Below are 57,671 nucleotides of genomic sequence, written 5' to 3'. Positions count from 1 at the left end.
CGTCTCTGTGGCGTTAAGGTTTTACGTTTTTCTTTTGGTTTTGGAAAAGTTTTAGCACGTTGGCAGGGTAAGCAGGGGACAGAGTATGTATGGTCCCTACTTCCCTTAGGCGGCTACGTGAAAATGTTAGACGAGGGTGAAGGAGAAGTTCCGGCTGCAGAACGCCATCTGGCATTTAATAATAAATCGGTTTGGGCGCGAATTGCCATTATTGTGGCCGGCCCCTTATTTAATTTTATTTTTGCCTTTGTCGCTTTATGGCTTGTACTCGTCATTGGTATTAAATCCCTAGCACCCATGATCGATGGAGTAAATGCGAATAGTATTGCTGCCAAAGCGGGTTTAGAGCCCAAGCAAGAAATTGTGGCGCTGGATGACAGGAAAATAAATAGTTGGCGTGATTTTCAGTTTGCCTTGATGCCTCTGCTTGGTAGTGATATAACGGTTTCGCTGACGGTAAAATCCTTAGGCAATGGTCAAAAGAAAACCCTATCCTTACCTCTTGCTAATTGGGAGTTGGATCCTAAAAAACCTGATCCTTTAAAAAGCTTAGGTATAAAACCCTTTATTCCGAACATTCCACCTATCATTGGCGAAATAGTAAAAGAATCACCTGCTAATGCTGCTGGGTTACAAGCAGGCGATGTGATTAAAGAAATAAATAATAAACCTATAGATGACTGGTTGGATTTGGTAGAGTATGTCAGGCAGCATCCTGATGAGCAATTAGCACTCGTGATTAGCAGAAAGGGTGAAAATCAAGTTGTTAATTTACAGATCGGCGCGAAGCTTAATGGTAGCAAAAAAGAGGGTTTTTTAGGTCTTCGTTCAGAAAAAGTGGATTGGCCTGCTCAATGGTTACGTACGGAGCGTCAGGGACCACTGCAAGCTGTTAGAACGGCTTTTACCCAAACTGTTGAACTTACGGGCGCTACTTTTTCGTTAATTGGACGTTTTGTAACCGGTAAATTAGCTTTACAGAGTATCAGTGGCCCGGTGGGTATTGCTCAAGGTGCTGGTGAATCAGCTCGCAGCGGATTAACCTACTATCTGTCATTTTTAGCGTTGGTTAGCATTAGTTTAGGTGTCTTAAATATATTGCCTATTCCTATGCTGGATGGTGGGCATTTGTTGTACTGTATTATTGAAGTGATTCGAGGTAGGCCGCTTTCGGATAATATAAAATCGGTAGGTATTTATTTAGGATTGATGGTGTTAATGGGATTAATGCTATTGGCGTTAAGCAATGATATATCACGCTTAACTAATTGATAATTTTTGATAAACTGAACTAAGTTGAAGTATACAAGCCAGGTAAGGTCTTATTCAATTTCTTGACAGGGTCGGTCAGTTCCTATAAAAGGTTGCAAAAATTATTTCTCGCTGGATTCCTGGGATGATTTCCTTTGACTCCAGAAATAAGATTATCTGTGCTGGACGTAATATAAGAATGAAAAAAGTCAGTAGAAAAATTTTATTGGGTATTTGTTGTTCAACGATGTTAACTTGGTCAATACAAGTTAGTGCAGCAAATGAATTTATAGTACGTGATATCAAAATAACCGGGTTACAGCGAGTTAGCACAGGTACCGTATTAAACTATTTGCCTGTCCAAGTGGGTGAAGAAGTAGGACCTGCTTCTACAGCGCAAATTATTCGAGCTTTGTACGATACCGGTTTTTTCCAATCCGTTGAACTCGAAAGACAGGGAAATACACTAATTGTTAATGTGGTTGAGCGGGCAACCATCGGTTCAGTGACCGTCGCAGGGAATAAAGAAATTCCCAGCGAAAAAATGAAAGAGTTACTAAAGCAACTTGGTTTAGTGAAGGGGCGTGTCTTTCAGCGCTCATCGCTCGAGCGCTTAGAAAAAGAGTTAAAACAAGCCTATAATGCGCGTGGAAAATATAATGCCCGTATTGAAACCAGTGTAAAAAATCTCACTGAAAACCGTGTTGCAATCAATGCGGCAATCTCTGAAGGCCGTGTTTCGCGCATCAAAGAAATTAAGTTCATTGGCAACCACGACTTTTCAAGTAATGAATTGATGCCGCAGATGTCTTTATCGACTTCAAGCATCTTTACCTACCTTACTAAAAGAGATCAGTATACTAAAGCCGCGATGGATGCATCCTTAGAATCCTTACGCTCGTTTTATCTCGATCGCGGTTATTTGAAATTTAAAATAGTTTCCTCCCAGGTTTTATTATCTCCTGATAAGAAAGATGTTTTTATTAATATTCATATAGAAGAAGGTCCGCAATATCGTTTTTCGGGTTATTCAGTCATTGGCAAAACTATTTTACCAAAAGAGAAAATTGATTCGCTGGTTCAAGTCAAACAAGGTGAAGTATTTTCAAGAAAGAAAGTGACTGAATCAATTTCTGCAATGGGTTTAGCGCTAGGGGACATTGGATATGGCTTTCCTGCAATTAATGCTGAGCCGCGCATTGACGAAAAAAATAAAACCGTCTTTATTACTTTCATTGTAGAACCTGGACGTCATGTCTATGTAAGACGCATTAATTTCCATGGTAATACCAAAACAGCGGATTATGTATTACGAAATGTTATTCGTCAGAATGAAGGTTCCTTGTTATCACTTCACAACATTAAAGAGTCTGAAAGACAAATGCGTCTTTTGGGTTATTTAAAGAATGTTAATGTGAAAACAACCCCAGTTCCTGGTGCTAATAACCAGGTTGATTTGGATGTGGAAATCGAAGAAGCGCCTTCTGCAGAAGCGACGGCCTCTTTGGGTTATGGAACAAATGGTCCGCAATTTAATGCTGCCTTTAATCAGCACAATTTTATGGGTACGGGTCGTTCTGTAGGCGTAGGTTTCAACGCAAGCTATTGGGGTAAAGATTATTCCTTCAATTATTACAATCCTTTCTACACCAAAACAGGTGTTGGACGTGGTATTAACCTTTATTATCAAACCATTGATCCTAAGCGACTAAAAGACATCAGCGTGTACTCCGCGGACCGTTTCGGAGCCGATGTCAGCTATAACATTCTTCTTAGCGAATACAGTAGCTTGCAATTGGGCTATGGTTATCAGGATTTACGGATTAAATCGGTTGGTTTCGTAGAACAGATTCGCAATTTCGCGCTTATACATGGTCGTAATTTCCATGAGATCCGTTTAAGTTCAGGTTGGAGCCGTAATACTTATGATCAAATGCCTTATCCAACGCGAGGTTGGAACCAACAAGCGAACGTTTTAGTTGCCTTACCGACATCAGCTAGGTCTTTGTCCTATTACAAAGCATCCTATATGACTCGCTTCTATCAGCCTCTGTTAAAAGGATTTATTTTCACTGCCTTAGGTAATGTGGGTTATGGTAATACCTTTAACCGAGATGGTTTGCCTTTCTTCGAAAACTATTATGCAGGGGGTATTGCTTATCCAGGGCAGGTGCGTGGTTATGACAGCTACTCTTTGGGGCCTAAAGATAACAACTTTAATGCCTTAGGAGGAAACTTCTTACTGAATGCGAGTGCAGGACTTATTTTGCCTTATCCATTGAGCCGAGATACTATCAGAACGACAATCTTTGCAGATGCGGGTAACGTTTATGCGAGTCGCATGCCAACTTTCTTAACAGGTATTGATTCTGGACCTTTGCGCTATTCGGCTGGTCTGTCTGTTGAATGGCGTTCGCCTTTTGGACCTTTGGCATTCAGCGTAGCTAAGCCCTTAAATAAACAACCTTTTGATGATGAGCAGATATTCCAATTTACTTTGTCATCAGGGTTTTAAAATGAAATAAGAGAAAGCTTGGGTTATTCGATAAAGAAAATTTACGATAGAACTTTTCACAATTATCGCAACCGTGGATGATCTGTGATAGCATCAGGATCTTTTAATTAGGAGAGCAATAAAAATGAAGCGTGTGAGTGGGATTTTAATCTCGTTGATGTTGAGCTTAGTTGGTTTTAATGCGTTTGCAGAAGCAAAAATTGGCGTGGTCGATTTGCAGAAGATTATGCAAACTTCTAGCCAGATGAAAACAATTCAGCAAAAACTAGAAAAAGATTTTAAACCCCGTCGTGACAAACTAGTCGCCATGGAAGAGGGTTTAAAACAAGACATGGAAAAATTTAAGCGTGATGGCTCAATAATGAGCGATTCACAGAAAAAGGATCTGGAGAAAAAGATTCTTGCTACACAGCAAACTTTTGAAAGAGAAGGTCAACAATATCAACAAGAATTAAGCACAGCTCACAACGAAGCAATGGAAGAGCTATATAGCAAAATTCGTAAAGCGATTGCTAAAGTTGCTGACACTGATAAATATGACATCGTTCTACAAAAGGATGCAGCTCCCTTTAGTTCTGAGAAGCTAGATATTACTGAAAACGTGATCAAGCAAATTAGCTAATCAGTGTGAAATCTGTGTACACCCTTGCCGAATTGGCGTACCACCTTGATGGTTGCTTGCATGGTAATGCTAAGCAATCTATCAGGGGGATAGCCTCTCTGAGCCGTGCTACAAGTTCCGATCTAACTTACTTTGAAAATATTGTGATGTTACAGTTGTTGGATAAAACTCAGGCTGGTGTGGTGTTGTTAACAGCTAGGCATGTTCATTATTGCCCAGTAAACTCCATCGTTGTTGCTAATCCCTTAGAAAGTATGACCCGTGCTGCAGAACTATTTGTGCCGACAATTAAACATCAGGAAGGTATTCATCCTAAAGCGCTCATTTCTCCTACAGCTCTTTTAGGGGAACAGGTTACTGTAGGAGCCGGTACCGTTATTGCTGATTCAGTAAAGTTGGGTGATGGTGTAAAAATAGCAGCAAATTCTGTCATTGAGGAAGGAGTGGAGATAGGGCCGCATACTAGAATTGGATCTGGTGTTTATATTCATAGTGGTTCGAAGTTAGGTGCCCATGTGGTGATTGAAAATGGAGCTGTTCTTGGCGCATCTCCCTTCAATAGTGTAAAGAAACAAGGTCGCTGGCATAGCGGCGCAGCATTTGGCGGTGTAGTGATCGAAGATTATGTTCAGCTCGGTGCAAATACTGTTGTTGCTAGAGGCTCATTGGGCGACACCTATATTTGTGAGGGCGTACATATTGATAATTTGGTCCAAATTGCTCATGATGTAACCATTGGTAAACATAGCGCAATTGCTGGTTGCGCGGCGATAGGTGCTTATACGCAAATTGGCGAAGATTGTATTGTTGGTGGAGCTAGTTGTATTGCTGCGCATGTACATTTGGCGGATGATGTCGTTATCACTGGCATGTCAACGGTAAGTAAATCACTGTCTAAAGCCGGCGTTTATTCTTCGGGAATTATCGTGAGCGAGCACCAGCAGTGGCGTCGTAATGCCGCGCGTTTTCGCCGTCTTGATGATTACATTATTCGGCTCGCAAGACTGGAAAAAGAATATAGCAAAAATAAGGAACATAGCTCTCAGAATTAACGGGAAGAGAGCCCACGAGGTCAGCTTGTTTAGTCTGAGTTTGCGGGTTAATCTTTTTTAAGCTGGAGACCTATGAGGAAGCGATAGAATTATGAATGTAGTGAGAGCTAAAGTATGAGTGAGTCCGTTGACATAATCAAAATTCTTGGAATGTTGCCACATCGTTATCCATTCCTCCTAGTTGATCGGGTTCTAGAGTACACCCCGTTTGATTATTTGATTGCTACAAAAAATGTAACTATTAACGAACCCTTTTTTAACGGGCATTTCCCAGGAAATCCCATCATGCCTGGAGTGCTAATGCTTGAAGCTTTGGCACAAGCAAGCGCGCTATTATCTAATTTGTCGCGCTCTCCAAAAGAAGGGCATGAGTTTTTGTATTTTTTTGCGGGCATTGATAATGCCAAATTTAAACAAGTTGTGACTCCTGGCGATCAATTACGTTTAGAGGTTAAATTTGTTGGTCAAAAACGCGATTTTTGGCGAATGCATGGTGAAGCGTTTGTCGGTGACAAACTAGCCTGCTCCGCAGACTTAATGAGTGCAGCGAAGGAAATAAAAAGTGATAGATGAACGCGCGATGATCCATCCCACCGCCAAATTGGCAGCAGGGGTATCAATAGGTCCAGGCTCTGTAATTGGTGCCGGAGTTGAAATTGGTGAAGGTACTTGGATTGGCCCACATGTGGTAATTCAAGGTCCAACTGTGATAGGTAAAAACAATAAGATTTTCCAATTTGCTTCAGTTGGTGACGAGCCGCAAGATATCACTTATAAAGGTGAACCAACTCGTTTAGAAATTGGTGACAATAATATTATTCGCGAGTACTGCATGATAAGTCGCGGTACTGTGAAGGGCGGAGGCATTACTCGAATAGGCAATCAAAATTACTTAATGGCCTATGCTCATATTGGTCATGATTGTGTGGTTGGTGATAACGTCACTATGATTAATTATTCGGCACTTTCTGGGCATGTCATTGTTCATGATTTTGCTATTATTGGTGCTTATGCTGCTATACATCAGTTTTGCCATGTGGGCGCTTATGCTTTTATTGCGCGAGCAACTTATATCAACAAAGATGTATTGCCTTACGTTATGATTGCCGGCCATACCACCTCGGCTTGTGGCCTAAACACAGTGGGTTTACGCCGCCGAGGATTTTCCGTGTCAGCTGTTGAGCAATTGCGACGGGCTTATAAAATTATTTTTCGTAAAGGATTAACTGTGCAACAAGCAGTAGCGGAATTGGAGTTCATGCAAAATGATTGCCCTGAAGTAATTCTCATGATTGATGCATTGAACCAATCAACTCGGGGTATTGTGAGGTAATCATGTTAGATGCTCAATTATTGCGTGATAATCCCCAATATGTCGCTGAACAACTAAAGCGACGTGGTTTTGTTTTTGATATCGATGCATTTGTCTCGCTCGAAGATAAAAGAAAAGTGCTGCAAATGGCTACTCAAGCACTGCAAAATGAGCGCAATCAACGTTCTAAGGCGATTGGTCAAGCGAAAGCACGTGGTGAAAATATTGAATCTATGCGAGAAGACGTCAATCGTCTTGGGCAAGAATTAGATGCTAAAAAAACAGAACTCGAACAGGTTTTACAGCAATTAGAGACAATAACCTTAAGCTTACCCAATTTGCCTCACGAATCAGTGCCTGTAGGCAAGGATGAGAATGATAATGTAGAGCTTAGACGTTGGGGTACTATCCCTAGTTTTGATTTTCCTGTGAAGCCACATGATGAATTAGGCGAAGCTTTAGGTGAAATGGATTTTGGTTTAGCCGCTAAAATCACCGGTTCCCGTTTTGTCGTTATGAAAGGCCAGCTTGCTCGGCTTCATCGTGCTTTGATTCAATTTATGTTGGATATTCATACTCAGGAACATAATTACCAAGAAATTTACGTTCCTTACATTGTTAACGCCGATAGCTTATTAGGGACGGGGCAGTTACCAAAATTTGAAGATGATTTGTTTAAACTCAGAGGCGAACAAGATTATTATCTGATTTCAACCTCTGAAATTTCAGTGACGAATACCGTACGCGACACTATTTTACCTGTAGAATCTTTACCAATTCGTCATGTCTGCCACTCCCCCTGTTTTCGCTCTGAGGCAGGTTCCTACGGTAAAGATACTAAAGGAATGATTAGACAACATCAATTTGAAAAAGTTGAACTTATTTGGATAACGACTCCTGAAGCTTCTTACGAAGCGCTTGAGCGTTTAGTGCAGCATGCAGAAGTTATTTTGCAACGCTTAAATTTGGCTTACCGAGTAGTTACTTTATGCTCTGGGGATATGAGCGCTGGTGCTACAAAAACTTACGATCTAGAAGTATGGTTACCTAGTCAAAATAGATATAGAGAAATTTCTTCTTGTTCAAATACAGAAGCTTATCAAGCTCGACGAATGAAAGCGCGCTATAGACACCCTGAAACAAAAGAAACAGAATTAGTTCATACTCTCAATGGTTCTGGACTGGCCGTTGGCCGAACTTTAGTTGCAATTTTGGAGAATTATCAAGATAAGGAAGGCAATATCCATATACCTCAGGCTTTACAACCTTATTTACCGGGTTTAAAACTAATTCAAGCCATTTAATTTTTTTGCGTGGTGGCAATTAAAGAAAAAAGGGCTTAATGATTTAAGCCCTTGAGAAAAACAAATTTGTTAATTCATTCCTAGATTAGTCGTAGAAACTGCTTCTTCATTATCGGAATTTGTATCGGCATCGTTGTCAATATCCGAAGTTATATCCATGTCCGAATCACTGCCTATACTTGTAATTGAATTCGTATCTGAATTATTGCCTACACTTGGAATATTGTAGTCATCTGCCTTTGAGAGATCGTAGGTATAAGCGCTTTCATCAGACCCGCTGGGGTTTTCAAGACGATAATCTAAACTTGCTCTTAGATTTCTTTCGATATCTTTTACAGAAGTCCAACGAGTATTTAGGTAAGTTTTATTTGGCTTTTTTTGTCCACTATACGCTTCGTGAACTGCTACATCAGCTATATCATCAAAAGTTCCACCTTTTTCAAAAATATAAATCAACTCCTTCACCGGGCATTTATATATCACTCCATCCTTAACATGGCTGTAATCAACAAAAGTTACCTGGTTTGGAACAGCCTGGCAAATAGCTGACAACAAATCCATCATTTGCTCTACTGTTGGTTTATAGTGACCGCTATCGTTATCGATAACTTTTAGAACCCCATCTTCAAAAGTCATGAAGCCGGCTCCCTTTGTTTTTCTACCATTAGCTAAATGACTGTGATGAAAGTAATTATTGATAAAGGGGACAGCTATTAATTCTGAATTTTTATTAACTATGTAAATATATCTACCATTTGCTGGCTTTCCTTTATCAAGGAATTTCCCATTTTTATTCATTGTTATTGCGCTTGAAAATTGTTCGGTTTCGTTGAAATATTTACGCTCAAAATACCCTGAGTTGAAAGAGTTAAAAAAAGAATCTGATTTTAAATTTGCTTTAGCTAAATCATCCCAAAATTTTGAAATTAAACGCTCGGTTTTTCTTTCTTTTCTATATGCTTTATCGAGCCTTGTTAGAGTTGGGTTTCTGCGGTTGCTTAATAAAGCTTGTATGTTTTGGGTTTTCATTGCTGCTCTCATGGACAATACAGTTACTGAATGTATTGTACAATTAGAACATTAAATGAACATTAAGGCTGTCATGTAATTTTATGTTCGATATCTCTATTTCGGTAAATATTTGGTGGCATGCTCAATTTGGGCAAAAGTTAGCTCCGCTTGTCCACGGTATTTGCTGTGAGGTGTATTGAGAAAATTAAGTCAGTTTTCAAAGTGCCTCGACTAAGAATTAAAAATGACATTCTTTTTTACAATGAAAGCATAAAGATTTAATATCGCACAAAAACATTTTAGAGATTTAGATGCCAACTAGTCAGTTTGTGTTTTTTATTTTCCTATACCGAGAAATTAAAGAATTACAAATCACCAGGCTAAATATGATTGGCTTGGACAACATTCATGAAAATAGAGATATACAAAATTAGGAGAAATTATGTTTTTTAGTAAAAGGATACGCAGCTTATTTTTACAGGGACCAGGAGATTTATTATCTCCACCAATTGAAACCGAAGAAGAAACTTTATCTTTTCTCGTCCCCACAAAAGAAAGACAAACCGCGCGCCAATTTCTTGTGGAAAAAGGGTTCTCTGTCGTCGAGTCATCAAGCTTAGAAGTTAAACCAATGGGTGAGGCCGGTCAAGGCTTATTTGCGAAAGCTTATATTTTGCGGGGGCAAATTATCGGTGTTTATGGTGGCATGCTGAGGACTGGTGACGAGACAAAATACACTAAAAGTGATTATAAACAATCAACAAATAAAGGGGCTTTCTTTACTGATGGTAATGGTTATGTTTGTTCTGCTAATTTCGTACAACAAGCTTTGCCTCATGCATTTTGTACTGATATGGGTACAACCTATTCTTTCATTCCCTCACCCTGTGATCTGACAGTAGCAAATACTTTAGTTCAACTTATTGAAACTGTTTATGGTTTTCAATTGCCAGTTCTTGTTGCAACCACCGACATATATCCGGGTCAAGTAATAGCCCGAGATCATGGCCCCTATTTTATGGAGCTTATTGCCCAATTTAATCCACTGAAAAAAGAGAGTAAAAAATCATTTGTAAAAGTTTGGGATAAAACAGGGAATGAAACTCCCTTATTAATTTACGTTTATAATCACCATGACATTACCACTTTAAACCGGCTATTTGATGAACTCCATTTGCCTTCAAAAGCGCATAAGGATTTAAAAACTTTGCAGTGTGTTCAAAATATTTTATTCCTCTTCTTTACCTGTCATGAAAATATTTTGTACCATTTTCCAAAAGATAAGCTCAAGCTTTTAAATGATTTTTGTAAGCTTTATGGAATAACCAAAAGTAATTTTCTCGAACGATATTCTAAGGAATTGCAAGAGCAAGTTAAAAGCAGTTGTGCGAAGATGGATATGCTTGGAAAAGAATATTTTAAAGGATTTGAATTAGTTTCAGGACGCCCTCGTAATCGATTAGAATGTGAAAGTTTTAACCTTTCCCAACTGAGCGAAACTGGCTATCAACAGTTATTAGAATGTCCTGTAACTGCATTCAATTGTCTATTTTCAGATAAAACTCTCACGCTTCCTCAAAATATGGACAGATATTATATTCATCCGCAGGGAGAGAAATTCAAAAATGAACAGCAAAAAAAACAACATCTCAGGGGAATTGGACAGCTGAGTCTCGACTACGATAGAAAAGGAAGAATAGCTTATCAAGAGGGGCGATATGAGGCTGCTATCTTAGAATGGCAAATCGCTTTAAGATTGAGCAAGAATATATGTTTTCATTCAGATATGCTTGTCATAAATCCCGATCCAAAAGTAATTGATCTATTGTCTGCTTCAACTGAAGTGGCATCTTTATGCTGGAATTTAGCAAATGCTTATTTGAAAAATGAACAGCATGTCGAAGCGCTGTACTTTTTTACGCAACTGATGGATATAGTTAAGGCTATAGACAATTATAAGCCTGAGTATCTTGCCAAAATTGATGAACGTGTGGCCATATGCCATAAAGTACTTAGTATCAATTCACCGGATGCGCAGCCGCTATCTGATCCCTTTAATACAGACAAGAGTGACAATGTTCAAGACTGTTCAGGTCCAAGTAGAAGCACTCCCATATAAATATCCTGGTTAAATTTTCTGCATCTGTGGCGAATTTGCTTCGTCGTCTGAATCTATATCCGATTCGCTCCGCAGGTGCGGAGCTAAATCGGTATCCGAATTACTGCCTAAGTCATCTGCATAGCATCGGTGGATAGGAAAAGCCAGTGGAGTGGGCTGACTATATTTTTACAGGCATTAAAGGGTATTTAATATAGTGTCCTTAATGCTGTCGTTGACTGCAGTTGCTATTTCCATACTCTCTGTTTTTGCTTTAAAGAAGCGCCAATTTCCCGAACCGATTTGAGTCAGTTTATAGACGGTGAGAATAGCTAAAACGACGTTGATAATATCAAGAAAAGCTTGTTTATTGCCGCGGTGCTCTCCTAAAACGTTACTGGCCTTGTCAATAGCTTCTTCACAGGTAGTTTGAAAACCATGTCCATTCTTTGTTTTACAATAAGAAGCATACTCATTGCGCAATACCTGATGAAGATCCAGGGCAGTGTTTGCCGCGGCAACATAATCCTGATCATCAATTGCCCTTAAAGCATGGGTGTAGGCCTTTAACTTTAACCTTTCTAAAGCGGCTTCTAGTTTTTCTAACTTTGAACGAGCATCCCTTTGCAGTGCTAAATAATGCCCTTCCAGATCTTCAAACCATTGATTACGAGTTTCTTCTGATAGTTTCTTATGGGTCAGGATCAGTTTCATCGATTCATAGGAAGGTACTTTATCGAATATTGTTTTTAGGTTATTAACGGTCAAATCATTTCGTTCTAACAAGCTATTAATGAGTTCTGGAGTAGTGCAGGCATCAACCAGGAGGTCTAGGAACTCCTTAGGGAATCTATCAGCATTTTGAGCCTCTAATAGCATCATAAGATCTTCTGGTTGAGCGTTAGGAATCATCTCTTCGAGAGGTAGATGATCGAGCAGGGCCTTACCAAAAAGACGAAGAATATGGAGGCCAAGTTGTGGCGTCACAGGTTGCTCTCTGATGATTCTTTCCATGTCAGTTAAAGTCAGTTTAATGTTTGCTTCACTGTATTTTTTTAATAGCTCAACAAGGCAAGTTTCCTGTTCTTTAGGCGATGGGATTGTCCTGGTTTGGGTAAATAACTGGCGCGCCAGTTGTTGTAATAGTTCATGATCATCTTCAACCGTTGTTCTATTAATAATTTTTTGAGCAACTTCTGATGAAAATTGTTCATTCTTGATGACAAGACCCATTACCTCATTAGTTGCCTCGTTATGAGACACAATTTCTAGCTGGATGTGAGGATCAAAGGCTATTCCTGCAATATTTTTTAGCGCATCAACGGTGATTGCAGTAGGATGTTGGAAAATTTGCGTCACTTCCTCTTTGGCTATTTCCGTTGTAAAAGCGGCAATAATCAGCTCTAGAGATAATGCTGGATGCCTAAATAGTGCTTTTCGCACCTCAATAGTTGTATGTGGATGTTCAAAAACAAGTTCCAGAGTGGGGGCCTCTTGAGCTTTTGCAAGAATTATTAATAGTTGATTGGCAGTTAGGTCAGCATGTCCAAGAACAGTTTGTAGCACAGGCTCTGTTAGGTCCCCTCGCTCAATAAAAGTTTGGAAGGTATTAGTTCTAACTTGGCATTTTTGGGCTAGGGATACCAATAACTCCTCGGGAAGAGGGCCTGTATGATTACTATCGACAAGTATTTTAAGCTCTTCGTTATCTGCAGCATTGATCATTTGTGTAAAGGGTAAATGGGGAACGATGCAGGAACCGAATTGGCGTAAAATATTAATTCCTAACTTAGGACTTACGATTTCTCTATGCTGCTTTATAAGGTCAATGATCTCGGCTTCCTGCCTAGTCTCTCTAAAGGGAGAATATTTTTCAAAAATAAAGACCAGTTCATTTTCCCAAACGTGTTTATGTAAATGATCGCTTTGACATCTCTCGAATGCTTTTCCAATCAGTTTTGTTAATAACTCATGATTAACGAACACGGTGCTTTCAGAGCGAATGAGTTGCGACATGTCCGGTAAAAAATGGGGATTATCAATGATAGCGCTCTTTACTGCGTCAGTTGTATTAGAATGAGAAAGTACTTTGTTTAAAACTAGCTTACCAAAGTTGCCTTGAGCGATTAGGGCTAGTGTTTTTTCCTGAATGGCCGTAGGGTGATCAAGAATCAAGAGCACAGCGTCATCATCTAGTTCATTTTGCGCAAGCAGGGTCTCTACAAATTCTGAACTCAGTGCTTTATGGGTAAATATCTTCTTATGTACAGCATTCTTTGCTTCTGGGTGGCGATATATTTGTTGTAAGACCTTGTCAGTAAGATCGGGTCTTAAAAGAAAAGCTTCTATGAGTTCTTGACTGTGATTTTGGCATTTTTCTGCTAAGAGTAGCAAGACACTCTCCTCTAATACCCCTGTCTTATCCATATCAACTAAAATGCGAAGCGTTCCTTCATCTGCAACGTAAATGAGCTGTTTTAAGGGTATAATCTGCAGCATTGATGGACCAAAGATTCGAAGAATATGAATACTAAGTCTGGGTCTGAGAGACTTTGCATTTTGGGTAATGATTGCCTGTATTAGGGAAGTTGAGGAAGTGTCAGTCTTTTCATATTTTTCAAACAGGCTAATCAAGCAATTTTCCCATTCTTTACCCTCTGAAGATTGTAGATTATATTGCGCAAAGACTTTCTCAGTGAAATTTTGCAGCAAAATGGGTTTCAGTTTCAGTTTTTCAGAATGGGCTAGGATCCCTAAAGCCACAGCGGGAGAAAAATGGCTATTATCGAGTATTTTCTTTATTACTTCATAATTAGTTGATGGATGTGAGAGAACGGCTAATAATACGGCATCGTTAGTTGATGCGGTGGCAATTGTTTCTAAAATCGTTTCATCGATGGCTGTTGGATGTTGCAAAATTAACAGCAATTCTTCATCGTACAGGTTAGTTTGCTTTAAGAAAAACTGTACCAATTCACCAGTCAAAGCAGGATGTTGATAGATTGCTCTTCGAGTAGCAGTCCCCGCATTGACATGATTATAGACAAACGAAAGTACAGTTTGTTCTTTAGCATGATTAAGGACTAACAATAGCTGGGTCTCATCCAAAAATCGATGCTTGATTAAGATCAGCAAGATGTCAGTGTTTATTTTTTTTCGTTCAAGAAGTTTTTGCGCTAAATCCTTGTTTTGGCATTTTGATGCAACGGTCGCTAATTTGCTTTGGTCAAGGGGGAAGGGTAACTCAAGTATAGTTTTTATAACTGAATGATCACAAGCCGGATTGTGTAAGACATCAGCGAGGAGAACAGGAGACGGGGACGTTGCCTTTAAAAGTGCACATAAAATCTGTGGTGAGATAGTTTTTACAATCGCTTTAAAACAGCTCATAATGGCTTCATTGCCCTGCAGTGCAGGATAACTACTCATGAGGCGTAGTGCTTCAATACCAGCAACCTGCAAATTACTTGCGTTGTTAGTTTCAGAAAGGTTAATGTTTTGCTTTTCACAAAAGGAGGGGAGTGGCATTCCCAGGCATTTCTCAAGACAGCTTATCTCTTCTGATGATAGGTCAGTTAAAAAGGGTTTAGTGGGATTTTTCTTTATTCGTTGAAGTAATTGGTTAATAGTAGCTAAGTGGTTCAAATGATCTTCAATAAAGCCAAGACTATTTAGAGGGAGATTAAATTGTTGCTGTATTGTGCCAATCGCGATTTTTTCTTTTAACGCATTCTGGTTTAAATACATAAAAGCTTGAGCAACTTTTTGATAAACTGCGGCTTGAGCTGCAATTGTTTTTGGGAACAGCTTCTTCCAATTAACCTCAGTAAGATCTTCAAAAGGATGCTGAGAAATGTAGATAAATCCTTCGATATTTCCTTGAGTCAATGCCGTTTTTAATTGCCGAAGTTCTAGATCGCATCCTGGGCGATACACTTGAAGATGATTCTCAAAGAAATTAATTTTTTCAGAAGCATTCTCCTGTAACCAAGATAAGGGTTGTTCTTGATTTAAAAGGCTTGCAAATTCACCATTAAAAAAGCGCACTTGTTCGCGCAACGATAGATACTGCTCATTATCAAGCATTGTTTCAGGTCGCTTGCCATTCACGACGGTATCCTGCGTGGTGGCTATCCAACTATTCTTATAAAGGGGGATAATCCGAGCTAATTCCTCTTCCTCTTGAGGTGTTATAAGGGTGGCATGCAGTTCTTGACCTTCAAGATGGTACCAAACAAGAAAAACTGGTTTCATAAAGACATTCGCATGCTCTGTTTGGCCTATATAAGTCTTTGCATAATTCAAGCTAGCGTGAAGGTTGCCAGAAAAAACAGGATCCGTATTACAAAAACGATTTAATCCCATTGTTCGGTGTCTAAGATTTCCTTGGAAAATTGTATGCATCCATGGGAGGGTTTTTTCTTCTTGTAATTTGGCATTAAAGCATTCATTCAGTGCTATGCGTTCTACGTGAGCCTGCTTTTGTACTTCTTTTTGAACTTGTACTTCCTTACCATGAGTTTCTTCTGCACAAGTATAGGTAGGTAGACAATATGGAATCGCTGTTTTGATTACTTCTTCTAATATAAGATTGAGCTTTTTACTGTCTACAGGACAATTTGCTTTTTTACAGCATTCGTCCCAAAGCCCTAGTAATTGGTTTTTATGATTGCCAAGAATATCCTTTAGAGCTTGTTCTTTGTTAATCGCTCCATACAAAGCAAAGAGATCGAGAGAGGGTGTATCAACAAAAAATGATTCAAACTTTGACTCTAATTCAGCTTTGCTTTCGGCATCTTCTGAAGGTATATCTTGAATGAATGAAAGAGCAGTGCGTCGAAGAAGATTAGCCATCTGTCCTTTAGTAGCAAATAAATTATCTAACCATAAAGTCTTTTTATCATTTTCTTTTAAGCAGGGGACCAATTCATCAAGCGTCAGATTAAGGCGAGTTGGTGTAATAAATTCTAAAGTCTGTGCGAGACAGATACCACGCATACGCATATCACCTTGGATAAACGCTTGAAAAGGAACTTTTTCATCGACTAGCACAATAGCGTGGGCTTGTTCGAATTGCGTAATATCTGCTCCAAGGGTATGAACCTGATCATAATAGGTAAATCGTTCTTCCGGAGTCGAACGAAGCCGGCGATTAATTTCTTTTTCGTCACTGGTCCCTAATATAATGGGATTTTCTGGGTCATTAATATTAAGTGCGCATAAAACTTGTTCATCATTAAAATACAAAACCTGTTTTATGGGTTTGCTAAAATAATTTTGGTTCTTTTTAATAAAACTAGCGATTGCTTTTGCAGCATCAAGGTTGTCGACTCCAGTGAAGGTGGCATTGATGTCAATAATGGCGCGAGTACGACTACGGTCAGGCGAATTAGTTATCACTTTATCTACAAAATGAGCAACTGTTTGGTAATCGAGGCTTGATACCCGTGTTTTCTTGCTGCGCAGCTGCTCGACAATGTAGTCATCGCTTCCCAACGATGTTTTTGGATCATAGCTTAAGCGCTGGTGGAAAGTGGTGTAGTTGCTTGGTGTACCTGATACGCCCTGTACGCTGCGATAAATATCAACATGGTTGAAGGCATCACTAGGAATAATAGTACCATCGTGATGAATTTGCTTTAAACTGCGTTCTTGCAAAATAGGGAATATGAGCGAAGGGTTATGTCGGTGACGTTCAAATAACTGATGCATTTGCCGTGGATCATCAACGTTTACTTGACTTAGCGTTAAACCGTGGCCTTGCTCTTTTTCTAAAAGAGCAAATCCTCGAGCCGTCGGTGTTTGATCGAGATGCGTGAAAATTGGATTTTGAAATAACTCTTGGCGGGCTAAAGCTTGCCATTCGAGAATTCGTTCTTTAAATAATTCTTCGCTAATGCCCTTAATTAACATCATTTGCATTGTTAAATTGATGGCTTCTAGTTCATTTCCAAAGCGGCTTTGTTCATTAGGTACCGTATTACTAATATAGGGGATAGCTAAGGTGTATTCGGTTGGACTTAAGTTTTCTCGTTTGGAAGGACCATAATTGACATTCAATTTACGGTGCAGGGTTTCGCTCAGAAGTTCACTTACTTGTCGTTTAAAAAAAGCAAGCGTTTCTTTTTCTTCTGGGCTGGCGTTAATGACAGCCTCAGGCATTTTTGTGGCTGTGCCCGTAAGGTAAGCAATAAGTTCTTGCGGTGTTTGGCTACCATAACGCAGCACTGCACTGTCAGTAAACTGATGTAAGGGACCATTTGTCTCGATCAGTTTTTTTGCAAGCTTAATTTTAAAAGGACCCCAATTATAGTCATCAGGTAATTGGGGGGCATTCTTAATCTCTTCGATATCAATTAAGTTAAAAATTGCGATAGCGTTTTTAATGAGCGTAGGGTTTAGAGGTTTCGGCTCACCAGAGGTATAGTTTAATTTTTTCTTTAGCCACAGGCCTTGATGAACTTCATCAATAATGCAATCACCATAATTGCGTACTAATCGAGTGAGTTTGTCAGCCCAGTAAACCTGTTGCTTCCATTCTTCACCTCTTTCTTTTGAGCGTAGAAGCTCGATATATTTAAGCTCCAATGACTGCATCGCTTCGCCTGTGGTGACGAGATAACTGCGTGTTGTCATAATTTCAGTGAATTGATGATACAGTTGCTCAAGGCGTGCTGCAGAGCTATCACTATCGCGGTTAAATTCAAAACGATAAGCCCGTTTGCCAAATAAACGCTGTGAAGTACGATTAAAATCAACGTGATTGGTTGCTAAGAGTGCTGGCGGAACCTCTATGATCACCAAATTATCGCCTTGAGCTTTCTCTTCGGCGAGGATTGGGAGAATAACCTTGGATTTACCACCCCCTGGGATGATTTTTTCGATTCTTTCTTTAAAACCAAGGCCATCGTTGGGACGCTCTAGTAAGGCTTTAAGAGCACTGACTTGGCGTGTACGAAGTAGAATATCTTCTTCATGCTGTATGATGACAATAGAAGGTTTATCTAAGCCTGGAATACTTTCTCTTGCTAAGGCATCGAGAACTTTGACTGCATAGTTTGAATCGCCTGTTGCAACTGCCTTTGTCCAATTTTCTTTGATATTTTTAACAAGCTTGGCCTGAATACCTTCAACCAATGCTACATGAATTAAATTTTGTAATTTCTCAGCATCGCCAGCATTTAGACCTGTTTTTTCTATAGTGAATGCTCTATCAGCACGGCAATAAATTGCCATTAAATCAGCCCTAGTTAAGCTAGGACGTGATTTTGCTAGTTTTTCAAGCTGCCATTTTTGAGCGAGTGCAAGATCTTCAGGTCCTTGATTGGCAAGCTCTAAGGCTGCACACCAAGAGTTTTCGGCTTTTTTTATGAGAAGGGGTTCAGTACCAATAATTTCTTGAATGAATGCAGCGAGTGAGCTTTCTCCAATAATTCGTGATGCAAGCTCTTTTTGTTTTAGTTCAAGTTCAAAAAGGATCTTGCCAGCTTCCTCTTCACTCGTTAGCTCAGAAATAGCGATACTACCACTTTCATACAATTGCCTAAAATTAATAACTAAGTTATTTAGGGTTTGGTTATCCTCGTATTTGAGCTCACTCAGACATTTTTTGATATTGGCTTGTTCGAGCAAAGAGCTATCCTGCAATTCTGCTACAGCTAAGGGTATGCGTTCGGGGCGTTGACTAGCTAAAATTGCTTCGGGTGTTGCTAGGATTTCTTGGTAAACATCTTTGGCTTGATAAACTTGAAGTGCTGGAACGGGATAGTGGCTTACCTGAGAAACTACTTCAGTCAATTTGATTTCAGGCTTGGAAAATTGCTTTTGCGCTTTAGAATTATTATGAGCAATGCGATAGAGTACATTGCATAATAAAGGGATATTCGATTCTTGCTCAGTCAAAGGTATATGACGATGGGCAAGCAAGGTTTGGCTGCAAAAATCAACCAGACGCTTACTGTACCTCGGATTTTCATGTAAAACTGCTATTTGAAAATAGACAGGGAAATTAGCTAAGAAAGCTTCTTCGCTCATATTTGAGGAGAGAAGTTCTAGTGCGCTCCCAAGTGCTGAAGGTGTAAATTGTTTATGGCCAGAAGCTGACAGTTTACTTTCCCAGCTTTCTAAAGCTTTAACCGCTGAATCTGCTAAGTGAGCACGCTGGATTGTACTTTTTGCTGGTAAAGATAAATCAATGCTAACTAGTTCTAGTATGCTTGATTTAGCATGAATGGCTTTGAATTTTTTTAAATGCTTCTCGATCAATGCGAGTCGGTTCTTGTCAGTCTCAGAGAGAGGATATGATTTAGAACGGGCGAGAAGCGCTTCTTTTTCTTGAAGGATTAGATCAAGACTTAAGTTTAGCCACTCATAGCCTAAGGTTCCGCGAGGTTGATGTTCTTGGGTGTGATGGTAATAGTCCAATAGACGTTTGCGTTCAATGATTGAAAGCACATAGTTGTGCGGCATGTGACGACGCATAGCTTGCAAACGAGTGAACTTTTTATAAATAATACTCGGAAGTTGTTTTTGGAAATTTTCTAAATCTCTGTGTTCTAATCTTGCATAGGTGGAATTAGCTGTGTTAGCGGCCTGTGGTTCAACCAAATTAAACTTTCTATCCTGTAACAGAAAATCACAGGCAAGACTCATTGCTTTAAGTTGACAAGCGACATAAGGCGGGGTCTTCTTGGTTGCTTTTTTACTCATAGCAGGTAGGCAATGCGGTAAGTCTTTACAAATCCACCGAATGTATTGCAATTCTGCAGGATCACCAGTTAATCCGCCTAGACGAGTATTGCAATCTTCCAGGATTTTCCAGGATTTTTCAGGTTGGTGCGTTGCAAGATAAATATAAGCTAAATAAAGCGCATCAGCCACAGTGTCGGCAATGGGTTCCCCGCCCTGTATTCGCAAGCTTATATATTTTTCACTATTTTCATAATCCCACTGTGGTTTTTGTAGAGGCGGCTTGCGCTTCCATTCTTCTTCAAGTCTGGCTTTAGCAATGATACCCTGGGTGTCATGGATGGCTGGATAAAAATCACTTTGCTCCACTCCTTGCTCCGTGGCATAAAAACGGGCGACGGGAACTAAATAACGACTATGAACAGTACCACTATTATCCTTACTCGCTAAAACCATTCCTGCTACGGAAGCGTGAATAGGAGAGGATTCAATAAGCTGTTCTCCAGTTGCTTGATGGACAAAATAGGATTCATTGGGTTTCATCTCAAGAATAAGATCATAGCGGAGTAACTTGACGATAGTATGACCCATTGGGTTTTTTTGAATAACGATGAATCGATTACTTTCAAAGGCATTAATAAGTGCTCGTGCTTGCTTATTAAGTTGTCCCAATGAAAAGGAGGTTTCCTGCTGGTCTTTATCTAAAGCAAAAAACTGAGTTCCCCTACTGGAATAGACAGGTACATTGTTCTTAACTAGTAAACCCGAGGTTGAATCCAAGTGCTTAATAGGACGCCAAAAGTCCATAGATCCGTCGATTAACACTTCAGGTAGGTTAGCATTGATAGGTTGAAGAGTGCTATTAGCATGTTTGGCAAGATGATCATCCGTCATGGGTTCTAGTTCATAAATCTCCTCTCTGCCGCGAATTTTCCAAACTTTTTGCACAGTAAGCTGGTCATTAGCATAGTAGAGGTATACTTTGTTAGTTTCGTGTTCTAAAACCAGGTATTTGCCATCTTCGGACATTAGGCATTCTTGTATATTGTCTAGCCCTAAGTGTTTTATCAGTGGATGCTTTTGCAGTGTGAAAGGTACGCCTGAACGTGCTAAACCTCCTTCGAATAGTTTACCTAGAAGGGTATTGGCTTTGATTTTTTTACCCTCTCTATCGAGCAAGGTATAGATAGGAAATGCGTCCTCTACTAGTTTCAAATCTTGTGTACTGGGGTTTTTTGCTAAGGTCTCTCTCAGCGTATTTCTAATCAACGCAGGAGACTGTTGCATGATTAAGGTTTGGAATTGTGCAATAGCTTTCTCAACTTCCATGCGGTGAGTAAGGTCTTCAAGAATAAAGGGATTTGCATGACTTTGGATGTAGAAAAAGGCTTCGAAAGCACTAGCAAAAAGTTCCTCTGATTGCTCCCCTAATTCAATACGTGTTAAGAGAGTTAAAAATAAACGTTGCTGTAGAACGTAGGTAACCTCTTGCGTATTAGGTAAGGCCAATTGTTTAACAAGTAGCTCATGAAGGGCTTGAAGGTGCACCGCTCCATCATTTGCGCCAGTCATCGCTAAATAACGGCTTACTTTGTAGTTTAAATGGACAAAGAAAAGCGATTCTCGTGTGAATTGGCCTTCTTTGTTGTAAAAGCGAAAGCCTGTTTTCAGAAATTCATCAAATTGTGGCAAAAAAATTGCTGTTTTACAGGCTTCAAGTAAAAGTCCTGGCTGAAAGAGGTTGGCTTCTACATAACGTTGATCAGCCTCTTTGCTTAGCTTAGCGATATTGCGTGTAAAATAATCAAGCGTTAGGGGAATCTGAAGTGAGGGTTTGCTTCGAAGATGAAAATAGTCGCGCGCAACAATATCTGCTTGCGTAACAGCAGGTGTATCTTCTTGATCAGCAATCGGTTTCACTGGGCTAAGCTGAATTGCATTGGCAGATTTTACTTTTAACGGGGTTTGGAACGATTTTTCACTCACATCTGCCATTAATGCGTCCCTGGCAGGGGAATCTTCTAAAGCGTATTTGTTCTGAGTAATGGCTGTGGACAGGGCTTGCCAAGGAAGAAAAGAAGCATACAAGGGGCTATAAAGAAGAAATTGATCCTTAGACATTATAAACTGTAGGTCTGAGCGATCTAGTTTTTGTTCAAAAAAGGGATTGATAACCGCTCTCAGCTTAATTTCGTAGGCAAGGTGAGCTTTGACTTTAGCTATCAGCGGAGTAAATTTAGCTGAAAGTGAATTTGATTTTAGGTTCTCTGATAGTATACAGAGAGCTTTTAATCCATTTTTTCTAATGTTCTCATGAAGCTCAGATGTTTCAGTACCATATTTTTTATCATAGGCGAGTGTTAACTCTTCAGTTAACGTCGCTTCGGTGGCCAACAATTCTTTAAAATAATTAAAAAAATGGGCGTGTGTCATCGTGGGGGATGTCTGAAAACGTTTCTCTAGGTCTTTAAATTTCTTATCAAGTATAGGGTGGTTTGTAGCATAAAAAGGATTTCTTGCTTTATTCCCAAGGAGCGTGTGTAGAGTGGTTTCAATGAATGGCTTAAAGGACGGTAATTTTTTTGTTCTAGCAATGGTGTCCTCTATGTTCATCTGTATCGTAGCTGTACATAAGGTCATAACCTGTAAAGCGGGTGTCTGTGCCCCTTTAAGCCATTTTTCTTGCAAACTGTGCAGTAATTCTTGAATCTTATCAATATGATTACCAAAGGCCTCATATTCATTTAAATATTTCAGCTCTTGATAAAAAGGATCCGAGGTTTCAGTGGGTAAGGTCGTTAGTAATTTTTCAAGATGATAATATTGTAAGGCCGGATCTTTTATAAGGTTAATTTCCTTAACAAAGCGCTCCAAATTCTGCAGAAAGTTTTTTCCAGTACCAAAATCAATGGGTTTAGGTGGTTTATCATAGCTGGGTTGAGTCAAACTTGGCGCCACGGCTACTTTATTAGTATTATTAATACTAAGATTAGGTATTGGATCATCTATAACGACTTGTGGAGGCGGCTTGGTATAGGCTGTTCTCTCTAGCTTGTCTTTTATTTCTGCAAATTTTCCTAGATGGAATTGAATTTCAGCCTCATCGAAGAGACCAGGGCTGTTTAGTATTTTTAAGTTGTTTTCAATCGCCAAATTTATTTGGTCTCTGACAGAAGCAGTATAGGGTTCTGTCCGTTTATCAAGACAAAGGTTAGCATAATCAAAAAGGGCATGCTGTTTGAACTTGAAGATAAAACGCTCATAATCTCTGCTTGATGCAGAGTTGATTTTAAGCATTTGATGCAAACAACGTTGTGCGCAAGTGCCTGATAACTGTCCAGCAGTATAAGCATGTTCAGGAATTTTCTTTGCGGGAACTTCCATCCCTCTAATATAGCTAATACTTGCAAGTGTCTCTTTATAAAGTCTTTTTCCTGAAAAAGGTCTCTGTTTATGTTCCGGCAGCGATTTAACTCTTGTCTTAAGAAGACGAGCTATAAAAAAAACAAGTTCTTCGTTTTCTTTAGCTGATTCGGGTTTAGGAAAATGCCAAGTCTTCGTAGGATTATATAACTCCTTATCAAGGCTGGATTTTTTTTCATGATTTTCAATTCCACTACCTGCATTAAATACGGTGAAATCATAGCCACCATCGTTTGTGCGAGTGAATTGGTAAACCATTCCATGACCGCCATCTTTATTTATCCAGCCTCCTGGTAGGAGAATAGATTCACCTTCTGTTAGCCCAGCGAGAGATTTTGTGATGCTTTCTGCAAGCTTTTCGATCTTGTCTGAAAGATTAAATTTGGCATCAACTCCACTCGTAATTTGGAGTCGTTGTATCTGTTCTTCAGTTGCAGCCAAATTGCTTAGCTGCCTTAACATTTGAAGATACGCTGCAGGAACTTTCTCTGTACGTTGCAACTCTCTTAAATAATCATGTAAGTATTTAACTGTGTTAACAAAATAATGACCTTCAAGATTGAAGGTTCCCGAAAGATTTGCATCATTTTCAATATGAGCAAATAGCGAAGCATTCATTGTTGTCATGTTTTTATGCAGAGAGGTGTTTTTACGGGAATATTGCTATTCTAATTGCCAAAAATTAAGAAAATATTAACAACTCTTCATAAGTTTGTGGATTTTACGATGTGAGACGAGGCATTGTTGTATAATAAATCTAATTTATCGGCGAAGATTTTTTTGATGGTCGGAGTGACAAGAATCGAACTTGCGACCCCTGCCTCCCGAAGGCAGTGCTCTACCAGGCTGAGCTACACTCCGATCTGATTTTTCTACTGAGGCAAGGCTGTGCCGGAACCTATCCAAATTAGTGATCACGCTGCAGAGAAAAAAGGGCAAGTTCTACTAATGCATCTTTATAGACTGTCTTGGGTAGAATTTCTAAGGCAGTTAAAGCGCGATCAACCTCTTGTGCAGCATAGTTTCTCGTGAATTCTATCGCTTTGGTGGTCTCAATTGCTTCAAGGATTTCAGTTAAATGTTGCAAACTTCCTTCACGAAGACTATCTCTGATTAGTTGTTGCTGTGCCGAAGTACCGTGTTGCAGGGCGTGCAGCAGGGGTAGAGTGGCTTTACCATCAGCCAAATCATCGCCAATGTTTTTGCCAATTGTTTTTGCATCTGAACAATAGTCTAGAGCATCATCGATCAGTTGAAAGGCATTACCCAAATGAAGGCCATAGGCATATAAGCTTTGTTCAACTTTTTCGCCGGACTCTGATAAGAGAGCCCCAATAGAGGCTGAGGTGGCAAATAACAGGGCAGTTTTGGAACGAATAACGTCAAAATAATCTTCGATTGACAAGGAAGAGTTATGGCGATTGACAAGCTGTTTCACTTCTCCACAACTAATTTGATGTGAAGTATCCGCTAATAAGCGAAGAATTTGTGAATGGTTAACACTTACCATAAGTTGTACGGATTGCGTAAAAAGATAGTCGCCGACAAGAATGCTTGCCTTGGAGCCCCAAATCTCGTTAGCGGTTTCGCGTCCGCGCCTTAAGGTAGATTCATCGACGACATCATCATGTAATAAGGTTGCCGTATGAAAAAACTCAATCATTGCTGCCAATGTGATGTGATCTTTACCGGTATAATTGCATGCACGGCTTGCTAGAAGCACTAGTAAAGGGCGTAGGCGCTTACCACCGCTTTGTACAATATGATGCGCTAAATCATCAATTAAGCCAATTTGTGATTGGATTTTGTTAATAATGAGGGTATTAACCGCATCGAAATCATCACTCACTAGCGCTTTTAAACGGTTTACCGTCATTGTTAATCCTCACTCATGGAATCTATGCATGCTAAGGGGGGGCTCGATTAATGTCAAGTTTGTAACCTAAGCCAAATGAGAAAATATCAGGGGGCCCCGGTTGGCTTCTCCTCGTTTTGAGGAGAAGCAGGTTAAGGTTAGTTTTTTGAACGGGGGATGGAAAATTCCTTATAAAAAATTTTCTTTGTTCGCTTATTCTTACGGTAGGTATTCCCACCAAGGTTTTTAGCGGCATACATTGCCTTGTCAGCTTTGGCAATCAGGGCATCGGCATTTCGAGTATCATGGGGATAACTCGCTAGGCCAATACTGATCTTGCAATGAATTTCTCTGCCGCCAATTACAAAAGGTCTATTGAACTCCTCGATAATACGCTGTGCAATCGACTTAGGTATTTTGTCTTTTTCAAGATGATTGACGACGGCAGTGAACTCATCACCGCCTAGCCGAGCGAGAAAGTCATTTTCTCTGAGGCAAGCTTGCATGCGGTTGCCTCCTTCAGCAAGTAAAATATCACCGGCTTCATGCCCGTAATGATCATTCACTTCTTTCAAGCCATCGAAGTCCATAAAGAAGACAGTTACACAATGACCTTTAATCTTGGCTGAATCAAGCACATTTTGTAAATAAGCGTTGAAATAAGAGCGATTGGGCAAATTAGTTAGAGTGTCATAGCGGGCAAGATAATGAAATTTATCCTTATCGGCCTGTAATAAATAATTGTGGTCGCGGAGCATTTTTTCGTATTGTGCGTTTTCCCGTAGAACGGTATATAAAGTTGTTGTAATGACAAATAATGAAAAAAAACGGTTTATAAATCCCATTAATAAAAAATCAGCGTTAGCTAATTCGTAGACAGGGATAACAGTCTGCGTTGTGAAGAAAATAACCATAAAGAGGGCAATAGAGGCATAGATCAGTAAACCCGACCAGCCTATTACAGCTGCAGCAAGGATCGGTACGACATAAAACCAACCAAAATAAGAAGTAGCGATGCCCCCCATCCAACAATTGGCCAAGGTTGTTGAGATTAAAACAAGAAGAGTCAACACATGGCCGCAGAATATACTGTTTTTATTTTTTTTAAGAATAATTAGATTGAGCGCTGCAATAACACAGGCTCCGGTGACAAGATAAACCAAACGCCAAAGATGCCAGGAGCTATAAATGTAAATTAAGAAAAGACCAAGAATGATAAGCTCGACACTGACAGTTTTAATTAATCTATATTGACGACTGTAACCTATTTGTGGAGTGGTATCATTAGCAACCCATTCTATCAATTGTTTGAATAAGTACATTCTTTTACCCTGTTAATTTCCCTTCATTTCTACTCGCCATATCAAGGAATTGAGTTGGCATACCTCGTAAAAAATGTTTATAACAGATGTCCTTATTCAAATTGTCCATTCACCTCCTAGCGATTTTTGGAAAATTGCTCGTTGAGCCACATCAAAAATACACCTGAAGGTTTATTTATTATAGATTAAATGTTCATTAATTTCTCATAATGGAATATTTTTATCATAACAAGCCAGCTCCTTAGAGGGCTGATTTTTGCTTATAAAGAAGGGAAAAAAATTTTTTACAAAAAAATAGGCTATTTACTCGTTATTGTTCTATTCAGCTATTTTCCAGTTGGGCAAATTTTAGTAAAATTAGCCTTATTAATGATCATCCGATATTAAAATAATGCCATCTAATGTTTTAGACGCTCCTAATCCCAAAGGGGGGCGATTTTTTTTCTCTATTAGCCATGCTAAAACAACCGAGTCTATCTACCCGCCACGATTAGCTGTGGACCAAATAAAACAAGGAGGAAATACGGGTAATTGCTTTCTACTATCAGTAATCAATGCCATTCTTGCTTTGCCAGAAGGAGAAAGCTATATCCGTCAATTACTTATTGAAAAATCGGACAAAGTTTATGTCCATTTTTTTCAGGATGATAAGCCAATGTGGATAGCTGTTGAAAAATCGCTACCTACCAATTGGGGGCTTTTAAGCTCGGGAGCTTTGGCATTGATGAGCGGTGATTATGATAAAACCTTAAAAGCGGGAGATGCAAGGCAGGTTCTGCGCACCTTTCTTGGAGGGTTTGATACTTATATTGCCCCTTCTATCCAATCCCGCACTACTGTCGAAGAATTGTATAACAAAAGAATTTATGGTTGTTCGGGTGAGGATATTTATTCCTTCATCTTTTTATTAAGACCCTACGATAGATTGGCTACAGAAGTTTTGCTCATCAAACATATTTTTTCAGACGATAAAAGCTTATTAAATGACTGGTGGGATTGGGTTGCTCAGGATCCAGAAAGCTGGAAAAAATTAGTTTCTGGAAAAGAACTTCTATTTGAAGAAGAGGTTCTCAATTTTATAGATTGTCAACAACAAAAGTCCAAGGATTCCCCTCTAAAAGCAATATTAGCGGTTAAACAGTGGCTCATTAAAAATAAGCTTTTACCAGGAAAAAACCATTACAGTAAAGATGAACTAATAGTTTATAGTGCTTTAGTCGAAGCACATAAAGCACAACAGCCCATTGTTGCCTCACCTAAAGCAAAAGCGTCTGAGGGTTTAATTGCACAACACAGCTATGCAGTGCTAGGGTTTACGGAGAGTAAAATGACCCACCGAAAATTTGTGATTTTGCGTAATCCTTATGCAGAAGATCGCTGGATTACTCAGTTTTTCTTACCAGGCGGTCGTCAGGCAAAGGAAGTTATTGATAATAAAGGAGAGATAAGGCTCGAAATTTCTACTACTTCGCGCTCAACTTTTAAGATGGAATTGCGTGATTTTTCTCAGGCTTTTGCTTATATCGATAGTGGTAATTCGCTCAATAAGATTAAGATTGAGCAATTAGAAGAGGATAGTCCATCCCCCTCAGTTGTCAGGCTAAGTTGATTTTCTATCCTTTATTTAAGACCATTACTCAAAAGTTCATTATAAATGGTGCTAGGTACAGTTATTGTCGTCGGTAGTGTTAGTGGAGCGGGTTTAAACAGCAAATTGCGATGAATAAATTTGCTACAGTATTGGTGATAACCTATTGATTCAATGATGTTTTTTTGGAAATCTTTTAAATTCTCTAGCCTAGTTTTGCAACCTTGTTCAACTATATTGGTGAACTGAGGATCAAGTGGATCCCTGTAGAGCGCACCTAATTCTTTCCAAAGTTCTGAGCTAATCTGAGCTTTGATTTGCGGCCAAATAGGGCTTAGATCAGTACCCAGCAGAGAAAAAACCCTTGTTACATACTGATAATCTTTTGCTGTTAAAGGGTTGGTAAATTGTGCCAGATAATTCATTGCAACTTCACAGACAATACGCTTTCTTCTCTCTTCAAGCGCAATTAGGAACGCTTTTTCCAATGGAATGAAATGCTTGTACTTTTCTGAGTAAACAGAGACCGTAGCTGTTTTAATGTCAAAATACCAGGCGTGTAAATTTAATTCCTTGCGTTCAAGTTTTTCAGCCACCAGCGGATAAGTTTTCAAATTTTCTACTTGCGCCAAAACATTTCGTTTAGTCAACTCTAATACATCTGTAGCGAAATCACCGGTAAATTTAGCTTCTTTCTCCATGGTTTCGCGCACAGAATGGGAGTGGGCAATCCATGAGGATACAGCAGCTAATTGATGTTCAATTCCTGGGGTTAATAAACCTGCCATTGCGCCACAATTGGAATGACCACAAACAATCACGTCTTCTGTGGGTAATTTGGTGAGTGCATACTCAATGATTGCTGCCACACTTTTTTCGCCAGCAGAATAAGGTGGAATGATATTACCTATATTTCGAGAGGAAAATAAATCTCCAGGTTTTGACTCCGTTATAAGAGGGGGATCAATACGAGAATCTGAACAGGCAAAGAAAAGAACAGTAGGTTTTTGCCCTGTACTTAATTTTTGAAACATATCTTCCATGTCTGGAAAGGATGCTTTTTGAAATTGCAGTGCTCCAAGCATTAATCGAATTAACATAATTTGCTCTCTTTTTTAATATTCGTAGCAATCACCAAACTGACTGAGTGCAAAGATAGTCAATTGTTGCTATTTAGTCAACAAATTTAACAAAACTGTAAACTTGGTTGGCTACATGATCTATGTTTTTATTTTGTAACCTCTCCCCACTTCATTTCGAGCGAAACTATTTCTTAGTTTTTTTGAACATGCTTGTAAATGTTAGGTATTTTCGCTGACATAACTTTAGGGGGATGCCTTCGCTCAGGATGGTGTGGGGTGGGTGACATAGGGAGACAGGTATGTGATTATATTGAAAATTCTGGAATGCGATTCACAATAGGGTTTGCAGTAACTGATAATCCACACCTGGAAGAAAAATATCTTTTACAGCAGTCGCATTGAGATTAATTGCATAGAGAGAGGGTTGGATGATTCCTTTAAATAAGGAACACAAGCTTTTGAAAAGAAGAAGATAGCAAAGACATTTTTCATCACATTGTGAAACAGTTTTTATTTTGTAATGCCACCATTCTCCTTTCCCTCTAAGCTGTGAGCTACTTTAGCCATTCATGGTTTTCATCGGGAACAAAAATAGTCGTTACATCTTTATATGCTGTGGTAATTAGCCAACCATGTGGTACTGCGGCTCGGTGCATAATTGCCAAGTTGCTCCAAGCACCAAAATCAGGCGGGGTAATTTGTTCCCAGTGAGGGTCTAGACGCGATGCTAATTCTGTATAAGGTATCTGGATGTTCGCTGCGGACAATAGTGAAGGAATAAGGGTTAAAATAAGAAAGAGTTTTTTCATTTGTTTTTCTCAAACTAAAATTAAGGATGTGGCAATTATATCGTTGGTTTTATTTTAATCCATAGTTCGTTTTTAATAAAAACGGAATGAGTTGAGATTTAATGATTCTAGATAAAGAAAGGTTTTATCCATCAATGGTCACTCATTAAACCCTACAATCAAATGTTTCAGCAGGTTCTTCACGCGACATTAAATCAGAGGCGATAAAATTGTCATCCGCTGCTTCAATAAGTTGGTCAAATGCTCGATTAAGAGGCGATTTGAAGAATCCTTGTTTTAATAATTGATATCCTATTCCCGCTCCTATAAGACCGCCGATAATCAGCGTACCCATCCCTAAACCAAAAATTAATGAACCCAGCAACACGGTTACTGTAGATGCGGCTGCAACAACGATAACACTTTTGCTTATTTTGGTAATGACTGATTTTGCTATGCCTAGTGTGCTGGCTTCTTGCAAGGCTGCATCGCACGTCTTGACGAAGGTTTCGATGATTTTTTTCTTATCTTGTTCGGAGTCGAGTAAGCCAACGAGTAATTCGATGAGTGCATCTCTCATGGCTTGTTCTTGATAGGAAGGTAATTTAGCAATTAAATTTTCAAAATTAACTACGGCTTCATGTAAGGTTAAATTGGTTTTCAGAAGTGTCTTCATCTCTGCCAATGTTGGTTCATGAATCCAGTAAGGTTTGAGCTGTGTATGAGAATCAACATAGTTTTTTGCTTTTTGGTACTGCCCAATTTGAATAATTGCAGTAAATAATTCCTTTACCTGGTCGTCGTTCTGGGCTGAAGTAATAAATGGTGTGTAAGCAATTTGATAGTTTTTCTGGAGCTTGTTTAATAATGCATCATCGATTTTTCGAGATACCTGCAAATCGCTTTTGCATCCAACTAAGACTATTGCTGTATTAGGAGAGGTTTCTTTTATCAATTTAAGATCGGCGGCAAAGGCTTCTTCGTCGAGCTCTTTTGATAAATCAAGGGCGTATACACAAACATGGCAATCTTTCAGGTAAGACTTTTTTAATTCTGGAATATACTGCGGTGGGATTTTATTGGATTCTGAGATATCCCAAATTTTAAGGCTGCTGCTTTCATCAATATGTACAGTCGTATAATAGACACCCCAATCGTCTTCAGGATAATCACTTGTATATTTACGCTGTTCATCACTAATAAATTTACCGCTTTTAAAACGATAGATTAGAGAAGTTTTTCCGCTTCCCTGAGAACCCAAGAAAGTTGCAGTAATAAATGACAAGGTAAACCTCTAAATCATCTGCCTTGTGATAGGGGATGCATTATACAGTATGATCAGATATCAGTCTAGCGGTGAAAAATTTTATACATTAAAGCGAAAATGCATTACATCGCCATCACAAACAATGTATTCTTTGCCTTCAAGACGTAATTTTCCTGCTTCTTTGGCCCCTTGTTCTCCTCCATAGGTGATAAATGCTTCATAGGCAATGACCTCAGCACGAATAAATCCTTTTTCAAAATCAGTATGAATCACTGAAGCGGCTTGAGGGGCTGTGGCGCCTTTATGTATAGTCCATGCGCGAACTTCTTTGACTCCGGCTGTGAAATAAGTTTGTAAGCCTAAGAGCTCATAGCCCGCACGAATGACTCGATGTAATCCCGGTTCATCAAGACCTAAGTCATCCATAAATTCTTTACGATCGGCTTCATCTAAGTCCACAAGCTCAGCTTCTGTTGCTGCACTCAGGGCAACTATAGAAGAATTTTCTTGTTGAGCTAGGGCGTTTACTTTGTCTAAATAAGGATTATTGTCGTAGCCATTATCATCAACGTTAGCAATATAAAGTACAGGTTTTGCTGTGAGTAGAAATAATCGACGAGAAACAGATTGCTCTTCTGTGGTGAGTGGCAAAGTGCGCACTAGAAATCCCGCATCTAAATGGGCCTTTATTTTTTCAAGCGTTTGTTTTTCAAAGAGAGCTTCTTTATTGCCGCTTTTACTGTTTTTACCCGCTTTATTAAGTGCTTTTTCGACAGTTTCCATATCGGCAAGTGCTAATTCGGTATTAATAACTTCAATGTCGCTTAAGGGATCAACTCGGCCTTCAACATGGACAACGTCTGAATTATCAAAACAACGTACCACGTGAGCAATGGCATCAGTTTCGCGAATATTAGCTAAAAATTGATTGCCTAACCCCTCACCTTTGGCTGCTCCCTTAACCAGTCCGGCAATATCTACAAATTGCATTGTGGCTGGAACGACCTGTTGCGGTTTTACGATTGCACTCAAGGCATCAAGACGTGGGTCAGGTACTGTAACGATACCGACGTTCGGTTCGATGGTACAAAAAGGATAGTTTGCCGCTTCAATACCTGCTTTAGTTAATGCATTGAAGAGAGTTGATTTACCTACATTAGGTAAGCCTACTATTCCACATTTAAATCCCATTGTGCACCTCACAAAATCTCAGATATCGCTAGATTTGCTGCTTATCTAACCGTTTAATAAATTCATAGCTCCGGCAATATTGCCTGTCAACAAGGTAGGAATCACCGCAACTCCCCGATCGATAGCGTCAAACATTAATTGTCTATCCTGTGGTGATGGTTTTCCTAATACAAAATTTAATACTAAATCTTTATGGCCTGGATGGCCGATTCCTACTCGTAAACGATGAAATTCAGAACTACCTAATTGGGCAATAATGTCCCTAAGACCATTATGTCCGCCATGGCCACCGCCTGTTTTAATCTTTATTCTTCCTGGAGCTAGGTCCAGTTCATCATGGGCAACTAAGATTTCATCGGGATTAATACGGTAAAACTGAGCGATTTCCCTAGTTGCTAATCCACTATGATTCATAAAAGTCAAAGGGAGTAAGGTTTTACAAGAAACATTATTAATTGTAAAACTCGCTACTTCACCATGGAGCTTTTTCTCCACTTTAAATGAGCCATTATGGCGCTGAGTTAAAGTTTCTACAAACCATCCACCGGCATTATGTCGAGTATGCTCATAGGCAGAACCGGGATTGCGTAAGCCGATAATAAGTTTAATTGCCATAAGGAGGGCTCATTCAATGATGGGCTTTTCAGCCCATCCACTTCTAAAAAGAAATGCGCTATTCAGTGCCTTTCTCTTCGTTTTCTTCAGGAGCCGCTTCAGTTTCTGTTTCTTCTGAAGCAGAAGCAGCTACTTCCTCTTCTTCGATAATAGCAACTTTAGGCGCATGAATACTGACAACGGGTAAATCATGGCTACCATCTTTCACGTCTACTGTGAGTTGTACACCTTTAGGAAGTTTAAGGTCAGAAAGGTGAATGACGTCATCCATTTCCACAGCGGCCATATCTACTTCAATGAATTCAGGAAGATTTTTTGCCTGACAGCGCACTTCAACTTGGTTCATCGTGTGAGAAATTATACCACCTGCTTTAACGCCTTTAGATGTTTGCTCATTGATAAAATGAAGAGGAACGTGGATTACTAACACATCTTTCGCCCCTACACGTTGTAAGTCCATATGCATAATAACGGGTTTGTAAGGATGACGTTGTAGATCTTTTAGAATCACATGTTCTACTTTACCATCAACATGTAAATCAAAAACACTAGAATAAATGCTTTCGCTTTCTAACGCTTTTATTACTTTATTATGTAATAAATGAATTGATTGGGGTTTTTTGTCTCCACCGTATAAAACAGCAGGTACTTTATTTTCAAGACGACGTAGGCGGCGGCTCGCACCTTTCCCCAGGTCTTTTCTTGTTTCAGCTTCTAAAACGATTGTTGACATTAGTAGTCTCCATAATGAGTAAAAACCTGTTGTCCCGCGACCAGGAACAAGGTTCCCTAATATAGATAGGGTGGCGAAGTATACAATATTTTAAAATCAACTTGAAGTCATTGGCGTAATTTCATAGAATATGCCACTTTATTGAATTCGTAAAAGCCATTCAGGCGAGTTGGAGAAATAGCTATGTATGCTGTAATTAAGGCTGGCGGTAAGCAATACCGCGTAAAAGAAGGTGATATTCTAAAATTAGAATTGATGTCCGATGATGTAGGTAACGAAGTCAGTTTCTCTGAAGTCCTCATGCTTGCCGATGGTGATAAGATGACTTGGGGTACTCCACTCGTTGCAAAAGCAGCGGTTAAAGCTGAAGTGCTTGCTCATGGTCGCCACAAGAAAGTGAAAATTATTAAGTTTCGTCGTCGTAAGCACCACATGAAACAAATGGGTCATCGACAATATTATACGCAAGTAAAAATTACTTCCATCAGTAAGTAAGAGGGGAAAGAAATGGCTCATAAGAAAGCAGGCGGTAGTACACGTAATGGCCGCGACTCGAATCCTAAGTTCCTTGGCGTTAAGCGCTTTGGCGGCCAAATGGTTAATGCAGGTGAAATTCTTGTTCGTCAACGCGGCACACGTTTTCATGCTGGTGAAGGCGTAGGTTGTGGACGCGATCACACTTTATACGCTTTAGTGAGCGGAATTGTTGAGTTCACTATCAAAGGTACTAAAAATCGCAAATACGTGAAAATTAATGCAGTAGAAAACTAATATTGAATAGAGTTTAGTACTGGGCCCCGGCATTCCGGGGCTTTTTTTTGGTAAGTGCTTAGTTCTATCTGAGAACGGCTATTAAACCGACTTAGCCCGAACTGAGGTATCCCCACGAAATGAGTATCTAAAGAATTTGTATGAATTTTATCCTGCTCAGCCTGAGGAGCACTCATGGCGTGCGTATCAAAGCCTGTCCTGAGGCTCTCTCGAATGAGGGCTTTTTGCGACACTTCGAGACAGCGCTGCGTGCTTCCTCAGTGCGAACGGTATAAACTAAAACGATCAATGAACTAAATAGTCTATTTAATTTCGTGGGGATACCCCAGAGTCCGAACGGAGAAAAAAGATGGAAAACCATCTTAGCAATGTAGGTTGGGTCTTGGCCCAACAGTCACTACCTAAAAACCGTTCAACCTCTCATCTGAGCGATTACTTTTTTGGGGTGTAAATCATGAAATTCGTTGATGAAGCAATCATTAAAATTGAAGCCGGAAATGGCGGTCATGGTTGTCTAAGCTTTAGACGTGAGAAATTTGTACCGCGTGGCGGCCCCGATGGAGGAGATGGTGGTGATGGTGGGTCGGTATTTCTTGAAGCCAGCTCAGACTTGAATACTTTGGTTGATTTTCGTTACCAACGACATTACAAAGCTGAAAATGGCCAGCCTGGTATGGGGGGCAATTGCACCGGTAAAAAAGGAGATGATTTAATCATCTCTGTTCCTGTGGGAACAATGGTCTACGATATCGATTCAGGCGAACTGCTTGGCGATATTAATCATGCCGGCGAACGTTTGTTAGTTGCTCAGGGCGGCTTTCATGGCTTAGGCAATACTCGTTATAAAAGTAGTGTTAATCGCGCACCGCGACAAACGACTCAAGGTACTCCAGGTGAGGCACGGCATTTACGTCTGGAGTTACGCGTACTGGCCGACGTAGGTTTACTTGGTTTACCGAATGCGGGTAAGTCGACTCTAATTCGAGCAGTCTCCAGTGCTAAACCGAAAGTAGCTGATTATCCCTTTACTACACTACATCCTGGCTTAGGCGTGGTAAGTGTTTCTGCGCATAAAAGTTTCGTCATGGCAGATATTCCAGGTTTAATTGAAGGTGCGGCTAGCGGTGCTGGCTTGGGCCATCGATTTTTAAAACATCTTTCACGCACATGTGTACTATTACATGTGATTGATCTCTGTCCTCAGGATGATACAAATCCAATCGACTCGGCCAAAGCAATTATTAATGAACTGGAAGTCTATGATCCAGAACTGGTTAATAAACCACGTTGGCTCGTTTTGAATAAAGTAGATATGTTTCCCGATGAAGAGAGCAAACAAAAAGCAGTGCAAAGCCTTATCGATGGTTTACAGTGGAAGGATAAGGTATTTACGATTTCCGCCCTAAGTGGCGTTGGCACCCAACAGCTCTGCTACTCCTTAATGCAGCTGATCGATGAGATGAAAGAGGCGGAAGCTTAGCCATTCTGCCGCATAATGAATGACAAGGGGACTACGATAGGGAAGCTCATGGGTTTCATGGGTTTCTTTGCCGTTTATTTTTGCATTGCGATATTGAATAGACACTTGAGTTTTACCTTTTTTCCCTTGACCTGACCAATATTCTTGCAGTCCACGTAGATGAAAATGAAGAGCGGCATCTTTATCATGATAAAATTTTAACCAAGGATAGCTATCAGGTTGTTGGATTAAGGTTTGTAAAATCCCTCCCGTTGCCTCATCAATAATGGAGATAGGAATTTGACTCTTCACGATCTTTTCGTATAGTAATTCCGAGGCTTTTTGTTCCGGAGTAGCAATAATATAGGGGGCTGCTATCGATTCGACGATCTGTATTACCTCAACCATTAATTGACTCTTACAGCGTACCTTGCATTCGACATAGGGTGTTTCCAAACGATAGCCGGTTTTACAATCTATCTTGACGAGAGCCTCGTCTATTTCTTGAGCAATTTGACTTTCTGCAACTCCAAATAAACGCCATTTATGAATCTGTTTTTCGCTATGAGTCATTTGCTGTAATAAGGGCAGAACATAATCATTAAACATCGGCAGGCATTCACGTGGTGGACCAGGCAGTAAAATAAAAACCTTGTCCTCATAGACACAATAACAACCTACCGCAGTCCCGTTAGGATTAGGAAGGATAGTAGCCTGCGCTGGGAAAAGAGCTTGTTGGCGATTTCCTGGGTTTAATTCCTGCTCACTAAGACCCAAGCGATTTTGAATATGTTGAATCGCTGCTGGGAATTCCACTAAATCGGTTTTAAGAAAACGGCCCAAAGCAAAACGAGTCCGATCATCTGAGGTGGGCCCAAGTCCGCCGGTTATGATAATAATATTGTGATGTTTGGCTAGAAAAGAAAGGCAATCATAAAGCTCCTGTTCTTTATCACTACAGACAAGTTGTAATCCTAAAGGTAAGCCTTCAGAGCTTAACGCATGAGCTAGATTGTGGCTATTGGTATTAAGAATATCACCATGAATAATTTCATCACCTGTTGCAAGTAGAGCTACTGTCATTTTGCTTCTTCCAATTTGATAAGACTTAGGGTTGTTACATGCCGTTGGCCGGGTACAAATTGAATTCCCCACAATGAAATCGTTGGGTTTGTATCAATAAGATAACGTCCATCAGCTAAGGTTAAAGGTTGGGCTTGGGCTAAAATCACAAAGCCATCACAAAACCAGTTGAAAATCCTAAAGTCTCGTAGTTGAGTTGATGATTTTCTAACAAAAGGGGGTAAAGCGCTAGCTTTAAAAAGAGGAAAAATTCCTACAGATTTCAGTTGAGCACTTTGGGTTAAAGGTGTTTTCACATCAGCTATGTAGAGTTGGCTGTCGATTTCAGCAGCATCCCGCCAAAGTGTTGAACTAGCAAGATAGGGGAAAGCACGCAGTCTTTTCACGGATAAATACTTTGCTGCCAAATAAGTTTGCATCGTAGACAGCGCGCGATAATGTTGAACGCTATTAAATAGAAAAAATAAGCCGACAAAAATAAGGCCAAACAATGCGCCTCGTCGATCATCATGGATAATAGTCCAAGCGATCCCAAGCACTAAAGGGATAGTAACCATTGGATCAATGATAGCAACAAGATCCCAACTAATGCGTTGATCTGAGAAAGGCCAAAATAACATCGTGCCATAGCTTGTCAATGCATCGAGTAAACCATGGGTGGCATAGCCAATAAATGCAGCTATCAAAGTAAGCTGCCAATGGGTGCGGAATCGTTTAAATACCAAAAACGCTAAAGCCACTAATAAGGCTCCAATAGGAATAAACAGGAGTGAGTGAGTAAAATTACGGTGGTAGAGGAGGGCTAACATGGGATCTGATTTCGAGTTGATGAAGATATCCAGATCAGGTGTCATGGCTGCTAAACCACCAACTATCCAAGCATTGCGCTTATCGCGTTTGTGCAAAAAGACCTGTGCAGAGGCTGCACCTAAGGCACCATGGGTAATCGGATCCATCTTACTATACTCGATGTACTGTAACTTGTGGTAATGGGGTTTCTATTTCTTCTTGATCAAATTGTTGTTTAATCGTTTCTTGCAAGCTATTACGTACTAAGGATACGTCTGCTGTGTTAACCCAGACCATAAATTTAAGTTCAACAGCGGCGTTAGCAAAGTTGTTAATCGTCACATTGGGCTCAGGATCATTTAAAACTTGTGCACAATCGTTGGCTATCTTGACTAGCATTGATTTGACCTTGCTAAGGTCGCAGCTATAAGCGACTGAAACAATTAAATCAATACGACGAGTGGAAAAATAACTTAAATTGATGATTTCAGATTTAATCATCGCTTCATTAGGAATGCGTACCAATTTATTATCAGGGGTTTTCAGCTTTGTTGAGAGTAAATCAATCGAGTCAACCACTCCATTAATTCCTTTAACTTCGATGGTATCGCCCACCTTAAACGGATGCTCAAATAATAAAAAGATACCACTGATCAAATTAGATGCGGCTGTTTGCGAAGCAAAACTGAGTGCCACTGTAAAAACTCCTGCTGCTCCCAACAAAACACTCAATTTAAAACCTAAATGTTGCAAACTAGCGACAAAAAAGACAGTAAAAATAATATAGAACACCGAGCGTCGAGCCAGCATAATTTGATGACGGGAACAGCGCTTTGAGAGTGCTCGTTCAGTAACAAGGCTTAGCCGTTTGGCAATAAGGTATCCAATAAAAAACAGGCAAATTGCACAAGTAAAGCTCATTATTCTGTCTGGATTAAGAAAATAATTATAATTAATTGATTTTCCAGCAAGTAAATGTCCTAACTCCATGGTGCAATGACCTCATTATCAGTTATCTTGAGAAGATGGGTACACTATACCCAATAATAGGTTTAGCTTAAATTATTTCGTTGATGTAGATAATCAGTGAGAGCGAGTAAATGCTCCGCCTGATGACCTAAAGGTCTTAAAGCATCTCGAGCTAATTGGAAATGATGCTTAATTAAATGTTCTAATTCGTCTCGAGTATAAAGACTAGCAAAAGTCATTTTTTGATTGGCTAGATCAGAGGCCCGTCCTTTGCCGAGTAAGTCAGCCTGAGCATAATGATCTAAATAATCGTCTTGGATTTGAAAAACAAAACCTAAATGATCCGCAAAATCACGCAGGGCTTTGACTGCGAGTTCAGCAGGTTCACTGGCAGCGACGACCATATTAACACAAGCTAAAATCAATTTTCCTGTTTTGAGCGAATGGATGGTACGTAATTGACCCTCACTAATTGCGGTATTTGTTAATTCAGAGAGATCAAGACTTTGCCCACTGACCATGCCTGCAGGACCGCTTGCGATCACTAATTCGCGTGTTACGTCAATAACTTTCATGGGATTTAAGGATTTAGGCAAATAGGAGAGAAGAATATCAATAGCTAAGGCTTGCATGCCATCGCCAACTAAAATCGCAGTGGCTTCATCAAAGGCTCTATGACAGCTAGGTTTACCACGGCGTAAATCATCATTATCCATGGCAGGTAAATCATCATGAATCAGTGAATAGCAATGAGTAAGTTCGACTGCAGCGGCAATGACATCAAGGTTTGAGAGTTGCGTATTTAGAATTTCTCCGCATAAATAAATAAGTATGGGGCGAAGTCTTTTACCACCTGGAAAAAGAGAGTAAGCCATCGCTTTTCTTATGCGATCAGCAGGTATGCCTGCATCTGCTAACAACTGTTGTAGAACCTCTTCATGGCGTACTAAATAATTACTAATTTCTTGATTAATCATCGGAAACTTCACTGCTCAAAGGGGGTGTTGTGGTAGCAAGCATCTCAATTTTTTGCTCAGCGTGCTGCAAAATTTCTTGGCATTTGCGTGCTAAGACAATTCCTTTCTCGAATTGTTTGAGGGAATCATCCAGTGACAATTCACCTTTTTCCAATTGCATGACAATTTCTTCAAGTTCCGTCATGGACTTTTCAAAATGGATGGGTTTAGTCATAGCCTGATCCTAATTGAGAATTGCCAAAGTATACTGCATTGAGACAGTCTTTGTCTTGAACTATTGTAATGGCTCTTCCCCTGTACGGCTGTATCTTAAGTCACCTCTTTGCCCCGCCCCGCAGCTTGTCCGAGGTCCCGCCTTTTAGCGCAGATTTCTGGATAACGCAGACAAGCTGCGGTAGGTAGGGATGAGAGAGGAGTTTGCAACAACGCCGAAGCCGCAGGGCGTTGGAGCAGAGTAGAGAGGTTTAGGTAGGATATTTAAGCCAGACTGGCATCACTTTATCTAAATAAACCATAAACTTCCATAAGCCAACCTGTGATTCAAAATTACCGAAAGGATCTTCTTTTAATTCAGGATAGCCAATCCCTAAACCGAATAACCCAGGGCCTATAATTCCGACATGTGGGTTATAGCTAAGGTGTTCATAATCATTAATAATAATATTAGAGCGTTTTTCAAAACCGACCGCATAAATCACTTGGTCACACTGGGGAAGAAACCGGTCAATGTTATGTTCGTTAGTGATATAGCGAACTAAATTATCAGGTAAAACCCCATCGATGTTATCCCGCGCCCAAGCGGCTGTCTGGCCTTTGAGGCCGGTATTATCAAATAAGATCCAGTCGCCCAGATCAATTGCATAACGGCAGGGAGAGCGATAAAAATTAATTATTTTTTTAACCCCTAGTTCGACCAAATAACGAATAATGATAATTGCAGAATGCGAAGAGCCAAAAACTGCATAGGTTCTGTTTTTATCAATACATTGTTTCAAGCGCTCGCTATCGATAGCAATATCAAAAGGCAGCACATCCACACCAGGATAGTTGAGATTTGCAGGGACGGCCCCCGTTGCAAGAATGACATTTTTTGCTTTGTAAATTTGCGTTTCAGAGGATAAAAACCAGTTTCGCTCTTTTAATTGTATGCGCCGGATGGTTGCTTTTTCACAGACTACTTTTTGGCTTAGCTGATTAGTAACCCATTGTAAAGGCTCAACAATTCGATTTAAAACACAGGTGTGATCAGGAGGTAAATGATTCAATTGAAAATCGATTTTCGCCTGTTTATAAGTAAAAGAGTCCGCCGCATATAGAAAATCAACAAAACGTTTTACAATCGTATTGCTAGAGACATTGGACCACAATTGCCCTAGATCACCTACTTTAAAGTGTGGATCAATCCACAAAAGTTCAGACGGAGGGATCTTGCGGTCCAATAATTTTCCTACCGCTGCAATGCCTGCAGGCCCTGCACCCACGACTGCCCATTGAAAGGTTTTTTGATTGATTTGCATTATTTGGCTAATTAGTCTTTGTGGATAGCAAATTTTATGATTGAACTTAGTTTTTCACAAGTAGGAATTACTCTGGTTGACAAGGCTTTCGCTTCAACCTAAGCTCAATTTTTTTTAAAACGCCTCGAGCTCCCTTAAATGAAAAGCAAGATCAGATTTATTTGTAATCAATGTGCTGCTGTTTTTTCACAGTGGGCTGGTCAGTGCACTCAATGCGGTGCTTGGAATGCAATTAGTGAAGAAAATGTTGTCTCAACCGGCCGTAGCGCACGAATGGGGCATTATGCCAATCAGCGTTCGGAAGTGACGGCCGTTGAAGATGTCGTATTGGATAAAGAAGTTCGTATGGACTGCGGTCTATCCGAATTAAACAGGGTTTTAGGCGGTGGTTTGGTTGATGGCTCTGTTGTTTTAATTGGTGGTGATCCGGGGATTGGCAAATCGACTTTATTGTTACAAACATTAGCTAATTTATCGCAGGCACAAAAAGTTCTCTACGTGACGGGTGAAGAGTCTTTGCAGCAGGTTGCTATGCGTGCCAAGCGCTTGCAACTGCCGATCCAGGGTTTGCGTTTATTAGCTGAAACACAGGTAGAAAGTATTATTGCCCATGCGCAAAAAGAAGCGCCACGAATTATGGTTATCGATTCGGTGCAAACCATTTTTACCGATACTTTAAGTTCAGCTCCTGGCGGTGTGGGGCAAGTACGCGAATCGACTGCACAGTTGGTTCGCTTTGCCAAAATGACTCAAACCGCTGTTTTTCTAGTCGGGCATGTTACCAAAGAAGGGGCTTTGGCTGGTCCGCGAGTTTTAGAACATATGGTGGATAGTGTTTTATATTTTGAAGGGCAAAGTGATAATCGTTTCCGAGTGATTCGTGCGATAAAAAATCGGTTCGGTGCAGTGAATGAGCTTGGTGTTTTCGCAATGACGGATCGCGGCCTTAAAGAGGTCGCAAATCCCTCGGCCATTTTTTTATCCCGTCAACCTGAAAGTACCCCGGGATCAGCCGTCATGGTTACCTGGGAGGGTTCACGACCGATGTTGGTTGAGGTGCAAGCTTTAGTTGATGAGGCTCATGGCCAACAAGCAAAACGTGTGACAGCCGGGCTTGAGCATAATCGACTTGCCATTTTGCTGGCTGTACTTCATCGCCATGGCGGGATTGCTACTTTTGATCAGGATGTATTCATCAATGTCGTCGGAGGTGTAAAAGTGACTGAAACAGGTAGCGATTTGGCCCTCATCGCAGCGGTTGTTTCAAGTTTACGCAATCGAGTTTTTGATCGAGAAACAATTATTTTTGGTGAAATCGGTTTGGCTGGGGAAATTCGTCCAGTGCAAAGCGGTCAGGAACGACTGCGCGAAGCGGCCAAGCATGGCTTTAAAAGAGCGATAGTACCTTTTGCTAATGCACCCAAACAAGCTCTAGATATGCAGGTTGAGGCGGTAAAACATTTGTATGAAGTGTTAGATAAAATATAAAAATGACAAATTGATTTTAAATAATTTCCTGATTAAGCTTGCAGGAAAAAGGGAGTGAAAAATGAACAGAAAATTATTATTTTCGGTGCTAGTTTTGTCGACAGGTCTATTAGCCGGCTGCTGGACAATAAAATCGGGGCAAAAATCGGGAATTATCGTCAAAGTGGCAAAAGAAGGTAAATTTTGGGGGACTTATGAGGGCGAACTGATTCGCGGCGGCTTAGAAAACGCTACTGGTGCTACGGGTCGTGAATTTCACTTTACCTTAGGCCAATTTAAATCGCCGTTGGTTAAAAAAGCAGAACTGGCGATGCAGAATAATGATCATGTAATTCTGACTTATCACTGCGAAGAATTTGTAATGCCTTGGCGTGGGGAAACTAAATGTTTTGTTGATGATATCAATATTATCGAAGCGCAGAACTTACCCAAACCAGCAGCGCAGCCATCATCGTCTGTGACGAAACCACTCGGCGAGTAAAAAGAATAGCTCTTGTAATAGCCCAGTTTTCTTCATAAGTTATTCCCGAGCGCAGCGAGTGTAAACTCGGGATTAACGTAGGAGAGCTATTACAAGCTCTTTAAACAAAATGTCTAAGTTTATTCATTTTGCTTTATAAAGGGCTTCGATGGTTTTGATTGCTTCGCCAGCTAAGTCAGTTTGCTCATTCATTGCGGTATTGAACAAAAAAAGTCTACTCCTGCTCTGAGGTATCCGCACGAAATTAAATAGACTGTTTAATTCATTGATTGTTTTGTTTACACCGTTCGCACTGGGGAAGCGCTCAGCGCTGTCTCGAAGTGCCGCAAAAAGCCCCCCCTTCGAGAGCCTCAGGACAGGCCTTCGAGACGCCCGCGATGCGTGCTCCTCAGGCTGAACGGGATAAAATGAATACCAATTCCTTAGATATTTTTTTCGTGAGGGCACCTCAGAGTGCGAACGGGATAAACAAATAGTATTTTTGATTTCGTGGAGATATCTCAGCCCCTATTACCCCACCATTCTTCCTAAGCTAGTCAGCTTATCGAAAATATGTTTGGGTAGGAATAACCAGTAGCGGCCCTCGTTTTTCATATTCTCACCGAGGAAACTTGCTTGTTTACCTGAGCCCCAATAAACGTCTCCACGCATCAAACCACGAATTGCACCGCCTGTATCTTGAGCTATCATTAAGCGCTGAAAATCCTTTAATCGGTTATTTTGGCTGAGTGGTTTCTTTGTACTGAGCCATAATGGTGAACCAAGAGGGATCCATCTTTTATCGATGGCGAGAGAATAACCTGGTGTGAGAGTAATATCTTGCACCCCAAGGGCAATAGGTTTCTTTAAATTTTCAAAAAAAACAAAGGATTTGTTTTGGTGAAGGATAGTATTAACCTTAGATGGATGATTTTGAAAATAACGCTTTATCGCAGTTTTCGAGGCTGTATCCTTATTCATGACGCCATTTTTAATCAGTACGCTGGCAACCGGTGTGTAATGAGCGCCATTTTCGCCTGCATAACCTAAATATAATTTTTTACCGCTTGCAAGCCTAATGACTCCTGAGCCTTCGATCTCTAAAAATAATCGCTCAACAGGGCTGTGGATCCAGGCTATAACGGGAGCTTGCTTGTTGAGAGCCCCTTTATCAATTGCTTGACGAGCATAGGAATGCGTTCTTTGACCGTTCCAAGGAAGCTGTTTAGGTAAACCATAAATAGGAATATTGTATTGCTTAGTTTTGGTCAGGTTACCTTTAACTAAGGGCATATAATAACCAGTAAAAATACCGTGAATTGGTTTTCGTTTTATCAGCTCTAAGGGGTAAAACCATTTTTGAAAGAAAGTCTTGGCGCTTGCTTCTGTAGTAGCATCAATTGATACCGCTTCGTTACATGCAGGAAGCCAGTCTTTTGCTTTTAACTTAATAAGTTGGGAACCTACCGGATGCGTCGGTTTCTTTTTTAGAAAAACCTTACATGATTCCTGAAATGCAGCCAATGAGTTTTTAACACCGGATTTATTCCAGCCAGGTAGCTGCTCAAAAGATACTTTTTTGAGAGTAATATTTTTGATCGTTACTTTTTTGGGTGCTAGATCTTTCGGCTTTGCTGCTAGTTTTGTTGTCGCCAAAGCCTTTCTTGAAGGTTTAGCCTCAACTGCCTTTGCTTTTAGATGGGTATTACTAGACCAAACCAGTTTTGCAGAACCTGCTTTAATTGCTTGCTCTTTCAATGTGGCATTGCCTGCCGAAGCTAATTTTGCAGTTTCAGTTTTAACAGTTGCTAAGGTGCTAGCTGCTACTATTTTTATAGTCTCAACTTGCAGTGCTTCTTTGTTTATATTGACTGTTTGTTTTTGGTTTTTCTTAAAATGCTGAACCCCAAAAGTATTCATTCCAATACAAACAACAGCAGTTATTGTGTAAATTATTATTCGCTTCATAACCGGGGAAAATTGTACATAGGTTTAAATTTAATTCAACATGTTTTTTAAATGAGGATGTTTTTATCGATTTTTAAGAAAATAATAAGCAAAAATTTATTCTAATAAACAATTAGTTAATTTTTTATAATAATGAAAAATTTTTCTTTATTGGGCATGAGATTGATTTTCTTTTAGGCGTTTTGCAATCACTAATTGGATATTGTCACGTGCTTTAGGCGGAAAATATTGGTAGGCAGCTAAGAAATCTTTGTTGCTAATTGTAAGAAAAGTTGAGGCTGTGAGAGTAGTAATACGAGCTGTTCTTGGAATATTTCGCATAATGGCGATTTCTCCAAACACATCACCAGGTCCTAGAGTGTTGATTCGTTTCCATTGCGCTGAACCACGTTTTACTGATACAAGCACTCTGCCCTCTATAATGACATACAACTTATTAGCGATGTCACCTTGCTCAATAATAATTTCATTCGCTTTGTGTTCGCTCGTATAACATTTATCAGCTAACATGCCTTGTTCATGAGGGCCAATGCCCATAAATAGAGCAACATTATTGATTATTTGGAGCACCTCTGTTTTAGAAAAAGGATCGAAAGTCGTCATGATAACTATCCTTGTTGTTAAAATTCTTATTTAATTTTAGTATGAAATTTTTATGTTTTATCGCACTTATGATTTTGGCTTTGGCCCAACCTCTCCTAGCTAAAAAGCGCTCATTTTTGCAACTGGCATTAAAAAAGCGCATAATAGCTGCTTTTTGACGAATAAAACGCTATGAAATCTGCATTTGAACAAATCCTTGCGCAGGCTCTTGATACCCTCAAGAAAGCGTCCAGTTTACCGGCTGATCTTGAAGTTGAAATTAAGCTAGAACGCGCAAAAGATAAAACTCATGGCGATTTCGCAACCAATCTCGCTTTAATGTTAGCAAAACCTTGTCGCCAGGCACCGCGAAAACTTGCGGAATTAATTGTTAACCATTTACCGCCCCATGCACAAATCGAGCGCGTTGAAATAGCGGATCCTGGTTTTATTAACTTTTTCATACGTGACGAAGCGCGTTCACAAATTATTGCAGCAGTACTCAAACAGGGTGAAGCCTTTGGTCGTAGCGATTTAGGCAAGGGAGAGAAGGTTATTTTAGAATTCGTTTCTGCGAATCCAACCGGGCCTTTGCATGTAGGGCATGGCCGAGGTGCCGCTTTTGGTGCAACTTTAGCCAATATTTTAATAGCAGCTGGTTATGCTGTGAGTAGTGAGTATTATGTTAATGACGCAGGCCGGCAGATGAATATTTTGGCGGTTAGTGTCTGGTTACGTTATTTGAGTTTGGCGGGGGAGGAAATTATTTTTCCTGCTAATGGCTATCGTGGTGCTTATGTCCTGCAGATTGCGCAACAAATTTTAGATCAACAGGGAAATGCCTATGTGCAGCCCTGGTCGCTTATTCAAGAAGGTTTACCTGCTGATGAACCACAAGGTGGCGATAAAGAGCTTTATATTGATGCAGTGATTGAGCAAGCAAAGCGCTTATTAGGTGAACCAGGTTTTAAATTATTCCACAAACAAGCATTAGACTTTGTTTTGGATGATATTAAAGAGGATTTGGCCGAATTTGGAGTGCATTATAATCATTGGTTTTCCGAGCAATCCTTGCTGGATGACGGCGCAATCAAAAAGGGTATTCAAGCCTTAAAAGACGCGGGCCATACCTATGAAAAAGAGGGTGCTTTATGGTTTCGTGCTACTGACTTTGCTGATGAAAAGGATCGGGTGCTCATTCGAGCGAATGGCCAAACCACTTATTTTGCTTCGGATGTCGCTTATCATTGGGATAAATATGAACGTGGTTTCGAGCGCGTCATTGATGTCTTTGGTGCTGACCATCATGGCTATGTCACTCGAGTCCGCGCAGCTCTAACTGCCCTGGGTCATGACGAGAAAGCCCTAGATGTGTTGTTTGTTCAATTTGCCATTCTTTATCGCGGTGCTGAACGTGTACAAATGTCAACTCGTAGCGGTTCTTTTGTTACCTTACGTGAATTACGTGAAGAAGTAGGAAATGATGCGGCTCGTTTCTTTTATGTCATGCGCAAGCCAGAACAACATATGGATTTTGATTTGGATCTGGCCAAATCGGAATCCAGTGATAATCCTGTTTACTATATTCAATACGCACATGCACGCATCAGTTCTGTTTTACGCCAACTGCTGGAGCGTGGTTTAAATTGGAATGAAGAAGAAGGCCTCGCTCATCTTGATTTATTAGTGGAGCCGCAAGAGACGGCTTTAATTTCATTGATTAGTCGTTATCCCGAAGTGATAGAGACTGCTGCAAAATTATGCGAACCTCATCAATTGGCTTACTATTTACGTGAATTAGCTAACGGCTTGCACAGTTATTACAATGCAGTACAATTGCTATGCGAGCAAACCTTGTTAAGATCAGCTCGGCTGTGTTTATTAAAGGCAGTTCGTCAAATACTGCGAAATGGTTTACAACTAATTGGGGTATCAACTCCTGAGAGCATGTGATGGCAAAGGATTACGGAAAAAGAAGACCAATAAGACAAAAAAGCAATGCTCCTAAGCAATTGTTTTCGATTCTTGCTTCTTTTTTGGCGGGCTATTTAACTGCAACAGTCTTCGATTTTACTAGTTTAAGTACCTGGGTCAATGCAAACATCTTGGCAAAACGACATGAGGCAAAGCCACAAGTACAGGCCGAAGCTCAGGTTGCTGCAAAAGAAAAAGAGCCGGAGTTACCAAAACCCAAGTTTGAGTTTTATACGCTCTTAGCGAAAGGAGGGAATGCGCCAGTCGTTGTGCCCTCACCAAAACCAAATGCTTCTGTTCAAGCAAAACCAGTTTCCCCGCCCGCGGTGGCAGTAGGGAATGCTGCTCTACCTAGGAAACAAGAGATAGCCTCTACTCGTTCACCAGCCACTGTAGTTGTGACTGAAAGTAAACCTGTGGTTGCAGTACCCACTAATTCAAGCAAAGATAGTTACCAAATTCAAATTGCATCTTTTAAAAGGAAGCAAGATGCTGATCAAATGAAAGCAGGACTTACTCTGAAAGGATTTGATGTCAGTGTTGTTGCAGTTTCCCAAGCTCAAGGTACTTGGTTCAGGGTGATCGTTGGACCTTTTGGATCGAGAGCAGCCGCAGAAAAAGCACAACTTTCTTTAGCGCAAAGCGAGCGGGTCAAGGGCATGATTCGTAAGATGGACGCTTAGTTACAAGCCTAGCCTGGCTGGAATTGGGAGTTTTCAATCCAGTCCCGCTTTACTCCGACGTACCGCGACTTGTCCGAGGTATCCTAGCGATCATCTTTCATACTGAGATCGCCTGATCTCGAGGACAAGCCGCGGGAGGTAGGATGGAGTTTAATCGGCGACAACGCCGGGCAAGCCGCGGAGCGTAGGCAGTAAGATTGCAGGCCTGCAGGGATGACAATTCAACAGCAAGGCTACGAGTTAGGTTGTTAACGAGGTTCCACAAATGGCTTGGACCTCATCATTACTACTGGAATTTTTTATCTTAGGTCCAGCATACCTAATCCCAAAATCTGAGAAAACACTCGGTTCCCCTTCCTGAACAGAGGAGGGTTCAACTAATGAATGTACACTGAAATCTTCATCAGTCTCCACGGAATCACAGACGCAGTTGTTCGTTAATAAATAAGAAGCTGCTATTAAACTAAATAGGCCAAACAAGACGCCTGCAGTTAACAAACAAGCGCTACTTGTCGCCAAGGCGGCGCCTGCTGTAAAGACAAGCGCAGGGAATGCTAAACCACCGGTTGCTAGCGTTGTCATCAGCACAGCAGCGATAAACAAAGTACCGGCGCCCACTAATAATCCGATTGATAGATCCGAGGCGAGCAATTCTTTGGTTAAAGAAGAGGCTTTATCGAGTGCATTATCAATTGATAGCTGGATGCGATAGGAATTGAATAATACAAAAAAAGTTGTTGATAGCATGATGGTTAGAGGAATTAAGGGCGATACAGGAATTCCTACGATGGAAAAACTAATAATGAAGGCTAAAAAGATGGCTGAGCTATAAGCGATTAGCCACTTATTTTGCAAGACATTTTTTTCCAAGAAACGATTTAATTTGCTATGTTTGAATAAATATTTTAAGGAACCATTTAAGCTAATATCGGTAAAAAAGGCGGCTTTATCATCGGAATTCATAGCGCAACTAATTCCTCCCTCGTCACTTACAATTCTGGAGCAGGGTGCGTCATTGATACCATCACCAATAAACCAAATTCCTTCACAGCTTTCTCCTCGTTTTTTTGTTTTTTCTATCAGATCAACTAAAAACTCTTCTTTCTTCTCGGGAGTCTTTTCTGCATGAATATTTTCGTCTGCAAAAACACGATTTAACTGTTGATTAAAACCCAGAGCTGATGAGCTGCTATCACCAGTCAGCATGATGAGATTTATTCCCTTTTTCTTTAAGCGATCCAGTGTTTTTTGGATGTCTTTTCTGGGTTCATGCTGAATATAAATAACTCCTTTGTAGCGATTGTTTTCAGCAACATAAACGGGTGTTACTCCTGGTTCTATCGTCATTGAAGGAATTTTAATCCTCGCTTCATCGAAATAAGCAGCGTTTCCTAAACAAATATTAACACCTTGAACCTTTGCGGATAATCCACGGTTTTTGAGATCATGAACAACGTTGCTGACATTATTAATGATTGGCTGCGGTTTTCCGGCGCGAAAATTAACGAGAGCCTTAGCGATGGGATGTTCTCCGCCGTGTTCATTTTCCAATAAATAAATTCTTTCCCATAAGGCTTCAGAGATTGTAGAAGAGCAGTGGGTTACTCGACTTTTGCCGGTGGTCAGAGTTCCAGTTTTATCAAACACAATAGTATGTATTTTGTGAGAATGGCCAGAGAGATCGTCATCTCGTAAAATAATACCTTTATTACTACGGTGAAAAATACTTAAAAGGCTAGGTAACTGATGGCCAATTGCAATCGTACAAGGGCAAACGGCAAATAATATTCCAATGATGTTTTGTAATAACAAAGGAAAAGTAAATACGCCAAACGCCAACGGGGTGACAATAGACGCAATAACTCCAGCAATAATTAATCCGGTATAAAGATAGCTGAATTTTGAATTTGATTCTGGCGCTTTGTTTTCACGAGCACGATTAGCACGGAATAAGATTTGATTGATAGTACTATTATAAGAATTTGTTTTAGCATAGACCTTTACTTTAGAGCCTAAGTTAATGGCGCCTGCAGGGATAGAATCTAAAAACTTTTTATTTCCCTTATGTTCTCCAGATAAAATCGAGGGATCAACGGTTGTATTTCCCTGGATAAGAATGCAATCCACTGGAAAACAATCGCCACGCTCGACTTCAATACACATTCCCTCTTTTAATTCATCAGTGCTTTCTTTAGTCAATTTTTCTTCAGTGAATAAAGCTTGCATGATCTCATCAGAGTTTTGTTCTTTATTAGAAGCGGCGATAAGTTCTGATAATTTAATTTGCTCGGCAGGATCTAGCTGATAACAGTTGTATTCTTTTTTCATTTCTGGAAATAAGGTTTGCATTCCTTGCAAACGCATTTTTTTCGATTTGTTTGAAATAACACGTTTAATTTCATCCATGCTGTTGACTAAGGTAATCAACATGACAGGCATGATAAAACTCATAAAAGCCATGGAAAAACTACTAGCCATGGGCATCATAATCGAGTGATAAACCGTATGTGCGAGCGATAAAAACCAACCAAAGCTAATAGTAGTGGTCATGTTAGTCAGGTTTTTAGCGCGCAGATTGCGAAAAAAGTTAAGCAAATATTCTCTAGCAGTAAAAGCTGTAGTTAAAAAAGAAATTGAGGTTAAGGCGATGGTTAAGGGAATAGATGGGGGGAAAACGAACCATAAAACAGCAATGACGCCCATCGCTAATAAGTTGATTAGAATATTGATCCAATTGACTGTACCTGAAGTTTCAATTTGTGCTTTGCGCGGATCATCGGTAATTTGCAGTACTTTTATCTCGACTAAACGCTCATTTAGCTCCTCAAAAAAGGAAGCATTAAGATTCTCTGCAGGAATGAAGGCCTCTTCTTCTGTTTTTATTTTGATTTCTAAACTGTGAACACCGAGCTTTTCAGGTTGAGGATAAACAGATAATTCAGCGTCTGACGGTAAATCTTTTTTGTTTTTAAATTCTTCGAATAAGTCATTAAGAATATAGTCAAGAGTGAAGCCACAGCCATTATGACACATAATGCCAGAGATAAAAATTTGCTTTTGAACCAATATTTTTTTTGTCATTGCCGTAAACGCTTAAAAAACGGTTGGCAAATATTAAGCTACTTCGTATTAAATTGCCACACAGAAGTGGCAACCTTACTTAGCGAGTCACTGTAACACGCACATTGTTGGCGTTTTTAATTGCGTGAGGTTTACTCACCGAGACAGTCACTTGATCGAGGTTAAATTCGTTTTTAATCAATTGAGCGACTTGATTTGCTACGGTTTCAATCAGCTGAAAGGCCTTGGATTCCACAAACTCAGTGACTTGTTGGCAGAGCTTGCTGTAATCGATAGTTTGATCAATTTTATCTTCACAGGCACTAAAATTAGCTGGGATAGTGATATCAAGCTCTAAACGTTGAGAAATTTGCTGCTCCCAGGCATAAACGCCAATGCGAGTCGCTATCGCCAAGCCTTTAATATCAAGATAGTCCAATTGCAAAGCTCCAAAAAGAGATTGGGTAGCATAGCAACTGGAGCTTATAAGAGCAATGTTGTCATTCAACAACCGTAGTTTGTTGCTAATTGATGATCAACAACCCTCTCTTTATCTGAGCTGTCCTTGGGTGGGGAAAGCAAGGAGTGACTGACTTGCTCACCAAAAGATCGACGCAATGCTCCGCGATGCTCCCCAGTGAAAGTGGGTTCCGTTTGCGCCGTTGAATCGTTGATTTTGACCAAATGCTCTGCGCCTCTTACTGGGGCTGCTGCTTTTGGTCGAAGTGAAATACCTAGTTTAACTTCAGGCTTGACTGGCGTTGGTGAGTAAAAGAAACCAAATACTCTTAATTTTAAAACTAGTTTAGCTGCTTGAAAGTAAGTTAATTCTTTATAACCATTTCCAGCAGGATCTGCTAAGGTATTTCGATAATCTTGCGGAGAGAGTTTAGTGATTTTACTAATTTCTTCACGAAAATAGATTTTTTGATCGGGACCATAAATTAATAAAGGCGGAGGTTGAGGTTTCGTATAATCAATTGCGGGTAAGAAGGTTAACCCACCGTAATCTTTCGCGTCAGGGCGTTCGCCAGTCGTCATAAGTCTGGCAATATCACCTAAAGAATTATCCATTCCATTGATAAGTAAATTAGCAGTATTGTCATTTCTTTTTTCAGAATAAGTACCGTCACCATAGGCTTGAGAGTCATCACGGTTCTCAGTGTAGGCATCGGAATCTCTATCGTAGGGGGGAGTCACGGTAACACTGTCAGTGTTATCTTCATTGTGCATATTATTAATCAAAATACCGCCTAAAAAGCCAAACTTCTTAGGCATCGTTTCGCGCAACAAACCAATACGACCCATGTGCCCGCCGGCGAAATGGTCAGAATAAAAATGCATAATGAACAAATCGCGACTTACGGCTAAGGCGTGATAACGTTGCCAGAGTTCGGTGAAGATTGCTTGATTGTCCGCAAGCTGGGCCTCGGTGAAATGATAATCACCACCCGCTTTGATTTTCTGAATAATACTATTCAATTCATCATGATAATCTTCAGGTATCTCTCCCGGTTTTCCTTCTGCTAATTGTTTAAAATAAAAGGCCAAAGTCGCCATACGCAGGGCAGATTCATGACCAACAAGATAAGCGCGCGTTGACCAGGGTGTAAAATGGGCGACATTTAGATTTAATTTATTGCCATAGTCTTTAATAGCGAAATAATAAACGGCTTGTTGGAAAAGGCTATTGAGAGACTTAACGAATGGAATATAGGTTTTATTCTCAATTCGATAGATTTCATCGATGTCAGATCGTTTGACGGTAGGCGAAGCTAAATCTTCATAAGCTTCTCGGAAAGCACGTGATTCTTGGGCTGAAATAGGAATTTCAAATAGGGCTTCGTTGTCAGCGACCACATCGCCGGTTTGCGGGGGCAGCGTTAACTCATAGCCCCAGCCCGCTTTAGTGAAATAATCAGCGGCCATGACGAAATCGCCGGCACTTAATTCTGGATCGAGTGGAACAGGAATGCCATCTACCGAATGCATCATCCTAACTTTGAGATTATTTGTTGGATCTAACGATAGATCTTTGCTGCCTCGCAAATAATGATTTCCTAAGGTTTCTATGCGAATTTGGTCGCCAACTTGTTTATGTTCACTCGTTTCCACATCCTGTCCTTATTTAGTATATTCAAATCATTGGAATATTTTTTGATAAAAATTAACACAATATTAAAAATAAGGAAACATGCTAGAATGGGCAAAAATTTTTGAAATGGATGAGGGAATTATGAAAGAGGTTGCTGAATCATTATTTATTCGGGCCCTGCAACGTAAACCAGTTCCACGAACACCAGTTTGGTTTATGCGTCAAGCAGGTCGTTATTTACCTGAGTATCGCCAAGTGCGCTCCCAGGCAGGTGATTTTTTAAGCCTTTGTAAAAATCCTGAGTTAGCTTGTGAAGTCACTTTACAACCCCTACGACGTTTTCCGCTCGATGCGGCTATTTTATTTTCAGATATTTTAACCATTCCCGACGCAATGGGTTTGGGTCTTTATTTCGCTGAGGGAGAAGGCCCTTGTTTTCATAGACCAGTGCGAAACCTACAAGCGATCGATTCCTTAGCTATTCCCAAAGAGGAGTTAAGCTATGTGATGGATGCAGTACGATTAATCCGTCGTGAAATGCCGCAACACCTACCGCTCATTGGTTTCGCAGGCAGCCCCTGGACTTTAGCCTGCTATATGGTAGAAGGCGGCTCGAGCCGTGATTTTAAGCAAGTCAAACAGTTAATGTATACAGAACCGCAAACCATGCATCTTCTACTCGATAAACTTGCTCAAGCGGTTAGTATTTACCTTGAAGAACAAGTGAAAGCCGGTGTTAACGCTCTGATGCTTTTTGATACCTGGGGCGGTACCTTAACTACGCAGTCCTATCTGGATTTTTCACTGCATTACATGAGAAAAATTGTCAGCCATTTAAAGAGTCAATACCCGCAGATCCCCCTCATTCTTTTTACTAAAGGAGGAGGGCAATGGCTTAAACCGATGGCCGAGAGCGGTTGTGATGCACTGGGTTTAGATTGGATGACTGATTTAAGTGTGGCTCGACAGCAAGTTGGAGCAAAAGTTGCTTTACAAGGAAACCTTGATCCTTCGCTTTTACTCACCAATACTGAATGTATAAGACGTGAAGTAAAGCAAGTTTTAGCCTCGTTTGGTCATGGTTCAGGGCATGTCTTTAATCTTGGACATGGTATTACCCCGGAGGTACTGCCTGAGAATGTTACAGCGATGCTAGATGCGGTACATGAATATAGCCCTAGTTATCATGGTGAAGATGATGATAGTCAACAGCGATTTTAAACCTGCTTGGTGGTTAATCAGTTCACACGGTCAAACCTTGTACCCAACGTTAACCAGAAATATCAAGGCACCGGTCGATTTAGTCGAGCGAATCGAGTTACCCGATGGCGATTTTATTGATTTAGCATGGGCAATTAATGGCTTAGATAGTCAAACACCTGTCGTGATTTTGCTCCATGGTTTAGGCGGCTCAGTCGAGTCCGCGTATGCTGCTGGCTTAATGCAGGTGTTTAATCATTGTGGTTGGCGTGCAGTATTAATGCATTTCAGAGGTGCAAGTTCAGAGCCTAATCGTTTACCACGTGCCTACCATACTGGGGATACTGGCGATGTGAATTACTTTATCCGTTTATTGGCAGAACGCGAGCCACAAACTAAAAAAGCGGTAGTGGGGGTTTCGTTAGGCGGCAACGTGCTACTGAAATGGTTGGGAGAGCAAGGCCCACAACAATTAATCTCTGCTGCGGTCGCTGTGTCAGTTCCTTTTCAACTTCGTTTAGTCGCCGATAAAATTGGTTCAGGGTTTTCACGCATCTACCAAGCCTATTTACTACGACGCATGAAACGCATATTTGAACGCAAGAAAGCCGTTTTTGCCGATAAAGAGATACCGCAAATCTACAGAGAAATGCATAAATGCCATTGTTTTTGGACTTTTGATGAATGTGTAACTGCGCCACTGCATGGTTTTCCGCATGTTCATGCTTATTACAAAGAAGCGAGTTCAAGACCTTACATTGCTAAAATTGCCACGCAAACCTTGATTATTCATGCTTTGGATGATCCTTTCATGACCCCTGATATAGTGCCGGCTGAAGAGGAATTATCCAAAGATGTTACTTTGGAGTTGAGTGCAAAGGGCGGCCATGTTGGTTTTATTTCTGGTCATTTACCAGGAAAACCAGTTTATTGGTTAGAGCAGAGAATTCCTAATTTTCTGAAACCAATACTGGCTTAAGTTCTTGTCCTGCGGTAGGTTAGGATAATATTGAGCCAAGGCCCAATCCCCAAATTTTTGAATAGTATTAGAACACTGCAAATGAATGCCTATTTAATAGCTAAAACAATACATATTTTATCCTCTACTCTTTTATTGGGCAGTGGTCTTTGCATTGCTTTTTTTATGTATCGTTCAAAATATACCGCCAATATGCATGAAAAATATTTTGCAGTCAGAAACACTGTTCTGGCCGATTTGGTATTGACGACACCGGCTGTAATAATCCAACCACTGACCGGATTTTGGCTCATGTATTTGACGGGTTATTCCTGGACTTCTTTCTGGATTCTGCTTTCCTTAGGGCTTTATGTTTTTATTGGCCTATTTTGGCTTCCTGTGGTTTATTTGCAAATTAAACTGAGAAATCTCCTCGCGCAGTGTCTTGCTAATCAAGAGCCGTTACCTGAGCACTATGAACGCCTTTTTCGCCTCTGGTATTTACTGGGATTTCCAGCCTTTATTAGCTTAATCGTTATTTTTTATTTGATGGTTGCTAAATTGTCATGGAACTAACTCGTGTATTCATCGTGGGAGGTTATGGAAATTTTGGCCAGTATATCGCGAAGGCGTTGAGCTTAAATCCCAAAATCAAGCTGATTATCGGTGGGCGAAACCTTGATAAAGCGAAGGAATTTAGCAAACAACTTCCTAAACCAGTCGAGATTGTTTATTGCGATATTTTTCATCAACTTGCGACGGTCTTGCGAGAGCTAAAGCCAGACATTGTGATTCATACCTCAGGCCCTTTTCAAACACAAGGCTATGAAGTTGCCCAGGCTTGTCTTGCGCAAGGAGCGCATTATATCGATTTAGCGGATTCCCGGGAGTTTGTAACCAACATTAGCCAATTTCATGACCAGGCTTTAGTCCGTAAAAAACTGATCTGTAGCGGCGCCAGTTCTGTTCCAGGATTGAGCTCTGCCGTCATCGAGCATTATCTGTCTGAGTTTAAAGAATTAAGCGCTATTGATTATGCCATTGCAACGGCGCAATTAACTAATCAAGGTTTAGCTACCACTACCGGGGTTTTGAGTTACGCAGGTAAGCCTTTTGAAACTTTGATTAATGGCCGGTTTCAAAAAATATATGGCTGGCAGGATTTGCGCTTGTTAAAATTTTGGCGTTTGAATAAACGTTTTTTAGGTAACTGTGATATTCCCGATTTAGCCCTTTTTCCTCAACGTTATCCTACGCTACAAACTCTTCGATTCCAGGCAGGGTTGGAGCTTAAATTTCTTCATGTTTTTTTATTTTTATTTTCCTGGCTTGTACGCCTTCGCCTATTGCCGCCGCTGAGTACGTTTGCAAGCCCGCTCTTGAAAATATCGCATTTCTTTAATTGGCTAGGAACGAATGACAGCGGTTTTTATATGCGGCTTCAAGGCGTAGACCAAGATAATAGGCAAAAAACAATTTGTTTTGAAATCAATGCGCAAGAAGGTGATGGACTTTATATTCCCTGTATTCCGGCTATTTTTCTTAGCGAGCAAATCGCTTCAGGTCAGCAGATTCCATTAGGAGCGCTGCCTTGTGTGGGACTGATTAGTTTGGACAATTATTTAGAATTAATGAAAAGATTGGGTTTAAAAATAGCTATTCGCCAAACTATTTCTGTAACTTAAGAGCTCAGCACAAATTTTTTCTTTACTCCATTTTCATCGTAGGTGAGAGGTGAATCAATAGCCGTTAGATTAAGGAAATTTTTCTCTATTTTATCTGATTCCCGTTCGCACTGAAGAGACTTTTCTATATTTTATCTGAAGTGCGAATGGAGTCAGATTAAGGAGATTTTTCTCTATTTTATCTGCAACCGTTCGGACTGAGGAGGCGTTTACGCCGTCTCGAAGTCTCACATCAG

General features: G+C 40.2%; 41 protein-coding genes and 1 tRNA gene (1 of these 42 running past the window's edge). 20 read left to right on the top strand and 22 right to left on the bottom strand.

Annotated elements, in window-relative coordinates; translation table 11 throughout:
* From rseP to serS, 7 genes are all read left to right on the top strand, one after another.
* On the top strand, positions 1 to 1,272 hold the 3' portion of the coding sequence (gene rseP, locus Lnau_RS01870) for an RIP metalloprotease RseP (protein ID WP_058503452.1). It extends 81 nt beyond the left edge of the window; 1,272 of the gene's 1,353 nt are visible here — the last part of the coding sequence; its start codon lies off the left edge, out of view; its stop codon occupies positions 1,270 to 1,272.
* A gap of 178 nt (positions 1,273 to 1,450) precedes the next feature.
* Positions 1,451 to 3,766 (top strand): outer membrane protein assembly factor BamA, encoded by a 2,316-nt coding sequence (bamA, locus tag Lnau_RS01865; protein WP_058503519.1) that lies wholly within the window; start codon positions 1,451 to 1,453, stop codon positions 3,764 to 3,766.
* A 124-nt stretch (positions 3,767 to 3,890) separates the two neighbouring features.
* Positions 3,891 to 4,388 carry an OmpH/Skp family outer membrane protein gene (locus Lnau_RS01860; protein ID WP_058503451.1) on the top strand — a complete coding sequence of 166 codons (498 nt, stop codon included), beginning with the start codon at positions 3,891 to 3,893 and terminating at the stop codon, positions 4,386 to 4,388.
* A gap of 14 nt (positions 4,389 to 4,402) precedes the next feature.
* On the top strand, positions 4,403 to 5,440 hold the full coding sequence (gene lpxD / locus Lnau_RS01855; RefSeq protein WP_058503450.1) for a UDP-3-O-(3-hydroxymyristoyl)glucosamine N-acyltransferase: 1,038 nt from the start codon (positions 4,403 to 4,405) through the stop codon (positions 5,438 to 5,440).
* A 114-nt stretch (positions 5,441 to 5,554) separates the two neighbouring features.
* The gene (gene fabZ, locus Lnau_RS01850; protein WP_058503449.1) at positions 5,555 to 6,013 is read left to right on the top strand and encodes a 3-hydroxyacyl-ACP dehydratase FabZ; all 459 of its coding nucleotides are present in this window, start codon (positions 5,555 to 5,557) and stop codon (positions 6,011 to 6,013) included.
* Positions 6,003 to 6,773 (top strand): acyl-ACP--UDP-N-acetylglucosamine O-acyltransferase, encoded by a 771-nt coding sequence (gene lpxA, locus Lnau_RS01845; protein ID WP_058503448.1) that lies wholly within the window; start codon positions 6,003 to 6,005, stop codon positions 6,771 to 6,773. Before fabZ ends, lpxA begins: the two co-directional genes overlap by 11 nt.
* A 2-nt stretch (positions 6,774 to 6,775) precedes the next feature.
* A complete protein-coding gene (serS, locus tag Lnau_RS01840) occupies positions 6,776 to 8,056 on the top strand; it encodes a serine--tRNA ligase (RefSeq protein ID WP_058503447.1) in 1,281 nt (426 codons plus the stop codon).
* A gap of 69 nt (positions 8,057 to 8,125) precedes the next feature.
* On the opposite strand, the gene Lnau_RS01835 is transcribed toward serS, so the two are convergent.
* The gene (locus Lnau_RS01835; protein WP_058503446.1) at positions 8,126 to 9,085 is read right to left on the bottom strand and encodes a hypothetical protein; all 960 of its coding nucleotides are present in this window, start codon (positions 9,083 to 9,085) and stop codon (positions 8,126 to 8,128) included.
* A gap of 424 nt (positions 9,086 to 9,509) precedes the next feature.
* Between Lnau_RS01835 and Lnau_RS01830 the strand changes: the two genes are divergently transcribed.
* The gene (locus tag Lnau_RS01830; RefSeq protein WP_058503445.1) at positions 9,510 to 11,186 is read left to right on the top strand and encodes a hypothetical protein; all 1,677 of its coding nucleotides are present in this window, start codon (positions 9,510 to 9,512) and stop codon (positions 11,184 to 11,186) included.
* A 177-nt stretch (positions 11,187 to 11,363) separates the two neighbouring features.
* On the opposite strand, the gene Lnau_RS01825 is transcribed toward Lnau_RS01830, so the two are convergent.
* The 4 genes from Lnau_RS01825 to Lnau_RS16715 form a co-directional block, all read right to left on the bottom strand.
* Entirely contained in the window at positions 11,364 to 23,903 is a 12,540-nt protein-coding gene (locus Lnau_RS01825) for a DUF3638 domain-containing protein (RefSeq protein ID WP_083503754.1), read from the bottom strand.
* A gap of 157 nt (positions 23,904 to 24,060) precedes the next feature.
* A tRNA-Pro gene (locus tag Lnau_RS01820) sits at positions 24,061 to 24,137 on the bottom strand.
* A gap of 46 nt (positions 24,138 to 24,183) precedes the next feature.
* Positions 24,184 to 25,152 carry a polyprenyl synthetase family protein gene (locus Lnau_RS01815; RefSeq protein ID WP_058503443.1) on the bottom strand — a complete coding sequence of 323 codons (969 nt, stop codon included), beginning with the start codon at positions 25,150 to 25,152 and terminating at the stop codon, positions 24,184 to 24,186.
* A gap of 137 nt (positions 25,153 to 25,289) precedes the next feature.
* A complete protein-coding gene (locus tag Lnau_RS16715; RefSeq protein WP_065240229.1) occupies positions 25,290 to 26,453 on the bottom strand; it encodes a diguanylate cyclase domain-containing protein in 1,164 nt (387 codons plus the stop codon).
* 391 nt (positions 26,454 to 26,844) lie between these two features.
* Between Lnau_RS16715 and Lnau_RS01805 the strand changes: the two genes are divergently transcribed.
* The gene (locus Lnau_RS01805) at positions 26,845 to 28,062 is read left to right on the top strand and encodes a C2 family cysteine protease (RefSeq protein WP_058503442.1); all 1,218 of its coding nucleotides are present in this window, start codon (positions 26,845 to 26,847) and stop codon (positions 28,060 to 28,062) included.
* 11 nt (positions 28,063 to 28,073) lie between these two features.
* On the opposite strand, the gene Lnau_RS01800 is transcribed toward Lnau_RS01805, so the two are convergent.
* The 6 genes from Lnau_RS01800 to Lnau_RS01775 form a co-directional block, all read right to left on the bottom strand.
* Entirely contained in the window at positions 28,074 to 29,141 is a 1,068-nt protein-coding gene (locus Lnau_RS01800) for a carbonic anhydrase (protein ID WP_058503441.1), read from the bottom strand.
* 536 nt (positions 29,142 to 29,677) lie between these two features.
* Positions 29,678 to 29,932, bottom strand: coding sequence for a hypothetical protein (locus Lnau_RS01795; protein WP_058503440.1), 255 nt, complete (start codon positions 29,930 to 29,932; stop codon positions 29,678 to 29,680).
* A 145-nt stretch (positions 29,933 to 30,077) separates the two neighbouring features.
* Positions 30,078 to 31,196 carry a P-loop NTPase family protein gene (locus tag Lnau_RS01790; RefSeq protein ID WP_058503439.1) on the bottom strand — a complete coding sequence of 373 codons (1,119 nt, stop codon included), beginning with the start codon at positions 31,194 to 31,196 and terminating at the stop codon, positions 30,078 to 30,080.
* Positions 31,197 to 31,277: 81 nt separating this feature from the next.
* Entirely contained in the window at positions 31,278 to 32,369 is a 1,092-nt protein-coding gene (ychF, locus tag Lnau_RS01785) for a redox-regulated ATPase YchF (RefSeq protein ID WP_058503438.1), read from the bottom strand.
* Between the two features lie 45 nt (positions 32,370 to 32,414).
* Positions 32,415 to 32,984: an aminoacyl-tRNA hydrolase gene (gene pth / locus Lnau_RS01780; protein WP_058503437.1), complete on the bottom strand. Its 570-nt coding sequence runs from the start codon at positions 32,982 to 32,984 to the stop codon at positions 32,415 to 32,417.
* Positions 32,985 to 33,042: 58 nt separating this feature from the next.
* Positions 33,043 to 33,717 carry a 50S ribosomal protein L25/general stress protein Ctc gene (locus tag Lnau_RS01775; RefSeq protein ID WP_058503436.1) on the bottom strand — a complete coding sequence of 225 codons (675 nt, stop codon included), beginning with the start codon at positions 33,715 to 33,717 and terminating at the stop codon, positions 33,043 to 33,045.
* Between the two features lie 183 nt (positions 33,718 to 33,900).
* Between Lnau_RS01775 and rplU the strand changes: the two genes are divergently transcribed.
* From rplU to cgtA, 3 genes are all read left to right on the top strand, one after another.
* On the top strand, positions 33,901 to 34,212 hold the full coding sequence (gene rplU / locus Lnau_RS01770; protein WP_058503435.1) for a 50S ribosomal protein L21: 312 nt from the start codon (positions 33,901 to 33,903) through the stop codon (positions 34,210 to 34,212).
* A 12-nt stretch (positions 34,213 to 34,224) separates the two neighbouring features.
* Positions 34,225 to 34,488 (top strand): 50S ribosomal protein L27, encoded by a 264-nt coding sequence (gene rpmA / locus Lnau_RS01765; RefSeq protein ID WP_058503434.1) that lies wholly within the window; start codon positions 34,225 to 34,227, stop codon positions 34,486 to 34,488.
* 454 nt (positions 34,489 to 34,942) lie between these two features.
* Positions 34,943 to 35,968: an Obg family GTPase CgtA gene (gene cgtA / locus Lnau_RS01760; protein ID WP_058503433.1), complete on the top strand. Its 1,026-nt coding sequence runs from the start codon at positions 34,943 to 34,945 to the stop codon at positions 35,966 to 35,968.
* Here the strand turns inward: cgtA and Lnau_RS01755 are convergent.
* The 6 genes from Lnau_RS01755 to Lnau_RS01730 form a co-directional block, all read right to left on the bottom strand.
* Positions 35,927 to 37,030: a competence/damage-inducible protein A gene (locus Lnau_RS01755; RefSeq protein WP_058503432.1), complete on the bottom strand. Its 1,104-nt coding sequence runs from the start codon at positions 37,028 to 37,030 to the stop codon at positions 35,927 to 35,929. The two genes, cgtA and Lnau_RS01755, sit on opposite strands and share 42 nt — an antisense overlap.
* Positions 37,027 to 37,986, bottom strand: coding sequence for a metal-dependent hydrolase (locus Lnau_RS01750; RefSeq protein WP_058503431.1), 960 nt, complete (start codon positions 37,984 to 37,986; stop codon positions 37,027 to 37,029). Before Lnau_RS01750 ends, Lnau_RS01755 begins: the two co-directional genes overlap by 4 nt.
* Before the next feature lie 4 nt (positions 37,987 to 37,990).
* Positions 37,991 to 38,809, bottom strand: a complete 819-nt coding sequence (locus Lnau_RS01745; protein WP_058503430.1) for a mechanosensitive ion channel family protein — start codon at positions 38,807 to 38,809, stop codon at positions 37,991 to 37,993.
* Positions 38,810 to 38,871: 62 nt separating this feature from the next.
* Entirely contained in the window at positions 38,872 to 39,765 is an 894-nt protein-coding gene (locus Lnau_RS01740) for a polyprenyl synthetase family protein (RefSeq protein ID WP_058503429.1), read from the bottom strand.
* On the bottom strand, positions 39,758 to 39,979 hold the full coding sequence (locus Lnau_RS01735) for an exodeoxyribonuclease VII small subunit (RefSeq protein WP_058503428.1): 222 nt from the start codon (positions 39,977 to 39,979) through the stop codon (positions 39,758 to 39,760). The genes Lnau_RS01740 and Lnau_RS01735 overlap by 8 nt, the downstream gene beginning before the upstream one ends.
* A 250-nt stretch (positions 39,980 to 40,229) precedes the next feature.
* On the bottom strand, positions 40,230 to 41,276 hold the full coding sequence (locus tag Lnau_RS01730) for an FAD-dependent oxidoreductase (protein WP_058503517.1): 1,047 nt from the start codon (positions 41,274 to 41,276) through the stop codon (positions 40,230 to 40,232).
* A 144-nt stretch (positions 41,277 to 41,420) separates the two neighbouring features.
* Between Lnau_RS01730 and radA the strand changes: the two genes are divergently transcribed.
* Both radA and Lnau_RS01720 read left to right on the top strand, forming a co-directional pair.
* Positions 41,421 to 42,770: a DNA repair protein RadA gene (gene radA / locus Lnau_RS01725; RefSeq protein ID WP_058503427.1), complete on the top strand. Its 1,350-nt coding sequence runs from the start codon at positions 41,421 to 41,423 to the stop codon at positions 42,768 to 42,770.
* A 61-nt stretch (positions 42,771 to 42,831) separates the two neighbouring features.
* On the top strand, positions 42,832 to 43,251 hold the full coding sequence (locus Lnau_RS01720; RefSeq protein ID WP_133134874.1) for a hypothetical protein: 420 nt from the start codon (positions 42,832 to 42,834) through the stop codon (positions 43,249 to 43,251).
* Between the two features lie 510 nt (positions 43,252 to 43,761).
* Here the strand turns inward: Lnau_RS01720 and mltA are convergent.
* Positions 43,762 to 45,150 (bottom strand): murein transglycosylase A, encoded by a 1,389-nt coding sequence (gene mltA / locus Lnau_RS01715; protein WP_083503753.1) that lies wholly within the window; start codon positions 45,148 to 45,150, stop codon positions 43,762 to 43,764.
* Between the two features lie 195 nt (positions 45,151 to 45,345).
* Positions 45,346 to 45,801, bottom strand: coding sequence for a cyclic nucleotide-binding domain-containing protein (locus Lnau_RS01710; protein ID WP_058503426.1), 456 nt, complete (start codon positions 45,799 to 45,801; stop codon positions 45,346 to 45,348).
* A 171-nt stretch (positions 45,802 to 45,972) separates the two neighbouring features.
* Between Lnau_RS01710 and argS the strand changes: the two genes are divergently transcribed.
* Both argS and Lnau_RS01700 read left to right on the top strand, forming a co-directional pair.
* On the top strand, positions 45,973 to 47,733 hold the full coding sequence (argS, locus tag Lnau_RS01705; protein ID WP_058503425.1) for an arginine--tRNA ligase: 1,761 nt from the start codon (positions 45,973 to 45,975) through the stop codon (positions 47,731 to 47,733).
* Positions 47,733 to 48,437 carry an SPOR domain-containing protein gene (locus Lnau_RS01700; protein WP_058503424.1) on the top strand — a complete coding sequence of 235 codons (705 nt, stop codon included), beginning with the start codon at positions 47,733 to 47,735 and terminating at the stop codon, positions 48,435 to 48,437. Before argS ends, Lnau_RS01700 begins: the two co-directional genes overlap by 1 nt.
* Positions 48,438 to 48,677: 240 nt before the next feature.
* Here the strand turns inward: Lnau_RS01700 and Lnau_RS01695 are convergent, their stop codons facing one another.
* The 3 genes from Lnau_RS01695 to Lnau_RS01685 form a co-directional block, all read right to left on the bottom strand.
* Positions 48,678 to 51,518 carry an HAD-IC family P-type ATPase gene (locus Lnau_RS01695; RefSeq protein ID WP_058503423.1) on the bottom strand — a complete coding sequence of 947 codons (2,841 nt, stop codon included), beginning with the start codon at positions 51,516 to 51,518 and terminating at the stop codon, positions 48,678 to 48,680.
* Between the two features lie 79 nt (positions 51,519 to 51,597).
* On the bottom strand, positions 51,598 to 51,936 hold the full coding sequence (gene folB, locus Lnau_RS01690) for a dihydroneopterin aldolase (protein WP_058503515.1): 339 nt from the start codon (positions 51,934 to 51,936) through the stop codon (positions 51,598 to 51,600).
* 65 nt (positions 51,937 to 52,001) lie between these two features.
* The gene (locus Lnau_RS01685) at positions 52,002 to 53,612 is read right to left on the bottom strand and encodes a hypothetical protein (RefSeq protein WP_058503422.1); all 1,611 of its coding nucleotides are present in this window, start codon (positions 53,610 to 53,612) and stop codon (positions 52,002 to 52,004) included.
* Between the two features lie 121 nt (positions 53,613 to 53,733).
* Here Lnau_RS01685 and hemE point away from each other — a divergent pair, with 121 nt between their 5' ends.
* From hemE to Lnau_RS01665, 4 genes are all read left to right on the top strand, one after another.
* Positions 53,734 to 54,813 (top strand): uroporphyrinogen decarboxylase, encoded by a 1,080-nt coding sequence (gene hemE, locus Lnau_RS01680; RefSeq protein ID WP_058503514.1) that lies wholly within the window; start codon positions 53,734 to 53,736, stop codon positions 54,811 to 54,813.
* On the top strand, positions 54,791 to 55,771 hold the full coding sequence (locus tag Lnau_RS01675) for a hydrolase (RefSeq protein ID WP_058503421.1): 981 nt from the start codon (positions 54,791 to 54,793) through the stop codon (positions 55,769 to 55,771). The genes hemE and Lnau_RS01675 overlap by 23 nt, the downstream gene beginning before the upstream one ends.
* Positions 55,772 to 55,852: 81 nt before the next feature.
* Complete coding sequence (locus tag Lnau_RS01670) at positions 55,853 to 56,326, top strand: DUF2269 family protein (protein ID WP_058503513.1); 474 nt, start codon at positions 55,853 to 55,855, stop codon at positions 56,324 to 56,326.
* Positions 56,317 to 57,435, top strand: a complete 1,119-nt coding sequence (locus Lnau_RS01665; RefSeq protein ID WP_058503420.1) for a saccharopine dehydrogenase family protein — start codon at positions 56,317 to 56,319, stop codon at positions 57,433 to 57,435. Before Lnau_RS01670 ends, Lnau_RS01665 begins: the two co-directional genes overlap by 10 nt.
* Positions 57,436 to 57,671: the final 236 nt, after the last annotated feature.

The sequence above is a fragment of the Legionella nautarum genome, from assembly GCF_001467895.1.
GTDB classification, from domain to species: Bacteria; Pseudomonadota; Gammaproteobacteria; order Legionellales; family Legionellaceae; genus Tatlockia; species Tatlockia nautarum.
This window is presented reverse-complemented; position numbering and strand designations above follow the sequence as displayed.

Coding starts and splice junctions, on each gene's coding strand:
- Lnau_RS01740 (WP_058503429.1), bottom strand. CDS start 39,765: ATGATTAATCAAGAAATTAGTAATTATTTAGTACGCCATGAAGAGGTT.
- Lnau_RS01755 (WP_058503432.1), bottom strand. CDS start 37,030: ATGACAGTAGCTCTACTTGCAACAGGTGATGAAATTATTCATGGTGAT.
- serS (WP_058503447.1), top strand. CDS start 6,776: ATGTTAGATGCTCAATTATTGCGTGATAATCCCCAATATGTCGCTGAA.
- fabZ (WP_058503449.1), top strand. CDS start 5,555: ATGAGTGAGTCCGTTGACATAATCAAAATTCTTGGAATGTTGCCACAT.
- Lnau_RS01695 (WP_058503423.1), bottom strand. CDS start 51,518: ATGACAAAAAAAATATTGGTTCAAAAGCAAATTTTTATCTCTGGCATT.
- argS (WP_058503425.1), top strand. CDS start 45,973: ATGAAATCTGCATTTGAACAAATCCTTGCGCAGGCTCTTGATACCCTC.
- Lnau_RS01800 (WP_058503441.1), bottom strand. CDS start 29,141: ATGTTAATTCGATTAATGCTTGGAGCACTGCAATTTCAAAAAGCATCC.
- Lnau_RS01795 (WP_058503440.1), bottom strand. CDS start 29,932: ATGAAAAAACTCTTTCTTATTTTAACCCTTATTCCTTCACTATTGTCC.
- Lnau_RS16715 (WP_065240229.1), bottom strand. CDS start 26,453: ATGTACTTATTCAAACAATTGATAGAATGGGTTGCTAATGATACCACT.
- Lnau_RS01825 (WP_083503754.1), bottom strand. CDS start 23,903: ATGACAACAATGAATGCTTCGCTATTTGCTCATATTGAAAATGATGCA.
- Lnau_RS01710 (WP_058503426.1), bottom strand. CDS start 45,801: ATGACGACTTTCGATCCTTTTTCTAAAACAGAGGTGCTCCAAATAATC.
- radA (WP_058503427.1), top strand. CDS start 41,421: ATGAAAAGCAAGATCAGATTTATTTGTAATCAATGTGCTGCTGTTTTT.
- Lnau_RS01775 (WP_058503436.1), bottom strand. CDS start 33,717: ATGTCAACAATCGTTTTAGAAGCTGAAACAAGAAAAGACCTGGGGAAA.
- Lnau_RS01670 (WP_058503513.1), top strand. CDS start 55,853: ATGAATGCCTATTTAATAGCTAAAACAATACATATTTTATCCTCTACT.
- Lnau_RS01700 (WP_058503424.1), top strand. CDS start 47,733: ATGGCAAAGGATTACGGAAAAAGAAGACCAATAAGACAAAAAAGCAAT.
- mltA (WP_083503753.1), bottom strand. CDS start 45,150: ATGAATACTTTTGGGGTTCAGCATTTTAAGAAAAACCAAAAACAAACA.
- rpmA (WP_058503434.1), top strand. CDS start 34,225: ATGGCTCATAAGAAAGCAGGCGGTAGTACACGTAATGGCCGCGACTCG.
- Lnau_RS01805 (WP_058503442.1), top strand. CDS start 26,845: ATGCCATCTAATGTTTTAGACGCTCCTAATCCCAAAGGGGGGCGATTT.
- pth (WP_058503437.1), bottom strand. CDS start 32,984: ATGGCAATTAAACTTATTATCGGCTTACGCAATCCCGGTTCTGCCTAT.
- Lnau_RS01750 (WP_058503431.1), bottom strand. CDS start 37,986: ATGGATCCGATTACCCATGGTGCCTTAGGTGCAGCCTCTGCACAGGTC.
- Lnau_RS01835 (WP_058503446.1), bottom strand. CDS start 9,085: ATGAAAACCCAAAACATACAAGCTTTATTAAGCAACCGCAGAAACCCA.
- Lnau_RS01815 (WP_058503443.1), bottom strand. CDS start 25,152: ATGACGGTAAACCGTTTAAAAGCGCTAGTGAGTGATGATTTCGATGCG.
- Lnau_RS01860 (WP_058503451.1), top strand. CDS start 3,891: ATGAAGCGTGTGAGTGGGATTTTAATCTCGTTGATGTTGAGCTTAGTT.
- Lnau_RS01675 (WP_058503421.1), top strand. CDS start 54,791: ATGATAGTCAACAGCGATTTTAAACCTGCTTGGTGGTTAATCAGTTCA.
- bamA (WP_058503519.1), top strand. CDS start 1,451: ATGAAAAAAGTCAGTAGAAAAATTTTATTGGGTATTTGTTGTTCAACG.
- Lnau_RS01830 (WP_058503445.1), top strand. CDS start 9,510: ATGTTTTTTAGTAAAAGGATACGCAGCTTATTTTTACAGGGACCAGGA.
- ychF (WP_058503438.1), bottom strand. CDS start 32,369: ATGGGATTTAAATGTGGAATAGTAGGCTTACCTAATGTAGGTAAATCA.
- hemE (WP_058503514.1), top strand. CDS start 53,734: ATGAAAGAGGTTGCTGAATCATTATTTATTCGGGCCCTGCAACGTAAA.
- Lnau_RS01745 (WP_058503430.1), bottom strand. CDS start 38,809: ATGGAGTTAGGACATTTACTTGCTGGAAAATCAATTAATTATAATTAT.
- Lnau_RS01720 (WP_133134874.1), top strand. CDS start 42,832: ATGAACAGAAAATTATTATTTTCGGTGCTAGTTTTGTCGACAGGTCTA.
- Lnau_RS01735 (WP_058503428.1), bottom strand. CDS start 39,979: ATGACTAAACCCATCCATTTTGAAAAGTCCATGACGGAACTTGAAGAA.
- cgtA (WP_058503433.1), top strand. CDS start 34,943: ATGAAATTCGTTGATGAAGCAATCATTAAAATTGAAGCCGGAAATGGC.
- Lnau_RS01665 (WP_058503420.1), top strand. CDS start 56,317: ATGGAACTAACTCGTGTATTCATCGTGGGAGGTTATGGAAATTTTGGC.
- rplU (WP_058503435.1), top strand. CDS start 33,901: ATGTATGCTGTAATTAAGGCTGGCGGTAAGCAATACCGCGTAAAAGAA.